The organism is Pseudomonas huaxiensis, assembly GCF_003231275.1.
GTDB classification, from domain to species: domain Bacteria; phylum Pseudomonadota; class Gammaproteobacteria; order Pseudomonadales; family Pseudomonadaceae; genus Aquipseudomonas; species Aquipseudomonas huaxiensis.
In genome coordinates, this window is the sequence record NZ_QKVL01000020.1 from 1 (window position 1) to 57,671 (window position 57,671).

The window sequence follows — 57,671 nt, forward strand, 5'->3', positions numbered from 1 at the left end:
GATGCTTCTGGCGCCCAAGGTCGAATGGCCCGCCGACATGGACCTGGAATCGAGGACGGCGCCATGAGCGCCGCCATCTCTACGTTTGCTGCTATTCGCAGGAACGTAATCGCGGGTGAATGCCCACCGATTCAGTGCCTCAGGCTCGCCGCATCCCGATATGCGGAATGCCGTCCTCCACGTATTCCTCGCCCGCCACTTCGAAGCCGTGCTTGCTGTAATACCCCTGCAGATGCGCCTGGGCCGAAAGATAAACCGGCACGTCCGGCCAGTTTTCTTGCGCATGCTTGAGGCCCTGAACCATCAGTTCGTGGCCCAGCCCCTGGCCGCGGCCCGCCTCGGCGATAAGTACCCGGCCAATCACTACGTCACCACCCTGGGACGTCGGATCGAGCAAGCGCAGATAAGCCACTAGCTGATTGTCCTGCCAGGCCATCAGGTGGCAGGTGTCGCCGCTCAGGTCCTGGCCATCGAGGTCCTGGTAGGCGCATTTCTGCTCGACCACGAACACTTCGTTGCGCAACTGCATCACGGCGTAGAGCTGTTCTTTGCCAAGGTCGGCGTGATGTTTGCAAATCCAGTCGATGGGCATGACGGTTCTCTCTGGTTGGATACACGGATGATAACCAGCCTCGACGGCGCTGACATTTTTTGTCGTGAGCCAAAGTGTCCGCAAAACCGGCAGGAATAGAGGCATATAGCTATCATTTGCTGCTGCCACCCGGACGGTCGTTTGTGTAATCTGGCCGTCGCAACCTGGATTTGTTGGCACTGAAACGCTCAAGCGGTCAAACCACAGCGCGGAAGCTCCGCTATAGGATTTGAGCATGCGACCCTTGCTCCGAGTCTTGTGTTTGCTTGGAATGTTGTCAGTCACCCCGGCGCATGCCGAAAAACTTCGTCTGGTTGCCGATGCCTGGCCACCTTTCACCGATGCCAGCATGGCGCAGGGCGGTCTAGCCACCGCTTTGGTCAAGACGGCGCTCGAACGTGCGGGTTTTGCCAGTGACTTCGAGCAGGTGCCTTGGGCGCGGGCATTGATGGGCATTGGCGATGGTCGCTACGACGTGCTGGTGAATGCCTGGTACAACGAATCACGCACCCATATAGGGCAGTTCTCCGACGGCTACCTGAACAATCGGATCCGCCTGCTCAAGCGCAAGGCCGACGCCATCCAGTTCGAACGCCTCTCCGACATTTATCCCCATTCGATCGCGGTGGTTCGTGATTACGCCTATTCCGCTGAATTCGATGCCGACCGGCGTTTGCAGAAAGTCCCGGTGCGCAGCTTTCCGGTGGCGATCGGTATGCTCGCCGCGGGCAGGGTCAGCCTGGCCGTGGAGGACGAGTACGTCGCCAACTGGTTTCTAATGCGCGCGCGCGACACGGTGCGCGATCAGTTGGAGTTCTTCGGCGAACCGGTCAGCGAGAACAGCCTGCACATCCTGGTCAGCCTGAAAAACCCCCAGCACCAACAGATCGTCAGCGGCTTCGACCGGGCGATCAGCGCGATGAAAGCCGACGGCAGTTACGCACGGATCCTCAAGGAGCACGCGTTCACTCAGGCGTCCCCTTGATCAGGTGTGCGGCGAGGGTGCGCAGCGGGCCGAGGTGACGGGCGATCAGCGCCAGCTGGGTCTGCACGGTCCGCAGGTTCTCGTCCATTTCCTCAGGCATCTGCTCCAGCTCAGTGGCCAGGGCTTCTTCGTTGTCGCTGTGGATTGCCACCGGGGTCTTGCTGGTCAGGCCGTTGGCAATTTCGTCGAGGCTCTCGGCCAGTTTCGCTCCGGCGCTATCGAGCAACTGTTCGCGGGCCTCGGCGGGCAGCGTGCTGTCGCGGTGCGCGCCGAGGGCCGAGAGGTAGCTGAGCAAGGTGTGGGACAGCACCAGGAAGCGGAAGCCGACGTCCGCTTCCTTACGGAAATGCCCGGGTTCCATCAGCATGTTGGCCAGGGTGGTGGACAGCGCCGCGTCGGCGTTGTGGGCATTGCGTCGGGCCAGACGGTAGGCGAGGTCGTCGCGCTTGCCTTCGGCGTACTGGCGCATGATCTGGCGCAGGTAGGTGCTGTTGCAGGTCAGGGTGTTGGCCAGCACTTTGTTCAGCCGCCGACCCTGCCAGTCCGGCAGGAACAGGAACACCGCGAGAATGGCAATCAGGCTGCCCACCAGGGTATCGAACAGGCGCGGCAGGAACAGGCCGTAGCCATCGCCGATCTGGTTGAAGCAGAACAGCACCATCAGGGTGATCGCCGCCGTCGCGAGGGTGTAGCGGGTGGTGCGGTTGACGAAGAACACCACCCCGGCAGCCACCGCGAACAGCGACTGGATGACGGCATTGGGGAACAGGTCGAACAGCGCCCAGCCGACGGTCAGGCCGATGGCGGTGCCGATGATCCGCTGCACCAGTTTGCGCCGCGTGGCGCCATAGTTGGGCTGGCAGACGAACAGCGTGGTGAGGATGATCCAGTAACCCTGGGTCGGGTGGATCAGGTGCACCATGCCGTAGCCGATCGACAGCGCCAGTGGCAGGCGCAGTGCGTGGCGGAAGATCAGCGAGGTCGGCGTCAGTTGCTGGCGCAGGCGATTCCACACATCCGCCAGGTTGCGCGGTGAGCGGTCGAGCAGGCTCGGGTCGCTGTTGTCGGCCAGGCTGTCCGGGTTGCTGGCGTCGCTGAGCAGACGGTCGAGGGTCGCCAGGTTTGCCGCCAGCGCCCGCAACGAGCGCAGCAGGCCACGCCAGGCCGGGTTGCTCTGGATGCGCAGGTGTTCCAGCGAGGCGTGCAGGTCTTCCAGCGCTTCGGCGAAACCGATGTCGTAGACGAACGGCTGGCGCAACTGGATCGACGCCGACAGTCGCTCGCAGGCCTTGCCCTGTTGACGCAGCAGGCGCTGGCAGCGGAACAGCACGTCGCTGTGGAAAAACGCTTCGGTCAGCGCGTTGTACGGGTAGTGCGAGGAACTGGCGCGTTCGTGGATGTCCTGGGCGAGGAAGTACAGCTTCAGGTAGCGGCTGACCTTCGAACTCGGCCGGCCGCTGCCGACGCGGTGGAGGATGATTTCCTTGGCGCTGTTCAGCGCCGCCACCACCTTGCCGTTCTGCTGCGCCAGTTCCAGGCGCCGGGCTTCGACGTCGAGGCCGCGGATTGGCTCGAACAGGGTCGCCTTGAGCTTGAGGTAGATCCCCAGTTCGCGGAACAGCCGCGCCAGGCTCTGCTGCACCGGCTGGTTGGAGAACAGCGCCTGCCAAAGCACCGAGAGCAGCCCGTACCAGCCCGCGCCGGCCACCAGCAGCAGCGGTTCATGCCAGAAATCGGCGACCTCGCCACCGCGCTGGTCGACGCCGATCATCGTGTAGACCGAGAGAATCAGCGTGGCCTGGGCGATCGCCCCGTAGCGTTCGCCGAGGGCGCCGAGCATGGTCAGGCCGAACGCCGCCAACGCCATCGCGCAGACGAAAAGCCAGGGGTAGGGGAACAGCAATTCCACCGCCAGCGCGGCGATGGTGAAGCACACCAGGGTAACGGCCAGGGCGTTGAGGCGTCCCTGCCAACTGTCATCGGTCTCAGCCAGGGCGCTGGCGATAATGCCGAGGAACAGCGGGATCAGCAGCGTCATCTGGTCCTGGTACCAGCACAGCGCCATGCTGCCCGTGAGGGCGATCAATACCCGGATGCTGTAGCTGAATTTGTCCAGGGCCCACAGACGACGCAACGAATGGCTGAAGGAAGACGATGACATGATGAACGGCGGGCCTGCTGGGCGAGATCGGAAGTGAGCGGTCACCGCGACGCAAAGTCGTCGCGGTGTTCACGTACCAGCAAAATGTGTTCCGTGATGGAGCTGATTCTAGCCGGAACTTCAGACGAACTGCGCGGCGGCGTAAGCGCACGCCCAGGCCCACTGGAAATTGAAGCCGCCGAGGTGGCCGCTGACGTCCAGTACCTCGCCGATAAAGTACAGCCCCGGGCTCTTCAGCGATTCCATGGTCTTGGACGACACCTCGCGGGTATCGACACCGCCGAGGGTCACTTCGGCGGTGCGGTAGCCCTCGGTCCCGGCCGGGACCAACTGCCAGCTCCCCAGTTTTTCCGCGACCTGCGCCAACTCGGTCGGGGTGTACTGCTTCATCGGTTTGGAGACAAACCAGTGGTCGGCCAGCAGGTTGGCCATCTTCTTGGTGAAGATCTCGCCGAGCAGGGTCTTCAGTTCGCTGTTGGGCCGTTCGGCCTGTTGCTGTTGCAGCCAGGTCAGGGCGTCGTGGTCTGGCAGCAGGTTGATTTCGACGGTGTCGCCGGCTTCCCAGAACGAGGAAATCTGCAGGATCGCCGGGCCGCTGAGGCCGCGGTGAGTGAACAGCAGGTTTTCCCTGAAGCTTGTGCCGTTGCAACTGGCGATGCAGTCCACCGAGGTGCCGGACAGCTCGGTGCACAGCGCCTTGAGCTGGTCGGTGATGGTGAACGGCACCAGCCCGGCGCGGGTCGGCAGCACGTTGTGGCCGAACTGGCGGGCCACCTGGTAGCCGAAACCGGTGGCGCCCAGGGTCGGGATCGACAGGCCGCCGGTGGCGATCACCAGCGACTGGCACTGGAACGGGCCGGCGCTGGTTTGCAGCAGGTAGCCGGTTTCCAGTTTCTCGATGTGTTCGATGCGGGTGTCCATGCGCAGGCTGGCGCCGGCGTTGTCGCACTCGTCGAGGAGCATCTGCAGGATGTCGCTGGACTTGTTGTCGCAGAAAAGCTGACCGAGTTTTTTCTCGTGATAGGGCACGCCGTGCTTGGCGACCATCTCGATGAAGTCCCACTGGGTGTAGCGGGCCAGGGCCGACTTGCAGAAGTGCGGGTTCTGCGAGAGGAAGTTGGCCGGCTCGGTGTACATGTTGGTGAAGTTGCAGCGGCCGCCGCCGGACATGAGGATCTTCTTGCCCGGTTTGTTGGCGTGGTCCAGCAGCACGACCCGCCGGCCGCGCAGGGCGGCGGTGCGGGCGCACATCAGGCCGGCGGCGCCGGCGCCGATGATGATGACATCGGTGGAGTGCATGGGTGTTCTCTATGGCTGTGAGGGCCCCATCGCTGGCAAGCCAGCTCCCACAAGGTCCTGCATGCACAGCACCTGTGGGAGCTGGCTTGCCAGCGATTAGCCCTCAGAAACTCAGATAATCCGGACCTTGAGCGACCGACCTTTGATCTTGCCGCTGTTCAGCCGCTGCAGCGCCTGCTTGGCCACGCCGCGCTCCACCGCCACATAGGCCTGGAAATCGAAGATGGCGATCTTGCCGACCTGCTTGCCCGGAACCCCGGCATCGCCGGTCAGAGCACCGAGGATGTCGCCCGGACGCAGTTTGTCCTTGCGACCTGCGGCGATGCACAGGGTGCTCATCACTGGCACCAGCGGTTCGCCGGCCTTGGCTTTGAGGCTGTCGAGCTGTTCCCAGCGCAGCGGGGCTTTTTGCAGCACTTCGATAGCCTTGGCGCGATGACCTTCGGCAGGCGCGACCAGGCTGACCGCCAGGCCCTTCTCGCCAGCACGGCCAGTCCGGCCGACGCGGTGCACGTGGATCTCGGCATCACGGGCCAGCTCGACGTTGATCACCATGTCCAGCGCATCGATGTCCAGGCCGCGGGCTGCTACGTCAGTGGCCACCAGCACCGAGAGGCTGCGGTTGGCGAACACGGTCAGGACCTGATCGCGGTCGCGTTGTTCCAGGTCGCCATGCAGGGCTTCGGCGGAGATGCCTTTGGATTGCAGGTGATCGACCACTTCCTGGCACTGCTGCTTGGTGAAGCAGAACGCCACGCATGATTCTGGCCGGAAATGCCCCAACACACGGGTGACCGCGTTCATGCGGTCTTCAGGATCGACCTCGTAGAAATGCTGCTCGATCTGGCTGTCGGCGTGCAGTGTGTCGACCTTGACCTGCTGCGGGTTGCGCATGAAGGCGGCGGACAGTTGCTTGATGCCGCTCGGGTAGGTGGCGGAGAACAGCAGGGTCTGCCGGCGCTCGGGGGTCTGCCCGATGATCTGGGCGATGGCGTCGTAGAAACCCATGTCGAGCATGCGGTCGGCTTCGTCCAGCACCAGGGTGTTGAGCCCGTCCAGCACCAGGGTGCCTTTGCTCAGGTGCTGCTGCACCCGGCCCGGCGTGCCGACGATGATGTGCGCGCCGTGTTCCAGCGAAGCGATCTGCGGGCCGAGGGAGACGCCACCGCACAGGGTGAGGATCTTGATGTTGTCTTCGGAGCGGGCCAGGCGGCGCAGCTCCTTGGCAACCTGGTCAGCCAGCTCGCGGGTCGGGCACAGGACCAGTGCCTGACAGCCGAAATAGCGCGGGTTGATCGGGTTCAGCAGGCCGATGCCGAAGGCGGCGGTCTTGCCACTGCCGGTCTTGGCCTGGGCAATCAGGTCCATACCTTTGAGGATGACCGGCAGGCTCTGGGCCTGGATCGGGGTCATCTCGGCATAGCCGAGGGCGTCCAGGTTGGCCAGCATGGCGTTGGACAGCGGCAAGGTGGCGAAGGCGGTGGCAATGGTGGTCACGAGGCGGGCCTGCAAAACAAAATGTCGCGCAGTGTACCAGCCTCATGGCCATTCGCCCTAAGGCTCGATCCCTGCTTCCTGACGAGGCGCACGCCGTCCATCCGTCTTCGCCAGTTGCAGGAAGATCGCTGCAGCGAGCATCGCCATCAGCCCGATGGTGACGAAGGTGAGCTGGAACGCCCCGAGGGTGGTTTCCACACCCTCGGCGCTGCCGGCGGCGGTGAAGCCGCCGAGCAGGGCGCCGGCACAGGCCACGCCCAGGCTCAGCGACAGTTGCGCGACCACCGACAGCAGGCTGTTGCCGCTGCTGGCGCTGGCGTCGTCGAGGTCGATCAGGGTTACGGTGTTCATCGCAGTGAACTGCATGGAGTTGATCGCCCCGAGCAGGCCGAGCTGGACCAGCAGCACGGCATGCGGCGTCTGTTCGTTCACCAGCCCCAGGCTTGCCAGCATCAGCCCCAGCAGCAGGGTGTTGGCGGTGAGGATGGTGCGGTAGCCGAAGCGCTCGATCAGCGGTCGGGCGATGGACTTGGCCAGCATCGCCGCCGCTGCCAGCGGGATCATGCTCATCCCCGCTTCGGCCGGCGAGTAGCCCAGCGCCACTTGCAGCAACAGCGGCACGAGGAACGGCAGCGCGCCGCTGCCCAGGCGGGCGAACAGGTTGCCGAGAATGCCCACCGAGAAAGTCCGGGTGCGGAACAGGCTGGGCGAGAACAGCGGATTATCGACGCTGCCGGCACGCAGCCAGTAGGCGGCGAGGCAGGCCATGCCGGCGAACAGCAGCAACATCACCCGCAGGTGCGGCAGGTGCAGCTCGCCCAGGCCTTCCATGGCGATGGTGATCAGCACCATTGCCGCGCCGAACAGGATGAAACCGACGCCGTCGAAGCGGGTGCGTTCCGAGCCGCGCAGGTCCGGGATGTACTTCCACACCGCGTAGCAGCCGATCACGCCGACCGGCAGGTTGAGCAGGAAGATCCAGTGCCAGCTGAAAATCTCCACCAGCCAGCCGCCCACGGTCGGGCCGAGCAACGGGCCGAGCATGCCGGGGATGGTGATGAAACTCATGATCCGCACCAGCTCCGAACGCGGGTAGGCGCGCAACACCACAAGTCGCCCGACCGGCAGCATTAACGCGCCGCCGAGACCCTGGATGATGCGGGCGCCGACCAGCATGCCGAGGCTGCTGGACAGGGCGCAGAGCAGCGAACCGAGACTGAACAACAGGATCGCGCCGAAGAAAATGTGCTTGGTGCCGAAGCGGTCGGCGAGCCAGCCGGAGGCGGGAATCAGCAGGGCCACGGTGAGCATGTAGGCGATGATCACCGACTGCATGCGCAGTGGGTTTTCCGCCAGGTCACGAGCCATTGCCGGCAGGGCGGTGTTGAGGATGGTGCCGTCGAGTGACTGCATGAAGAAAGCGATCGCCACCACCCAGGGAATCCAGCGGGCGGTGACGGGGTCCAGCGGGGTGCGTTCGGGCATGGGTAATCCTTGCATGCGCGGCTCGTTCCCCTGTGGGAGCTGGCTTGCCAGCGATGGCATCGGCTCGGGCGCCATCGCTGGCAAGCCAGCTCCCACAGGGAGAAGGGGGGCGTGTTCAGGTGTTCAAAGCGTCAACGTCAGCCGGTTGACCAGCGCCCCCGGCAGATGATTCGACCCGGTCTGGCGCTGGCCATAGGTGCTGGTGGACAGCATCAGCTCGCGCTCTCGGGTCAGGGCTTCCAGTTGCGAACCCAACAAACTGTAGACGCTGTCGTCGAAGCGCATGGTGCTGACCGGCGCCTGGATCTGCCCATCTTCGACCCAGAAGCAGGCGAAGCGGGTAAGCCCGGTCATCCGCGCCGCTGGCAGGTCGGAATAGTTCAAGTACCAGAGGTTGCCGATGTACAGCCCGGTGCCCAGTTGCGCCAGCACATCGGCCTCGGCCAGATCGCCAGCGGCCATGCTCAGGGCGCTCGGCGATTCCCACGGCTCGGCCCCATTGGCCTGGTGCTGGAACTCGGCGGCGCTGCGTGCGTTGGTCAGTTGTTCAAGGGCCCGGCCCTGGTCGATCAGGCGCAGGTCGCTGCGCGGGTAGCCTTCCTCGGAAAACGCCGGGCTGAGCGAGCCGCTGACCTGTTCCGTCAGGCTCACCAGCGGGCTGAGGCCGGCATCGCCGCTGTACAGCCGTTGCAGCGGACTGTGCTTATTGGCGATCGACTGCGCCGAGAAGCCACCCCAACCGAGCATGCCGACGATTTCTTCGAGGGCGGCGGGGGCGAGGTAGGCGCGGTACTGGCCGGGAGCGAGGGTTTTCAGCGGACGGCCGAGGTAGTCGAGTTGCTCGCGGGCCTGGGCCAGGCGTCGGGCGAACAGCTCGTCGTCCCAGACCTGTCCGGCGTAGTTGGCTTTCACCGCCTGGCCGTTGGCGTGGAACAGGCTCCAGTCGAAGTTGAAGCTGTTGGCCTGGTGCCAGCCGAACGCTCCGGACGAACTGGCGAACCCACGGCAGATCGGTCCGGCGGCATAGATGCCGACAAGGTCGAGATCACCGGCGCCGGCGTCGATCTGTTTCAGCACGCTGGCGCTGTCGGGCAACGGCGGTTCCTGTTGATCGTGGCTTTCCCAGGCGCTGTCGTTAAGCAGCAGGTACGGATCGGGCGGGATCAGCGGCAGCGTCTGGCGCAACTGGGCCAGGGCTTCGCCGAGGCGCTGACGGTCGATGTCGGCGTCGCCGCTGAGGGTCAGGTTCAGTTCAGCCTGGCGGCCCTCGGCGATCAATTTCAGGCTGGCGCTGGACTGATGCACATCACCGGCCTGACGCACCTTGGCATGGTTGAAACGGATGAATTGCGAATGCTCGCCGGCGTAGCTCAGGGTGAACTGCTCCGGCGCGTTGACGTTGTCGCGGACCCAGGCGACCAGCGTCTGGAAGTTCTGCAGGAAGCTGGCGGCCATCAGGCGTCTCCTCCGAATACATCGATCTGGCTGAACACGCAGGCTGGCGAGGCGTGACCGACCCGCACCACCTGGTTCGGCTCGCCTTTGCCACAGTTCGGCGTGCCCAGTACCTGGAAGGTGCTGGCGTCGCCGACGGCGCTGAGGTTGCGCCAGAATCCAGAGGAAATACCGCGATAGTTGGGGTTTTTCACTACGCCCTTGAGCTCGCCGTTTTCGATCAGTTGGCCCCACTCGCAGCCGAACTGGAACTTGTTGCGCGCATCGTCGATGGACCAGGAACGGTTGGTGCGCATCAGGATGCCGCGCTCGATACCGCCGATCAGTTGCGCCAGTGACTTGTCCCCCGGCTCGATATTGAGGTTGGCCATGCGGTCGATGGGAGCACGGTTCCAGCCGCAGGCGCGGCTGTTGGCAACGCCGTCCAGGCCCGAGCGGAACTGCGACAGCGCACCGCCGAGCGGGCGCAGCAGCAGGCCATCGCGGATCAGGAACTGCTTGAGCGCCGGGGTGCCGTCGTCGTCGTGGCCGTAGCTGGCCAGTTCTTCGCGGATTTCCGGGTCGAACGTCACGTTGAGCAGGTTCGAACCGTACTGCAGATGGCCGAAGTCGCTGGCTTTGACGAAGCTGGTGCCCGCGTAGTTGCGCTCGTCGCCGAGGATGCGGTCCATCTCCAGCGGGTGGCCGATGGATTCGTGGATCTGCAGCATCATCTGGTCGGGCATCAATAGCAGGTCGCGCACGCCGCTGGGGGTGTTGGGCGCCAGCAGCAGTTGCAGCGCCTCGTCGGCGACCCGGGCGCCGGCGCCCACCAGGCCGCAACGCTGGATCACGTCGAGGCCGCCTTGCTGGCCGAAGTTCTCGCGGCCGAGGGTGCGGGTCTGGCTGTCGCCGTCGCCGAATGCGGTGACGCTGAGGCCAGGGAAAATAAAGCGCTGGGCCTGGCGCAGTTCGGCGCCGGCACTGTTGAGATAGATCTGCTCGACGGTGGTCAGGCCGAGGCTGACCTGCCAGTTGGCCAGTCGCTCATCCGCCGGCACCGCCGCCGATTCCCGATTGAGCAGGTCATAGCAATCGCCCAGCGACGGGAATGCCTGGTCAAGGTTGGGTGAGTAATAGTCGGCGCGGGCGGTGGCGATCGATTGATCGCGCAGGTCCAGCAGTGCATGAGCGGCGGTCTGTCGGGCCAGGGCTTCGGCGCGGTCGAGGGCCTGTTGCAGACCGGCCTGGGACAGGTCGGCGGTGGCGGCGTAGGCCTCGACGCCGCTGACCCGTACGGTGAGCATGGCGCCTTCATCGCGGCCCAGGCTTGGCGGTTCGGCAATGTTCTTGCGCACTGACAGGTGTTGTTGGGACTGCTGCACATAGCGCAGGGAGAAAAACTCGCCGCCGCAGCGCAGGCTTGCGAAGCGCTGGCGCAGCGGCGCGGTGAAATCGAACATGCGCGGAACTCCGGGTGCCGGTGGTTCCCCCTCAGAACCACTCGTCTTGCATGCTCAGGCAGGTGTCATCGCGGGCCTCGAGCAATGCGAGGTCATTATGGCAGGGCGGTACTTCCCAGGTGAGGAAAAACCTCGCCGCCTGCAATTTGCCTTGATAGAAGTCGCGGTCTGCCGAGTTACCTGCGGTCAACCCCTGTTCGGCATGGATCGCCTGTTCCAGCCAGCGCCAGCCGACCACGCAGTGGCCGAAGGCTTTCAGGTACAGCGCCGAGTTGGCCAGGGCGCTGTTGACCTTGCCGCTCGCCAGGTCGCCGAGCAGGCCGAGGGTGACGCCCTGCAGGCGGGTCAGCAGTTGCTCCAGCGGCTGGCGCAGATTGTCCAGGTCCGGGTACTGATGAGCGCGCTCACAGGTTCCGGCAATCAGCCGCACCAGTTGCTTGAGCCCGGCGCCGCCGTTCTGCGCCAGCTTGCGCCCGAGCAGATCGAGGGACTGGATGCCGTGGGTGCCTTCGTGGATCGGGTTCAGGCGGTTGTCGCGGTAGTACTGCTCCACCGGGTATTCGCGGGTGTAGCCGTGGCCGCCGAGGATCTGGATTGCCAGTTCGTTGGCCTTGAGGCAGAACTCCGATGGCCAGGATTTGACGATGGGCGTGAGCAGATCGAGCAGTTCCTGAGCCTGCTGGCGTGCCTCGGGGCTGTCGGCGGTGTGGCTGTCGTCGAACAACCGCGCGGCGTACAGGCCCAGGTCGAAGGCGCCTTCCACGTAGGCTTTCTGCGCCAGCAACATTCGCTTTACATCGCTGTGGGCAATGATTGGCACCGCAGCGGTGGACGGGTCTTTGTTGTCCGGCAGCCGGCCTTGCGGACGCTGGCGGGCATAGTCGAGGGAATACAGGTAGCCGGCGTAGCCGAGCATCACCGCGCCCATGCCGACGCCAATCCGCGCCTCGTTCATCATCTGGAACATGCAGGCCAGGCCCTGATGCGGCTTGCCCACCAGATAACCGACACAATTGCCGTTGTCGCCGAAGTTCAACGCGGTGGAGGTAGTGCCGCGCCAGCCCATCTTGTGGAACAGGCCGGCGAGGGTCACATCGTTGCGCGCCCCGAGGCTGCCGTCCGGATTGACCAGGAACTTGGGCACGATAAACAGCGAAATGCCCTTCACCCCGGCGGGCGCGTCCGGCAGCTTGGCCAGGACCATGTGGACGATGTTTTCCGACAGCGGGTGATCGCCGCCGGAGATAAAGATCTTGTTGCCGCGCAGCCGGTAGCTGCCATCGCCTGCGGGCTCGGCACGGGTGCGGATATCGGCCAGGGACGAGCCGGCATGCGGTTCGGTCAGCGCCATGGTGCCGAAGAAGCGACCGTCGATCATCGGCTGCAGGAACAGGCGCTTCTGCTCCTCGGTGCCGAAACTCTCGATCAGGTTCGCCGCGCCCATGGTCAGGAACGGATACGCCGTGGTCCCGGCGTTGGCTGCCTGGAAGTGAGCGAAACAGGCTTGCGAGAGTAGGGTCGGCAGTTGCATGCCGCCGGCTTCGAAATCACGGTTGGCATTGAGGAAGCCGGCCTCGAGGAACGCATCCACCGCCGGCTTCACCTCGGGAATCAGCACCGCCTCACCGTTCTCGTAGCGCGGCTCGTTCTCGTCGCCCTTGCGGTTGTGCGGCGCGAAGTACTTCTCGGCGATGCTGCGCGCGGTGGACAACGCCGCGTCGAACGTCTCGCGACTGTGCTCGGCAAAACGCTCGCGGCGGGTCAGGGACTCGGCATCGAGTACTTCATAGAGTTCGAAGGCGAGGTTGCGGGCGCTGAGCAGGGTTTCGGTCATGGCGGCCATTCCTTGTTCGGGGATGAGGCGAGTCTAGGCAGGCGAGGGGAGGGTGCACAGGGAAATAGGTTTGGGTGATGGTGGGGTAGAAGAAACTTGCCGGCTCAGGTGGCAGCGAGAATGCTCGGCTGACATCTGCAAATGGGTTGCGGATGCCCCCGGGCATTTTGCGCAAGTTGATCGTCCTTTATGTCCTGCTGAACCGGGTGGACAGGCGCATACGTGTGACGGGACGGCACTTTGCGTGGTCGCCATGGTGGCTGGTTTTCGGGATGGTGCTGATGATGATGCTGTCGGCGATGCTGGCGGTCATCCGTCTGCCGATGAACGATAGCGGGCTGTTGGTGCTGGATTGGAGGATGAGAGAGCTGTAGTGCTTGCGGCGTCCTGTGCCCCGACAAGCGCGCTCCTGCCATCAGGTGGCAGGAGCGCGGTTGCTCGCGTCAGGCGACAGTTGCTATCAGCCGATAGTCATCAGGCTGGCGTTACCACCCGCCGCTGCAGTGTTCACGCTTAGCGCGCGTTCGATCACCAAACGCTCCAGGGCCACCGAGGTTTCACCCGACGACAGACCGTGCACGCCGACAATGGCGCCCGGACGCTTGGCCACCTGCTCACAGACGCCGCGCAGTTGGTCCGAGTCGCCGTGATGCAGGACGGCATCGAACGCCACTTCATCCTTGTTCCAGTCCGCCACCAGTCTGATGCGGGCCTGGACTTCCTTCGGCAGGCGGGCGCGCAGGGACTTGCCCGGCTCGCCGTCGACCACTACTGCCGAGCTGCCCACGGCGAGTACCGCGGCCAGTTGGGTCAGCAGGTCGGCTTCGCTGTCGGCCAGGCACAGCACATGCTCGCGCGGCAGGATGGTGTAGCTGTTGCGCTCGCCGGTGGGGCCGGCCAGCAGGCGGCTGATGCCGCTCTGGGACTGACGGGCGAACTGTTCGCAGAGTTGCACCAGATCGTTCTGCTGGCTGCTCGCGGCCCAGGACTTGAAGGCTTCCAGCGGCTTGAGCAGGCTTTCACGCATGCGGCTGTCTGGCGTGGTGCCAACATCGCTGCGCTGGAACGACTGCTCGATGGCATCGGCCGGACGGGTCGACAGCAGGCGGTACAGGTACAGCGGGCCGCCGGCTTTCGGGCCGGTGCCGGAGAGGCCTTCGCCGCCGAACGGCTGCACACCGACCACGGCGCCAACGATGTTGCGGTTGACGTAGACGTTACCGGCGTTGACGTTGTCGATCACCTTGGCGATGGTCTCGTCGATGCGGGTGTGCACGCCGAGGGTCAGGCCGTAGCCGGAGGCATTGATCTGCTCGATCAACTGGTCGAGGTTCTTGCGGTTGTAGCGCACCACGTGCAGGACCGGACCGAAGATCTCGCGTTGCAGCTCGTCGAGGCTTTCCAGTTCGATCAGGGTCGGCATGACGAAGGTGCCACGCTTGGCTTCAGTGCCGTCGGCGATGGCCACCTGATACACCGAACGGCCTTTGTCGCGCAGGGCCTGGATGTGCTTCTCGATGCCGGCCTTGGCTTCGGCGTCGATCACCGGGCCGATGTCCACGGACAGGCGCTCGGGGTTGCCCAGGCGGCTTTCGGCCATGGCACCTTTGAGCATTTCGATGACGCGGTCGGCGGAGTCTTCCTGCAGGCACAGTACGCGCAGGGCCGAGCAACGTTGGCCGGCGCTGTCGAAGGCCGAGGACACCACGTCGATCACCACTTGCTCGGTCAGCGCCGAGGAGTCGACGATCATGGCGTTCTGGCCGCCGGTTTCGGCGATCAGCGGGATTGGACGGCCTTGGGCATCCAGGCGGCCGGCGACGTTGCGTTGCAGCAGGCGGGCAACTTCGGTGGAACCGGTGAACATCACGCCTTTGACGCGCTCGTCACCCACCAGGCGGGCACCGACGGTTTCACCGCGGCCCGGCAGCAGTTGCACCACGCCTTCCGGAATACCGGCTTCGAGCAGCAGGCGCACGGCCTGGGCCGCGATCAGCGGGGTTTGTTCGGCCGGCTTGGCCAGGACCGGGTTGCCAGCGGCGAGGGCGGCAGCCACCTGGCCGCTGAAGATTGCCAGCGGGAAGTTCCACGGGCTGATGCAGACCACCGGGCCCAGTGGGCGGTGGGCGTCGTTGCTGAAGTCGTTGCGTGCCTGCACCGCGTAGTAGCGCAGGAAATCGACGGCTTCGCGGACTTCGGCGATGGCGTTGGCGTAGGTCTTGCCCGCTTCGCGGACCAGCAGGCCCATCAGCGGCTGGATCTCGGCTTCCATCAGGTCGGCGGCGCGCTCAAGGATCGCGGCCCGCTCGGCTGGCGGCGTTGCCTGCCAGATTGGCCCGGCATTGAGGGCGCACTGGATGGCATTGTCGACGTCGCCGACAGTGGCTTCCTGGACATGTCCGACCACATCACGATGGTCGGCCGGGTTGAGGACTGCCACGGCAGCTTCTTCACTGGCGGCGCAGCCGAGCATCGGCGCGGCTTTCCAGGCGTTGTGGGCACTGGCCAGCAGGGCGCAGGACAGCGAGGCCAGACGGTGTTCGTTGGCCATGTCGATGCCGCTGGAATTGGCGCGTTCGCTGCCGTACAGGTCGCGTGGCAGGGGAATGCGCGGGTGCGGCAGGCCGACGCTGCCTTCCTGGGTGGCGCTGCGTTCGATGGTGGCGACCGGATCGGCGACCAGTTCCTGGATCGAGATCGACTGGTCGGCGATGCGGTTGACGAACGAGGTGTTGGCGCCGTTTTCCAGCAGGCGGCGAACCAGGTAGGCCAGCAAGGTTTCGTGGGTGCCGACCGGTGCGTACACGCGGCACGGACGGTTCAGCTTGCCATCGGCGACCTTGCCTACGACTTGTTCATACAGCGGTTCGCCCATGCCGTGCAGGCACTGGAATTCGTACTGGCCGGGATAATAGTTCTGGCCGGCGATATGGTAGATGGCCGACAGGGTATGGGCGTTGTGGGTGGCGAACTGCGGGTAGATGACTTCCGGCACCGACAGCAGCTTGCGTGCACAGGCAATGTAGGAAACGTCGGTGTACACCTTGCGGGTGTAGACCGGATAGCCTTCCAGGCCGTCGACCTGGGCGCGCTTGATCTCACTGTCCCAGTAGGCGCCTTTCACCAGACGGATCATCAGACGATGGCGGCTGCGGCGGGCGAGGTCGATGACGTAGTCGATCACGTAAGGGCAGCGCTTCTGGTACGCCTGGATGACGAAGCCGATACCGTTCCAGCCGCTCAGTTGCGGCTCGAAGCACAGGCGCTCGAGCAGGTCCAGCGACAGCTCCAGGCGGTCGGCTTCCTCGGCGTCGATGTTCAGGCCGATGTCGTATTGCTTGGCCAGCAGGGTCAGCGACAGCAGGCGTGGGTACAGCTCATCCATCACGCGCTCATACTGGGCGCGGCTGTAACGCGGGTGCAGGGCGGAAAGCTTGATGGAGATGCCCGGGCCTTCATAGATGCCGCGGCCGTGGGAGGCTTTGCCGATGGAGTGGATGGCCTGCTCGTAGGACGCCAGGTACTTCTGTGCGTCGTGCTCGGTCAGTGCGGCTTCGCCGAGCATGTCGTAGGAATAGCGGAAGCCCTTGGCTTCGAACTTGCTGGCGTTGGCCAGGGCCTCGGCGATGGTTTCGCCGGTGACGAACTGCTCGCCCATCAGGCGCATGGCCATGTCGACGCCCTTGCGGATCATCGGTTCGCCGCTCTTGCCGATGATGCGGCTGAGGGACGAGGTGAGGCCGGATTCGTTGTGGGTCGAGACCAGCTTGCCGGTCAGCAGCAGGCCCCAGGTGGCGGCGTTGACGAACAACGACGGGCTGTTGCCCAGGTGCGGCTGCCAGTTGCCGGTGCTGATCTTGTCGCGGATCAGGGCGTCGCGGGTGCCTTTGTCGGGAATGCGCAGCAGGGCTTCGGCCAGGCACATCAGTGCCACGCCTTCCTGCGACGACAGGGAAAACTCCTGCAACAGCCCCTGGACGATGCCGGCACGGCCGCCGGCACTTTTCTGGTTGCGCAGTTTTTCCGCGATGCCGGCAGCCAGCTTGTTGGTGGCTTCGGCCATCGGCGCCGGCAGACGGGCCTGCTCCAGCAGCATCGGCACCACTTCCTGCTCGGGGCGACGGTAGGCGGAGGTAATTGAGGCGCGCAGTACGGACTGCGGCAGGATGCTTTCAGCGAATTCGAGGAAGCACTGATGGGCATGATCGGGCTGCACGTCGCCCGCGTCGTCGGCAAGTGTGCCTGGCTGACCGTTGAGTTCGGTCAAGGTAGCGCCACCCTCCAGCTTCTCCAGGTAATTGAAGATCGCTTGCTTGATCAACCAATGCGGCGTGCGGTCGATGGACTGCGCAGCTGCTTTGAGTCGCTCACGGGTCGGGTCGTCGAGTTTGACCCCAAGGGTGGTCGTCGCCATTTCTTATCCTCGTTATTGCCACTGGGCCGTGGCTAAGCTGGCGCCAAGATTATCCGTGCCGCATTCCGGGTGCAACCTAGTGCAACCCAAAATGTTCATGAAAAAAGTGCAACTCGTCTTGCGGGTAAAACCACACGACAAAAACGGCTTTATAGGGTGCGTTTTCTTCTGAAATCGGCCGTTCTTGCGCCAAAAAGGAGCAAAAACGCGTTGCAGTGTATTTTTTTCCACAAGGTGCAACTGCTTTTGTAAAAACGGTTGCACCTCATTTGCGTTGTTGCATAGCATGCGCCGCCTGGGTGCAACCTCGTTAGAGGCTGCTGCTACATAAAAACAAACGCCAGGGCGAAATACATGACCAGCAATCCCATCACGATTACGTTCGTGATCTACATCGCGGCAATGGTGCTGATCGGCTTCATGGCCTATCGCTCCACCAAAAACCTTTCCGACTACATCCTCGGTGGCCGCAGTCTCGGCAGCGTGGTGACCGCGCTTTCCGCCGGTGCCTCGGACATGAGCGGCTGGCTGCTGATGGGCCTGCCGGGCGCCATCTATATGTCGGGCCTGTCGGAAGCCTGGATCGCCATCGGCCTGACCGTCGGTGCCTACCTCAACTGGCTGTTCGTCGCCGGTCGCCTGCGGGTGCAGACCGAGCACAACGGTGACGCGCTGACCCTGCCGGACTACTTCGCCAGCCGTTTCGAAGACCATAGCGGCCTGCTGCGGATCATCTCTGCCGTGGTCATCCTGGTGTTCTTCACCATCTATTGCGCATCCGGCATCGTCGCCGGTGCCCGTCTGTTCGAAAGCACCTTCGGCATGTCCTACGAGACAGCGCTGTGGGCCGGTGCTGCCGCGACCATCGCCTACACCTTCGTCGGTGGTTTCCTGGCGGTGAGCTGGACCGACACCGTGCAGGCTTCGCTGATGATCTTCGCGCTGATCCTCACGCCGATCTTCGTGCTGCTCGCCACGGGCGGCGTTGACACCACCTTCCTTGCGATCGAGGCGCAGAACCCCGAAAACTTCAACATGTTCCGCGACGCCAGCTTCATCGGCATCATCTCGCTGATGGGCTGGGGCCTGGGCTACTTCGGCCAGCCGCACATCCTCGCGCGTTTCATGGCTGCCGATTCGGTGAAGTCGATCGCCAATGCCCGTCGCATCTCCATGACCTGGATGATCCTGTGCCTGGCCGGCACCTGCGCCGTGGGCTTCTTCGGTATTGCCTACTTCGCGGCGCACCCGGAAGTGGCAACTCCTGTTACCGAGAACCGCGAGCGTGTGTTCATCGAACTGGCCAAGCTCCTGTTCAACCCGTGGATCGCCGGTGTCCTGCTGTCCGCCATCCTGGCGGCGGTCATGAGCACCCTGAGCTGCCAGTTGCTGGTGTGCTCGAGCGCCCTGACCGAAGACTTCTACAAGACCTTCCTGCGCAAGAATGCCTCGCAGGTTGAGCTGGTATGGGTTGGCCGTCTGATGGTGCTGGCGGTTGCGCTGATCGCCATCGCCCTGGCCGCTGACCCGGACAACCGCGTGCTGGGCCTGGTTGCCTACGCCTGGGCCGGCTTCGGTGCTGCCTTCGGTCCGGTGGTGCTGCTCTCCGTGCTGTGGAAAGGCATGACCCGCAATGGTGCGCTGGCCGGTATCGTGGTGGGTGCGCTGACTGTGATCCTGTGGAAGAGCTACAGCGGTACCACCCTGTACGAAATCATCCCGGGCTTCCTGTTTGCCACCATCGCCATCGTGCTGGTGAGCAAGGCTGGCCGTGCTTCGGCGAGCATGGTTTCGCGCTTCGAGAAAGCTGACGCGGACTACCACGCCAACAAGTAACGTGTGCTGACATCGTTGCTTGAAACGGCCCGCATCTCCTTCGAGGTGCGGGCCGTTGTCGTTTCGGCGGGCGCAACCTGACGGCGCGGGCCCGACAAGGTAAACTTCCCGGCCCTCCCAGGAGTTGCCATGAACTATCGTCACGCCTTCCACGCCGGCAACCACGCCGACGTCTTCAAGCACATCGTGCTGACCCGTCTGATTGCCCTGATGTCGCGCAAGGAGCAGCCTTTCGCCTATCTCGACACCCACGCCGGCCTTGGCCTGTATGACCTGCAGGGCGACCAGGCAACCCGCACCGGCGAGTGGGTCGAAGGCATCGGCCGACTCTGGGGGCGCGACGACCTGCCTGCCATCACCGAGGATTACCTGCGCATCGTGCGCAAGCTCAATCCCGACGGCGAACTGCGCTACTACCCGGGTTCTCCCGAGTTGGCGCGGCGCATGGCGCGGCAGCAGGACCGGGTATTGCTCAACGAGAAACATCCCGAAGACGGCGTCCTGCTCAAGGACAACATGAAGAAGGACCCGCGTGTCGCCGTGCACCTCGGCGAGGGCTGGCATGTGCCGCGGGCGCTGCTGCCGGTGCAGGAAAAGCGCGCGGTGATGCTGATCGACCCGCCGTTCGAAAAGCCTGACGAACTGAAGCGCTGCACCACCGCGATGAAAGAGACGATCGGCCGCATGCGGCAGACCGTCGCGGCGATCTGGTACCCGATCAAGGATCAGCGCCAACTGGTGCGTTTCTACCAGGACCTGACCAGCACCGGCGCGCCCAAACTGCTGCGTGTCGAGCTTTACGTTCATCCGCAGGACACCCCGCAAAGCCTGAACGGCTCGGGCCTGGCCATCGCCAACCCGCCGTGGGGGCTGGAAGAGGAATTGCGCGAGCTGCTGCCATGGCTGGCGCAGTGCCTGGGGCAGTCAGGCGGAAGCTGGCGGATGGACTGGCTGATTGCCGAGTGATTCTGGCTTCCCGCAGGGTCCGGAGCGGGCCCTGCAGCAACCCTCCTATTGCCCCCTCGCTTTGCGTTATAATCCCGCCCTTTCGCCGCCGCCAGCCCGATGAGGCCGCAGCGCATTTTTACCGAATAAAGAGGCTAGACCCTTGGCATTGACGATTCTTGGCCTGTCCGGCGCCCTTAGCCATGATCCTTCCGCGGCCCTGTACATCGACGGCAAGCTGATTGCCGCCGCTGAAGAAGAGCGCTTCGTGCGCGACAAACATGCAAAGAACCGCATGCCCTACGAATCGGCGAAGTTCTGTCTGGAACAAGCCGGCATCAAGCCGTCCGACGTCGATGTGGTTGCGATCCCGTTCGCGCCCATCAGCCTGTTCGGCAAGGCTCGCTGGCACTATGCCAAGCGCTACTGGTATGCCCCGGACCGCGCCCTTGACGCGATCCTGATGGGCAACCGTCGCTACAAGCGCTACCGCAAGAAGATCGTCTGGTGCCTGGAGCAACTGGGCTTCGATCCGAAGAAGATCAAGATCGAGCCGGTCGAGCACCACCTGGCGCACGCCTCCAGTGCCTACCACTGCTCGGGTTTCAAGGAAAAGACCGCGATCCTCGGCATCGACGGCAAGGGCGAGTACGCCACCACCTTCTTCGGCTACGGCGAGAACGGCAAGATCCACAAGATCAAGGAGTTCTTCGATCCGGATTCGCTGGGTGGCCTGTACGGCGCGATCACCGAGTTCCTCGGTTTCGAAATGCTCGACGGCGAGTTCAAGGTCATGGGCATGGCGCCTTACGGCGATGCCAGCAAATATGACTTCTCGCGCCTGGCCAGCTTCGAAAATGGCGAATTGGTGATCAACACCGAGTACGCCAACGTCATTGGCCTGCGTCGCTATAAAGAGAAGGGCAAGGGCTTCTACTTCACGCCGAAGCTGATCGAGTGGCTGGGTCCGAAGCGCGAAGGCGACATCGCCGACGAGCCGTACATCCACTACGCCGCCAGCATGCAGGCGCTGTTCGAGAAGCTGGCGCTGCAGATGATCGACCACTACCTGGGCGATGTCCTCAAGGAAACCGGCAAGCTCGCTTTCGCTGGCGGCTGTGCGCTGAACGTCAAGCTGAACCAGAAAATCATCGCCCGCCCGGACCTGAAAGAGCTGTTCGTCCAGCCGGCGTCCGGCGATGCCGGCACCGCAGTTGGCGCCGCAGCCTATGTTTCCCATGCCCGTGGCGTGCCGGTGGAGAAGATGGAACACGTCTATCTCGGCCCCGCGTACTCCAACGAAGATGTCATCGCCGCCTGCGCCCGTCATCCGAGCGCACCGAAATGGCGCAAGATCGACGACATGCCGGAGCGCATCGCCCAGATCATGGTCGACGGCAACCCGGTAGCCTGGTTCCAGGGCCGCATGGAGTTCGGCCCGCGCGCCCTCGGTGGCCGTTCGATCATCGGCTGCCCGAGCGTGCCGGGCGTGGCCAACCGGATCAACGAGCAAATCAAGTTCCGCGAGCGCTGGAGGCCTTTCTGCCCGTCCATGCTCGACACCGTCGGCCCGCAGATGATCAAGGTCGATCACCCGGCGCCGTTCATGACCTTCACCTTCGAAGTCTCGGAAGAGTGGAAAACCCGCGTGCCGGAAGTCGTCCATGAAGACGGCACCTCCCGTGCCCAGGTGCTCAAGCGCGAGTACAACCCGCGTTACTACGACATGATGAAAGCGCTGGAAACGCTGACGGGTAACGGCGTATCGCTGAACACCTCGCTCAACCGCCGTGGCGAGCCGATGATCTGCTCGCCGACCGATGCGTTGAACATGTTCTTCGGCTCCGACCTGCAGTACCTGATCATGGAAGACATCCTGGTCGTGAAGGACGGCGCGAAAGCCTATGACACGCTCGACTGACAAGCGTGTCCTGCAGTTCTGCCATGGCTACGACGGGCCCTTTCTCGATTGCGCCCGTCAGTACGCCAGCCTGTTCGCCGGCAGTGGCTACAAGGTCACTACAGTGTTTCTCACTGGCAAGGCCGACGCCCAGGTGGCAGCGGGGTGCGCCAGTGATGAAGTGCTGTTTCTCGAGTTCAGCTCCAGCGCCATTCGTGGCCTGAAGCTGGGTGCGATCCGTGCGTTGCGGCGTATCGCTGCCGAGCGCGATTTCAGTTTCTGTATCGCTCATCGCTTCAAGCCTATCTACATCACCCTGCTGGCCACGCGCCTGCCGGTCATTGGCGTGCATCACGCCTTCGATGACTACAAGCGTGGCAGCCGGAAACTGTTCGCCAATCTGTTCAGCAAGCGCCTGAGCCTGCTGGGTGTGTCCGATGCCGTGCGCGACAACATGCGCCGTTGCCTGCCGAAATGGCCAGCCGAGCGGATCCAGACCCTGTACAACCGTATCGATATCGACGCGCTGCAGGGTGCGCTGGTGCCGGCCGCCGAGGCCCGCGTCGCGCTGAAACTGGACCCGCAAGCCTGGATTGTCGGCAACGTCGGCCGCCTTCACCCTGACAAGGACCAGGCAACCTTGCTGCGCGGTTTCGCCCAGGCGCTGCCGAATCTTCCGGCCGGAGCGCGGCTGGCGATCCTTGGTAAGGGGCGTTTGGACGGTTCGCTTAAAGCATTGGCCGCCGAGTTGGGCATTGCTGCCCAGGTGGACTTCCTCGGCCAGGTGCCCGACGCCAGGCGCTACTTCGCTGCCTTCGACACCTTTGCCCTGAGTTCGGACCATGAGCCGTTCGGCATGGTCCTGCTGGAAGCCATGGTGGCGGGTGCGCCGGTTGCCGCGACAGCTTGCGGCGGTGCGGTCGAAGTGGTGGAAGGTGTCGGTGTGCTGTTCCCGCTCGGGGATGCCGCGGCACTGGCCCAGGCGCTGCAAGTGCTCGCTCAGATGACCGACGAACAACGCCAGGAATGCAGGGCGCGGATGCTTGAACGGCTGCGTGAGCGATTCTCCGACGAGGCGGTGCGCGAAGTGTTCTGGCGCCTGCCTCACGTCGTCACGCTGACCGCGGGGGCCTGATGCTCAATCGACTTCAAGGCTGGCGCGAGCGCGGCTGGAGCGTTGTCGACGCTCAGACTTATGAACAGGCCTGGGCGCGCTTCGGCGGCAGCGTCGCGACACACCCGCTGGTGGTAGCACAGCTCGCCGAAATGGCCGAAATCCCGGTGCGTTACCTGGCCTGGCGGCAGTCCGGCGAGATCAAGGCCGCGATCCCGGTCTGGGGGCGTCACCTGGCGTTGTCCAAGGACGTGCTTAAACGCCACGGTCAAAAAGGGCTCTTCGATCTCGGCAACGCCGAAATCATTCTGCCGGCCGCAGCCGATGCCCAGGCGCCGCTGCGGCATGCCGGTCGCTACCTGTCGGAACTGAATCAGGGGCGTTTCAGCACGCTCAAGCCACAGGCCGAATCGCTGGCCATGGCTCGGCAACCGGAAGATCTGTCGAAAAAATTCCGTTACAACCAACGCCGCGAGCTGCGCTTGTTGGAAGAGGCAGGTGGTGTGGTGCGGCCGATCCAGGATTTCGACAGCGCCGAAATCGCTGCGATGTACTGCGACCTGTTCCTGCGGCGCTGGACCTTCCCGGCTACCGGCGCCGAGCGCATGGCGGAAGTCATCGAACGGCTGCGGTCGCTGTTGATCGGTTCGGTGGTGTTTCTCAACGATGCGCCGATTGCCATTCAGCTGGTGTACAGGGTTGAAGCGCCAGAATGGATCAGCGTGGAATACGTCAATGGCGGCGTCGACCCACAGACCCGTGAGTTCAGCCCGGGCAGCGTGCTCAGCTTCCTCAATACCCAGAGTGCCTGGGAGGATGCCCGCGCACGCGACAAGTTGCTGCGTTTCTCCTTTGGCCGTTCTGATCGCGAGTACAAGGACCGATGGTGCAACCCCGTGCCGGTGTTCCAGGTGTGAACCGCAAACAGCAGTTGCTCAAGCGACACCGCCGCAACAAGCGAATGGGCCTGTTGCTCGGTCTATTATTGCTGGCCGTCGTTGGCGTGCTGGTGGCGTGGTGGTTGCCGCTGCTGCTGGCGGTGGTCGCCTGGGTGGCGCATGAAGCGTGGTTTGCCGACCACCTGTTTTACTCGCCGGCTAGCGATTACGACTACCGTATCGACGCCGACGAGCGCCATGCATTGACCCTGAATCAGGGGCTGCTGAGCTTGCCATCGGACTGCAAGTTGCAGCCGGGCGACACGCTGGTGCTCAAGGTACGTTTGCGGGCTGGCCTTCTGGGACGCTTTCTTGATCCTGCGGTGAAAATTCGCGGCGACGAAGAGGACAGTCAGGCGTTCGAGCGCGGCGTGGCCGGTATCCGCTACCTGAACCTGACGGGGCAGCATCTTGCCTTGAACGAGGGGCGCCTCTGGCTGGGCGGGCAGCGCTGCCGGCTGGATGACCAGACCGAGCTGTTTGTCTGCCGCCATCCCGACTACCTGGCCGGGCCGTTGCTGGTCATCGCACCTCATGCCGACGATGCCGAGCTGGCAGCCTTCGCCACTTACAGTGAAGCGCGGGAAAGCTGGGTCGTCACCCTGACCGCCGGCGAGATCGAAACCGAACACTACCGTGCCATGGGCCTGGACCCGGTTGCCGCCGCTCGCCTCAAAGGCCAGCTTCGCGCCTGGGACAGCATCAGCGTGCCGCTGTGGGCGGGGGTGCCGCAGGAACGCTGTGTGCAACTCGGTTACTTCTGCCTGCAACTGCCCGCGATGAAGGCCGAACCGGAAAAAGCCGTTGGTTCCCGTGAAGCGGATCTGCTGGATACCCGCCTGTTTCGGCGTTTCAACAACCTGTCACTGACCAGCGACGCAGACGGCACGCCCTCCTGGCGCAACCTGGTCCAGGATCTGTGCGAGCTGATCGAGCGGATTCGTCCGTCGACCATCGTGCTGCCCGAGCCACTCCTGGACCCTCATCCCGACCACATCTGTGCCCGTGACGCGTTGATCGAAGCATTGGCGCGGACCGACTGGCAGCCACGCTGGTTGCTGCATTACGCCAATCATCTTCACGACAACGATCGCTGGCCGATGGGCAATGCCGGTAGCGGCGTGGCGCTGCCACCGCATTTCGACGCTGAGGCGCCGATGAGGCCCTGGACCCATGCGGTGACTTCGCAACAACAGTGGCAAAAGGCTATGTCGTTGGGCATGATGCACGACCTTCAACCCGGCCCCCCGTTCAAGCGGCGCTTGCGGCGACTGGTCCAGCATTATCTGGCCGCCCGGAGATGGCCGGCCTTTGGCGAAAACGAGTTCTTCCGCAAGGCAGTACGCCGGCACGAACTCTTCTGGGTCAAAGCCACGGCCGACAAGAGAGAGCAACGGTGAAAGTCCTTTTCCTGGTTCAGAAAGATCAGCGTGCAATTCTCGATCGTCTCTACGACGGCATCGCGGCGGAGTGCGAATGCGATATCCGCTGGCTTACCGATACCGAGCAGGACAACTTGCGCAAGTACTTCCGGGAGCATGTGAAGGTCGGGGATTACGATCGGATTCTGTTCTTCCTGCGCTTCAAGAAGGAGATCCGGCAGGTCAACTTCATCCGTACTTTGCCTAACCTGGTGATTCTGGAGCATGACGCCTACCAGAATTACATCCCGTGCAAGTACACCGGCAAGTTCAGCGAGCACTACCGCAATCTGCCGTGGGCGAGGGTTATCACGTCCGGTGCAGTGGTGACTCGCCGTCTGTGTGATGAAGGCTTCGACGCCGTGTTCATTCCCAAGGGCTACGACCAGGCCCTGTTGAGCAATGAACAGCGTGAGCGCGATATCGAACTGGCCTTTGTCGGTAGCCTGCGCAGCGTGGCCTACTCCGGGCGCAAGGCGATGCTCGAGTCGATCGCAGCAGTCGAAAACCTGCTCATCACCCGTACCAAGTCGGGTGAGGAATACAGGGAAACCCTGAGCCGAATCCGTTTCTTCGTCAGTGCCGATGTCGGTATGGGCGAGTACATGATCAAGAACTTCGAGGCCATGGCGTGCGGTTGCGTGCTGTTCGCCTTCGACCAGGGCGAGGAAGAAAACCGCGCGCTTGGTTTCGTCGATCTGCACAACATTGTGCTGTACCGGGATCTTGAAGAGTTTCGCGAGAAGTTGCGGTACCTGCGCGAGCAGCCCGAGCTGGCCCTGACAATATCGCGCAACGGCCAGTTGCTGGCCGAGCAGCGCTTCACATTCCATGCATTGGGCAAGGCCATCGTCGATGCCATGCGTCCGCCGTTGCGCCCGCATGTGGCGCCGGGCTGGTGGAGCAAACTGCGCAACGTCGTCGGCCTGTAAGGCCGTTCAATCGTTTTTACCGAGGATGAATAACAATGGTCTTCAGCGAAAGCAGTGAGATCACCTTGATGGTGACCAGCTGTGGTCGGTTCGACCTGTTGAAGCGTACGCTCGAAACTTTCGACCGCTTCAACACGGCTCCCATTCGCGAGGTGTTCATCACCGAAGACTCGGGTGACGAAGCCGTACGCGATTGCATCCCGGCAGCCTGGCGAGAGCACACCACGTTCATCGTCAACAAACCCAAGCTGGGCCAGATGCGTTCGATCGACGCCGCTTACGCGCAAATCAAGACGTTCTGGGTCTTCCATTGCGAGGACGACTGGGACTTCTATCGTCCGGGCTTCATTGAAGACTCGCAGGTCCTGCTCGAAGCTGACCCGCAAGCCCTGCAAGTGTGGCTGCGCAGTTTCAATCACGACCTTCAGGTGCACAGCCCGTACGTCTTTCTCAATGAGCGGCAGGTGGTACAAGGCATCCCCTTCTATCAGTTGGGCTCGGAAAAGGCCGACTGGCAGGGGTTTTCGTTCAACCCGGGGCTGCGTCGCCTGGCGGATTACCAGCAGCATGCGCCCTACGCTGCGCACTCTGGCGAGAAGAGCCTTTCCCGCCTGTACGCGGCGGAAAACCGCTATGCATTGATTCTGGAAAATGATGCGGTGTTGCACACCGGATTTGGAGAGCATGTCGAGCTGCCGCAAGAGCGCGTCAACAAGCTTCGACGTAAACGCAGGGATCGCATCAAGCTCATAGGCAGCGTAGCTGTTGGCGTGGTGATAGGTTTTCTGATTAACGCTGTTTTGTGAGGTCAAGTGTGGGAAACAGGACAAGTCGAAGCTACTTCGCCGTAGCCACGATCATATTTCTTTTGAGCTACATCCTGATGGCATCGTCGAAATGGACGAATAACATCTTCTACGCCTTTATTGCGTTGCCGGGACTGGTGTTCCTGATCAAGGAGCGGGGTGCGGGCCTGGTGCAGCAGCCGTTGGTCTGGGCCTGGCTGGTTTTCTTGCTGTGGTTTCTGGTGCCCGCCGCGATTGCGGGGGATGGCCAGTTCTACAAACACATCCTGTATGTGGGACTGTTCATCTTTATCATCGCGGCGTTGGTCGAACCTGACTTCTTCCGGCACCCGGCGTTTGTGCGGTGCATGTTCTGGATTCTCTGTGCCTACATTTACGGTTTTGCAGCTTATGCCTATCTGAGCGGGCTCCATGCGTTCGGCGAGCGCGTCAACCTGCTGCCGTCGCGTCTTGAGAACGTCATCTACGCGAGCATCTGGTTGCTCTGTGCGCTGGCCTTGGCGTTCCCCCTGTGGTTGAAAGAGCGTCGCTGGATTGAAGCTTTCAGTGCAGTGGTACTGAGCCTCTTCGCCGTCGTCTTTGTCTTGCAGACACGTACGGCGCTTGTTGGCGCGTTCTTCCTGCTGGGACTCTGGGCCGCTTATGGCATCTGGCGTTTCCCGAAGTACGGACTGACAGGTCTGGCAGTTGGCGCCGCAGTGGCAGGGTTTGTGTTCTGGATCATCAGCAACCAGGCCTGGTTCACTGGAATGATGGCGCGCGGTGATTCCTTCCGGATCGAGTTGTTCCAGGTCATGGTGGGTGAGTGGCGCAATTGCGGCTGGTTGCTTGGCTGCGGGGTTGAGTTCAAGACCGAAAAATTACTTAGTGGCTTCATGCCCATTCAGCATCCACATAACATCTTTGTGGCGCTGGGGCTGTATACCGGTGGGGTATCGCTGGTGCTGTTTGGCGTGGTGATGGCTGCCACCCTGTGGCAAGCCTGGCGTCTGCGCGACGCGTGGGGACTGTTCCTGGCTGCTTCGCTGGTGATGTTGAACTTCGATGGCAGCAAGCTCATCGGCAACCCCGACGAGCTCTGGCCTCTGGTGCTGCTGCCGGCAGCGGTGGTACTAGGGCGGGTGGTACACACACCAAAGCGCTGGTTGATCTGATGGACCCTGCGACCACCTTCGGGTGGTCGCTTCGTTTCAGGCCTTCGCCAGGGCGGCGGCGAGATCGGCCGGTTTGCAGGTGGTCTGCGCCGCCAGGTAAGCACGTTCGAACACATCGCTGCCGTTGCCCAGCAACCAGGCACGATCTTCCTTGTAGCGCAGCATGTGCTTGAAGTTGCGCAGCCGTTGGATCTTGCGCAGTGGGCGGCGGTAGGTGCGCATGTCGGCGATGTCGATCAGGCCGAGGTCGCCCTCGGGCGTCAGCACCACGTTGCCCAGGTGCGCGGAGCGGAAGTAGATGCCTTTCTCGTGCAGTTGGGCAATGAAAATGCCCAATTGACGTCGCAGGTTGTCACCGCTGTCGGGATCATCCAGCAACTGGCGCAGGGTCTTGCCCGGCAGCGGGTCGTAGTGCACTGCGTCGCGGGCGATGTCGGCGATGCGATAGACCTCGCGTACGCGAGGGCAGGGGATAGCGCGTTCGGCCAGGGTCTTGCAGTTGTCGGCAAAACGGCGTGCGTAGGGGTACCAGGCAGCCGAACTGATCAGGCGCTTGCGGCGGAACAGCTTCAACATCGAGCCGTCACGCAGGCGTAATACCTTGTCTCCGGTGCCGTCGGCTTCCAGAACGTGCGCACCTTCGCGCAGGGCGAGGTAGCGGGCGTGGTCGAGCGCTTGCATCGAAACTCCGGTGTAAAGGCCAGCCGGCTATATTACCTCAGCAGGAAGTGGCAAAAAGTGCTTGTGATACAATCCCGCCTCTTTTTCACATGACGGATTCTCATGACCGCCCCCGAATCGTCTGCCCCTTCGAGTATGAAGATCTACTTCCGTCTGCTGAGCTATGTGAAGCCTTATGTCGGCGTTTTCCTGCTCAGTATCGTCGGGTTCGTTATCTTCGCCTCGACCCAGCCCATGCTGGCCGGCATCCTCAAGTATTTCGTCGATGGATTGAGCAACCCCGAAGCGGTGCTGTTCCCTACGGTGCCCTACCTGAAGGACCTGCAACTGCTCCAGGCCGTGCCCCTGTTGATCGTACTGATCGCGGCGTGGCAGGGTCTTGGTTCATTTCTGGGCAACTACTTTCTGGCCAAGGTCTCCCTGGGCCTGGTGCACGACTTGCGGGTCGAGCTGTTCAACAAGCTGCTGGTCCTGCCCAACCGCTACTTCGACAACAACAACTCCGGTCACCTGATTTCGCGTATCACCTTCAACGTGACCATGGTCACCGGCGCCGCGACCGACGCCATCAAGGTGGTGATCCGTGAAGGCCTGACCGTGGTGTTCCTGTTCATCTACCTGTTGTGGATGAACTGGCAACTGACCCTGGTGATGCTGGCGATCCTGCCGCTGATCGCGATCATGGTGAGCAGCGCGAGCAAGAAATTCCGCAAGCAGAGCAAGAAGATTCAGGTAGCCATGGGCGACGTGACCCATGTCGCTTCGGAAACCATCCAGGGCTACCGGGTGGTGCGCAGCTTTGGCGGCGAGCAGTACGAGCAGGAGCGCTTTGCCAAGGCAAGCCAGAGCAACACCGACAAGCAACTGCGCATGACCAAGACCGGCGCGGTCTACACGCCGATGCTGCAACTGGTGATCTACACCGCCATGGCAGTGCTGATGTTCCTGGTGTTGTTCCTGCGCGGTGATGCCACCGCTGGCGACCTCGTAGCCTACATCACCGCTGCGGGCCTGCTGCCCAAGCCTATCCGCCAACTCTCGGAAGTCAGTTCGACCATCCAGAAAGGCGTGGCCGGCGCCGAGAGCATTTTCGAACAACTGGACGTCGAGCCTGAAGTCGATAGCGGCACTGTCGAGCGTGATCGCGTCAGTGGCCGGCTGGAAGTGCGCAATCTCACCTTCTCCTATCCGGGTACCGAGCGCCTGGTGCTCAACGACATAAACTTCAGCGCCGAGCCGGGGCAGATGGTTGCTCTGGTCGGGCGTTCGGGCAGCGGCAAGTCGACGTTGGCCGGGCTGATCCCGCGTTTCTACCAGCACGAGCATGGCGAGATCCTGCTCGATGGCGTCGAGGTCGAGGACTATCGGCTACGCAACCTGCGCAAGCACATCGCCCAGGTGACCCAGCATGTGACCCTGTTCAACGACACCGTCGCCAACAACATCGCCTATGGTGATCTGGCCGGCGCGCCCCGTGAGCAGATCGAGGCCGCCGCTGCGGATGCCTACGCCAAGGAGTTCATCGAGCAACTGCCGCAGGGCTTCGACACCCAGGTCGGCGAGAACGGCGTGCTGCTCTCCGGTGGACAGCGCCAGCGTCTCGCAATCGCCCGCGCCCTGTTGAAGAACGCCCCGTTGCTGATCCTCGACGAAGCCACCTCGGCGCTGGATACCGAGTCCGAGCGGCATATCCAGGCGGCCCTGGACCAGGTGATGAAGGGACGCACCACCCTGGTGATCGCCCACCGCCTGTCGACCATCGAAAAGGCCGATCTGATCCTGGTCATGGATCAGGGCCGGATCGTCGAGCGCGGCACGCACCAGCAGTTGCTCGCCGAGAACGGCTACTACGCTCGCCTGCATGCCATGGGGCTGGATGAGCCAAGCAAGGCTGACATCACCTGAAACACCTTCGCCAGGGCGTCTTGCGCCCTGGCCCGCACAGCGGGGCGCTGGCTGTAATCTGGCTGGCGCGAAGCCTGTGCTAATATCCCGCCCCTGTTCATTTTGTCTGATGGGTTCTCCATGAAGTTGTCCATGCCGCGTTTCGATCAAGCCCCGGTACTGGTGGTCGGCGATGTCATGCTCGACCGCTATTGGCATGGCGGTACCTCCAGAATCTCGCCTGAAGCGCCGGTGCCGGTGGTCAAGGTCGAGCAGATCGAGGACCGTCCGGGCGGTGCGGCCAACGTTGCGTTGAACATTGCCGCGCTCGGCGCGCCGGCTGCGCTGGTCGGGGTTACCGGCCAGGACGAGGCGGCCGACAGCCTGGCCAACAGCCTGCAAGCAGCAGGCGTGCGCTCGGTGTTCCAGCGCATTGCCCACCAGCCGACCATCGTCAAGCTGCGGGTCATGAGCCGTCACCAGCAACTGCTGCGCATCGATTTCGAAGAACCCTTTGCGACCGACCCGCTCTCTCTTGGCGCGGAAGTCGACGCCTTGCTGGAAGGGGTGAAAGTGCTGGTCCTGTCCGACTACGGCAAGGGTGCACTGAAGAATCACCAAAGCCTGATCCAGGCTGCCCGCGAGCGCGGCATTCCGGTGCTGGCCGACCCCAAGGGCAAGGATTTTTCCATTTACCGTGGCGCCAGTCTGATCACCCCGAACCTCAGTGAATTCGAAACCATCGTCGGCCGTTGCGCCGACGAGGCCGAACTGGTGGCCAAGGGCGGTGAGCTGATGCGTGACCTGGAACTGGGCGCCTTGCTGGTAACCCGCGGCGAGCACGGCATGACCCTGCTGCGCCCGGAGCACCCGGCCCTGCACCTGCCAGCCCGCGCCCGTGAAGTGTTCGATGTGACCGGTGCCGGCGACACGGTGATTTCCACCCTGGCCGCTGCCATCGCCGCCGGTGAAGACCTGCCCCACGCGGTCGGTCTGGCCAATCTTGCTGCCGGTATCGTGGTCGGCAAGTTGGGTACCGCCGCAATCAGTGCCCCGGAACTGCGTAGGGCGATCCAGCGCGAAGAAGGCTCCGAGCGTGGTGTGCTGAGCCTCGATCAGTTGCTGCTGGCCATTGATGATGCGCGGGCGCACAACGAGAAGATCGTCTTTACCAACGGCTGCTTCGACATTCTCCATGCCGGTCACGTGACCTACCTGGAGCAGGCGCGCGCCCAGGGCGATCGCCTGATCGTCGCGGTCAACGACGACGCTTCGGTGAGTCGCCTGAAAGGTCCGGGCCGTCCAATCAACAGCGTCGATCGGCGCATGGCCGTGCTGGCCGGCCTGGGGGCGGTGGACTGGGTTATCAGTTTCCCTGAAGGCACTCCGGAAAACCTGCTGAGCCAGGTCAAGCCGGATGTGCTGGTCAAGGGCGGTGACTATGGCATCGATCAAGTGGTCGGCGCCGATATCGTCAAGGCCTACGGCGGGACGGTGAAGGTGTTGGGACTGGTGGAAAACAGCTCGACCACGGCGATTGTCGAGAAGATCCGCAAGAACTGATTCAAGAAAAAGACGGGCCCCGTTCGCGATGAAACGTCGTGTACGGGGCCCGAATCATTTGCCCAGGCTACCCCGGGCAATCTGCAGCAGCTTGCCAGTCAAGCGCTGCAACCCGCTGGCCGGCTTCGTCGGGGCCAGGCCTTGCTGCCTGAGCCAATCCTTCCAGCGAATCCTTTCGTCCCGCACCACCCAGCCGTCCTGCCGGGCGAAGCTCTCGGCCAGGTAAAGGCCGCGCGTACTTGCCGGCAACAAGCGGTCTTTTTTCAGGTGGTAAAGCTCGGGCTGTGGCTGGCCGTCTTCGAGGGGCATCAGGTAGAGATCGGGACGACTGCGGTTGAGCCGGGCTACCAGTTGATCACCCTCCAGGCGTTCATCGACGTGGAACAGGCTCAACGACTTGGCTTCCTTTGGTACCTGCAGGCGCAGGTCGTAGATCAGTTGCAACGATGCGGTCGGCAGATGCACGTAGGCGCGTGGACGCTCAATCAATTGCAGGTTGCCGCAGCGCACCGGCCGCGCCGCGCCGGAGTGAGGGGTGAGGACGAAGGGCAGTGCTTCGCGATAGTGCAGCGCTTCGGCATACGGGGCCGGTAGCCAGGTCTCGTTGAAGCGGCCACCGAGCCAGCCTTCCGGGGTTTCCAGAAGGCATTCTTCGGCGACTTCCTGGACTGCCGTGTGCAGCGGCAGGTTGAGTTCCTGGGCGGGGACGTAACCGGAAATCAGCTTGAGCACCACGTCGCCGCGATCCTGGCGGCGCTGGCGTACCAGCACCCAGTAATCGCGGCTCTGCCAGTGCAGGGTCAGGCGTACCGACACCCCGAGGTTGGCCAGCTCGACGGCGAAGCGTTCGCTGTCGGGGACCTGGATGGCTTTACGCCGTTGCAAGGTCTGGGCGAAGTTCAGTGGCCGGCCGATGCTCTGGTAGCTCAGGCCGTCGGGGCCGGCTTCAACGTGCAAGGGAAGGGTCTTGAAGTTGCTCGGATTCTTGCGGATCAGCGTTCGCGGCATGTCGGCTCCTTCTTGCGTTGGGGTCGGCCGCGGCGGCGGCTCAGCGTGTTCAGCGCTTGCGTAGCACCTGGGAAACGGTGGCCACGTTGTGGGCCAGGTGCACCGGATTGATGGTGCCGACAATAGCACTGGTCACGCCGGGATGGCCAAACAGCAACTCGAAGCTGGCACGCACCGGATCGACGCCCGGGCTCAGGCAGACGTGGCCGCTGGCCAGGGCCTTCTTCACCAGAATGGCCTTGTTGTGGCTGGCGGCGTAATCGAGCACCGGGCGCTCGGCCTGTTCGTTGAGATTGTAGGTGACCATGGCGCAGTCGCCCTGTTCCAGGGCTTTCAGGCCGCCCGCAGCGGTCTTGCCGGAAAAACCGAAGCCGCGAATCTTGCCTTCTTGCTTGAGCAGGGCGAGGGTCTGGTAGACCTCCTCGTTGTCGAGGATATGCAGGTCGTCACCGTTGGAGTGCACCAGGACCAAATCAATACATTCTGTTTCCAGGCGCTTCAGGCTGCGTTCCACCGAGGCGCGGGTGTGAGCGGCACTGAAGTCAAAACGCGATTGGCCGTCGTCGAACTCTTCGCCGACCTTGCTGACGATCACCCACTGATCGCGCTGGCCGCGCAGCAGCGGGCCGAGGCGTTCTTCGCTGCGGCCATAGGCCGGCGCGGTGTCGATCAGGTTGATGCCCAGCTCGCGGGCCTGGGCCAGCAACTGACGGGCTTCGTGATCGTCAGGGATGGTGAAACCGTTGGGGTACTTGACCCCTTGGTCGCGGCCCAGTTTCACCGTGCCCAGGCCCAGCGGCGAAACCGACAGGCCGGTGCTGCCCAATGGGCGATGAAGGTCGTGCAGGGTAGGCAGGGTCATGGCAGCAGTTGCTCCCATACCGGTTGTGCCAGCGGTGGCTTGGGCAGGTCGGGCAGGGCGGGGAGCCTGCCGGGCTTGATGCCGTCGCGCTCCAGCGCGTGGAGGACGCGATCGGCGAAATCCGGTGCCAGCGCAAGTTTGGTCGGCCAGCCGACCAGCAGCCGCTGCTGGTCGGCGATAAAGGCGTTGTCCGGACGGACCATCCCGGATTGCGCAGGCTCGGCACGGTCGACCCGCAAGGTGGCCCAACGTACCTGACTCAAGTCGACCCATGGCAGCAGGTTGGAGACTTCTTTCTTCGCTGCAGCGATCTGCGCGTCGGGTTCGCGGGCCACGCCATCGGCTTCGGCCAGGTCACCACCGAGGTACCAGACCCATTGGCCGTCGGCGGCCGGGTGAGTGGTCACGGTGATGCGCGGCTTCGGCCCCCCTCCCAGGCAGTGCGCGTACAGCGGCTTGAGGCTCGGGCCCTTGGCCAGGACCATATGCAGCGGCCGGCGCTGCATTGCTGGCTGGCTCAGGCCGAGATCGGCCAGCAGGTCAGCGGTGCCGGCGCCGGCACTGAGGACGACGCGTTGAGCGCGAATCTCGCGATCATCGACACGCAGACCGGCCAGGTCGTCCCCGTCACGCAGGGCTTCGATTCGCTCGCCGGCCAGCAGGCTGTCGCCGGCCAGCTCGGCCAGGCGTTCGAGCAGGCTCGGCACGTCGACGACCAGTTCGGCCAGACGATAGACCTTGCCCTTGAAGGCGCGGTCTTGCAGGGCCGGCGGCAATTGCTCGCCCTTGACCTGATCGACCCGGCCGCGCACGGCCTTGCTGGCGAAGAAGCTGGTGAGGTTGCCGGCGAGGGTGCCGGGAGACCAGAGATAGTGGGCTTCGGACAGCAAACGAACGCCGGACAGGTCCAGCTCGCCGTTGCCGGCCAGCGCCTCGCGCCAGCGCCGTGGCATGTCGGCGATGGCTTCGGAGGCTCCGCTGAGGGCGCCGTGCAGCGCGTATTTGGCGCCGCCGTGGATGATGCCCTGAGACTTGAGGGTTTGCCCGCCACCAACGCTGGCCCGTTCCACCAATACCGTCGAATAGCCCAGCTGCCGCAGTCGGGCGTTGAGCCAGAGACCCGCGACCCCTGCGCCGACGATCAGGACGTCGGTGGAAATTACCGATGGCATGCACTTACCTCACAAGCTTGGACAGGTGGGCAAGTATACAGCCTGTTACGCGGGTCACCCCTTCTGGTGTCAATGTCCGGTGGTTTTCGAGAACAACTGGATCACTACCACACCGCCGACGATCATCGCCATGCCGAAGATGGCCGGCAGGTCGAGCTTCTGGCCGTAGATCACCAGCGCGGCGATGCTGATCAGCACGATGCCCAGGCCCGACCAGATCGCGTAGGCGATGCCTACCGGAATGCTGCGCACCACCAGGGTCAGCATCCAGAACGCCACGGCGTAGCCACAGACCATCAGCGCCAGTGGCAGCGGGGTGCTGAGGCCCTTGACCGCTTTCATCGAGGCGGTGGCAATGACTTCGGCGCAGATGGCGATAGCGAGGTAGACGTAGGCATTCATGGTGTTTGCTCCTGGGTTCTGGTCGAGCATTCTAGGGATTGGCCAGATGCGGTAAAGTCATTTCCTATCTGGTATGGAGATAGGTCGAATGATTCATCCGCAGTGGAATCTGGAGCAGGTGCGCCTGTTCGTCGAAGTGGCGGAGCAGCGTTCGTTTTCGGCGGTGGCCCGGGCTGAGCGACGGGCGCAATCGGCGGTCAGTAGCGCCATCGCGTTGTTGGAGGATGACCTGGGGCTGACCCTGTTCGAGCGTAGCAGCGGCCGTCAGCCACAGCTGACCGAAGCTGGCGCGGCATTGCTTGAGGACGCCCGCGAGCTGTTGCGTCAGTGCGAACGCCTGGAGGGCAGGGCGTCGGCGTTATTGCGCGGGCAGGAGCCGTGTTTGCGGCTGGCGCATGACGAGGCGATGCCCTATTCACCGGTGGTCGAAAGCCTGGATGAGTTGTCGCAGCGCTTTCCGCTGCTGGAAGTTCAATTGGCCAGCAGCGCCCAAGGTGATGTCGCTCGGCAACTGGTGGAGCGGCGCGCCGACCTCGGCCTGATGTTCCATCACCAGCGTGTGCCGGATGCGCTGGAGCGTCGGGCGCTGGGCAGTATCGAGATGGTTACGGTGTGCACGGTCGGGCACCCGCTGACGAAACTGAAGCGGGTCACGTGTGAACACCTGTCGCGCCACCGGCAGTTGCTGGTCAACCCGCGAGACAGCGGTTACGCCGGCGGCGAACCGGCCAGCCCGCAAGTGTGGCGGGCGGACAGTTTCTACGTCATGGCCGAACTGTTGATGCGCGGACTGGGTTGGGCCTGGTTGCCGCGGCATGTGGCGCAGTACCCGATGTATCAGCAGCACATGATCGAACTGGACTGCGAATGGCATCCGCCGGCGTTGGTGGTGGAACTGGCGTGGCGGCGGGATGAGCCGCTGGGGCCGGCGGCGCAGTGGCTGGCGGAGCGGTTTGCGGAGCATCTGCGGGCGATGGGGTAAGTTCACTGGCGAAGGGTGGCACCGCATCCCCAAAACCATCAACACTCCTTGTAAACTTCCGCGCCATGAACAGAACCCTCTATACCTCGCTATTCCACCTGGGCCTGCCGCTCGTCGCGCTGCGCCTGTTCCTGCGCGGGCGCAAGGCGCCGGCGTATCGCCAGCGCATCGCTGAACGCTTCGCCTTCGGCCTGCCGCCTTTGCAGCCGGGTGGCATCTGGGTTCATGCGGTGTCCGTCGGTGAGAGCATCGCGGCGGCGCCGATGATCCGTGCGCTGTTGGAGCGTTATCCACAGTTGCCGATCACCGTGACCTGCATGACCCCGACCGGTTCGGAGCGGATCAAGGCGATGTTCGCCGGCGAGCCGCGCATCCAGCACTGCTACCTGCCGTATGACCTGCCGTGGGCGGCAGCGCGTTTCCTCGACCGGGCCAAGCCGCGGCTGGCGGTGATCATGGAAACCGAGCTGTGGCCCAACCATATCCACCAGTGCGCAAAACGCGGGATTCCGGTGGCGTTGGCCAACGCCCGCCTGTCCGAGCGCTCGGCCCGTGGCTACGCGCGGTTCGCCGGGTTGACCCGGCCGATGCTGGCGGAAATGAGCCTGTTCGCAGTGCAGACCGAAACGGAGGCCGAGCGCTTCCGGCAGTTGGGCGCGCGCCCCGAATGCGTGCAGGTGACCGGTTCGATCAAGTTCGACCTGAAGGTCGATGAGCACTTGTTGCCCCGTGCGCGGGCGCTGCGCGAACAGTGGGGCGCTGGTCAGCGGCCGGTGTGGATCGCCGCCAGCACCCATGACGGCGAAGACGCGCTGATTCTCGACGCCCACCGGCAATTGCTGGAAGTCCATGCCGATGCGTTGCTGATCCTGGTGCCGCGGCATCCGGAGCGTTTTGATGCGGTGCATGGGTTGTGCAGCGAGCAATTCGCCACGGTGCGGCGCTCTTCCGGTGCGTCGGTGGACGGCCAGACCCGCGTGTTGCTCGGCGACACCATGGGCGAGTTGCTGTTTCTGTATGCCCTGGCGGATATCGCGTTCGTCGGCGGCAGCCTGGTCCCGACTGGCGGGCACAACCCGCTGGAGCCGGCAGCGTTGGCATTGCCGGTGATCATGGGGCCGCACGTGTTCAACTTCCTTGAGATCAGCGCGATGCTGCGCGAGGCGGGCGCCTTGCAGGACGTGGACGATGCCGAGGGGCTGGCTGCGGCGGTACGGCGCTTGGTGGAGTTGCCGCAGGATGCGCGGAAGATGGGGGAGGCGGGAGTGGCGGTGATGCGTGCCAATCAGGGGGCGTTGCAGCGTTTGCTGGATGGCTTGGGGGCGTTGATCCGATAGCAACCGCTCGATTGTGTCGCTTGATCTACCGTCATCGCCGGCAAGGCCGGCTCCCACAGTGTGTGCTGGCTTGCCAGCGATGACGCCGGCGACTCACCACCGCCATCGCTGGCAAGCGGAGCGCCGCCCGACCACGGCTTACTGCTTCTTGCCAGGCTCGTCCATCTTCAACACCCCATCCTCGAAGATGTTCAGCTTGTCGCGCAGCTCCAGCGGCTGCATCGGCTCGGCCTGCGGCTCACCCGGTGCCGTCGGGTTCTGCTGAGTACCTTGCGGCGCGCCATTTTCCGGCGTCTCCGGCGCTTGCTGCTCACCTTCGATCGCGCGCTGAGCACGCTTGGTCAGAACCACGATGTCGATGCGGCGGTTGACCGGGTTCAGCGGCTTCTCGCGATCGAACAGCGACGACGAGGCGTATCCCACCACCCGCGCAACCTGGGTATCGGGATAACCACCCGCGACCAGCGCACGACGGGCAGCGTTGGCACGGTTGGCCGAAAGCTCCCAGTTGCCGTACTCACCGCTACCCGCATACGGCTTGGCGTCGGTGTGACCACTGATGCTGATCTTGTTCGGCACCGTCTTGATGGTGTCGGCCATGGCCAGCAGGATGTCTTCGAAATAAGGCTTCAACCGCGCACTGCCCAGGTCGAACATCGGCCGGTTCTCGGCATCCACGATCTGGATACGCAGGCCATCCTGGGTAATTTCGAAGAGGATCTGGTCCTTGAATTTCTGCAGTTCAGGGCTCTGCTCGACCTTGTTCTGCAACTCCTGCAGCACCAGCTCTAGGCGTTCGCGCTCGACCTGCTCGGCCAGGTTCTCGACCTGATCCTGATTGATGATGCTGCTGTCAGGCGTCGGCTCGGCCTTCTCTTCAGGGTTGATGGTCTTTTCCGGCGCCAGTTGCGGCGAACCACCCAGGTCGATGATGTAGGGCGTACCGCTTTCAGAGAAGCCGATCGGGTCCTTGAAGTAACCGGCGATGGCGATCTTCTGTTCCGGCGTGGCCGTGGACAGCAACCAGAGCACGAGGAAGAACGCCATCATCGCCGTCGCGAAGTCGGCGAAGGCGATCTTCCACGCGCCACCGTGGTGGCCTCCGCCAAAGCGCTTTACGCGCTTGATGATAATCGGCTGATTATTTTCCATGGATCAGCGACCGCGGACTGCTTGTTCCAGCTCGGCGAAGCTCGGGCGGTGCTTCGGATAGAGCACCTTGCGACCGAACTCGACCGCCAGCGAAGGCGGCATGCCGGAAGCCGAAGCAACCAGGGAGGCCTTGATCGCCTCGTAGACGTTCAATTCTTCCTTGGCATCGTGGGCCAGCGAGGTGGCCAGCGGGCCGAAGAAGCCGTACGCCGCGAGAATACCGAAGAAGGTACCGACCAGTGCCGCACCAACGTGCATACCGATGGCCGCCTGGTCACCCTCACCCAGCGACGCCATGGTCACCACGATACCCAGTACCGCCGCGACGATACCGAAACCGGGCATGCCGTCAGCAATGCCGGTTACTGCATGGGACGGGTGCTCAAGCTCTTCCTTCATGCTCAGCAACTCCATGTCGAACAGGCCTTCAAGCTCGTGGGGAGCCATGTTGCCGGTGGACATGATGCGCAGGTAATCACAGACAAACGCGGTCATGCGTTCGTCTTTCAGCACCGCGGGGTATTTGGCGAAGATCGGGCTTGCGGCGGCATCTTCGATGTCGCCCTCGATCGCCATCATGCCTTCGCGGCGGCTCTTGTTGAGGATTTCGTAGACCAGACCCAGCACTTCTATATAGAAGGTGTGCGAGAAGCGGCTGCCGAACATGCTCAGCGACTTCTTGATGACGTGCATGGTCATGTAGCCGGGGTTGGCCTGCAAGAATGCGCCAAAGGCTGCGCCGCCGATGATCAGCACCTCGAAAGGCTGGATCAGGGCCGCGATCTTCCCGTGGGAGAGCACATATCCGCCTAGCACGCTCGCGAATACGACGATGATGCCGATAATTTTAGCCATAGATAGAACGCACTTACTGTCGGGGTCAGGGTCGGGGCGGAAGTTAGTAAAACTCTTCTTCTACTTATCGGCAGTTCTGCGCCAGACTATAGCCAGTCAAGGCGAAAAGCCAGTTCGGCCACCTTCCAGCAAGCCTAGTGAAACCATCGTGCTAACTCAGAATCCGAAGACTGTCGATGCCTGGATCAAACTACTGGACGGCGCCAAGTTGCCGGTGCCCTGCCACAGCCACGATCGCGTAAAAGCCGCGATCGCCGACAGTCGCCGCTCGTTGCGCGACATTGCCGAGCTGATGCAGGACAGTCCGGCGCTGGTGCTGAGCGTGATGCGCGAAGCCAACCGGCATACCCACGCCAGCATCGCCGAGCCTGCGGAAAACCTTGAGGTCGCGCTCAACCGGCTCGGCCTGGCCCGCGCCGAAGCGTTGCTGGATCGCCTGGAAACCGCGCCCGTCGAGCAGATTCCACTGGCCCTGCGCCAATTGCAGATGGTCAGCCAACACGCCAGCCAGCAAGCCAGTGGCCTGTTCGCCAGTCGCCTGGCGCGGCTGTGGCAGGACATCCACTGGGGCAGCCTGCTGTTTCTCTCGCCGCTGTGGCCGCTGGCCCTGACGCATCCAAAGTTGCTGGAAGAATGGGAACTGCGGGTCGTGCACCGTGGCGAGCCTGCGCCTCGGGTCGAACGCGAGCTGTTCGGCGTGCGCCTGCTCAGTCTGTGTCAGGCCCTCGCCGAATTCTGGCGGCTGCCGACCTGGGTTACCCAGGGCTATCACTTGCTGCAGGAAGAACGCCGGCTGCTGGTCAAGGTCATGCACATCGCCCGCGATCACAAGAGCCCGCTGCGCCAGCAACAACGCCTGGACGCCGACCCTTCGTTGCGCCGCTGGCTGAACCAGCCGGCCAACACGGTGTTGCTGGCCAACGGCCTGGCGCTGTCGTCCCAACATGCGTGGAGCAGCCCGCACTGTCTGCGCTGGCAGCAACTGATCAGCCTGTACTTGCAGGTGCCACTGGACGACGTGCAACAACAGGCACACCAACAGGCCGCGAAGAGCGCGCGCGATCACGCCATTGAAGGCGTGTTCCACCCGGCGCAGATGCTGATCTGGCCGTGGGATGCGCACTACATTCCCCGCGGCATGCTGCCGGCGGAGGCTCCCGATACCAAGGCCCTTGGGAATTGGCGCAAGTTCTGCGCCGACCTGCTCGCCGAACCCAGCCCATTCTCCAACGCGATCCACCTGACCCGCTATGCCTGCGATGCCTTGCAGGCCTGCGGCATGACGCGGGTTCTGTTGCTGATGAGCGACAAGACCCAAAGCTACCTGCGGGTGCACCAACTGGCCGGGCTGCCCACGCATGCCGCCAGCCTGACCGTGCAGGTAGCCCACAGCAAGCTGCTGCAACGCCTGCTCAGCCAGTCTGCGCAACTGCGCCTGACGCCCGAGAACCACGCGCAATTCGCCGCCCTGCTGCCCGCGCCCCTGCGCGCCCTGTTCCGCGGCGAGCATCTGCTGCTGCGTTCGCTGTCGAACAACGGTCGGGTGGTGATGGTGCTGATGGCCGACCAGGGCGGTGGTCCCTTCTCGGAAATCAGCGTGCAGGCGTTCGGCAAGACCGCCCAATGCATCGAGCGCGCCCTGACCACCTTCAGCAACCGCAGCGCCTGACCCATGCGCTACAATCGCCTCCCTCTGTTCCGAACTGGAGACTCTGGATGACTGATTTTTCCGGCTTGCCACTGGTGATCGAACCGGCTGACCTGCAGGCCCGCCTCGACTCGCCAGCGTTGATCCTGGTCGATCTGACCAGTGTCAACCGCTACGGCAGCGGCCATGTTCCAGGGGCTCGTTTCGTCGATCCCAAGCGCACGCAACTGGGCCAGCCACCGGCACCGGGTCTGGCGCCGGCGAAAGCCGAGCTGGAAAAACTCTTCGGCGAGCTGGGCCATCGCGCCGATGCTACCTACGTTGTCTACGACGACGAAGGCGGCGGCTGGGCCGGTCGCTTCATCTGGTTGCTCGATGTGATTGGCCACAAGCACTACCACTACCTCAACGGTGGGGTGCAGGCCTGGCCGGCCAATCACCTGAGCACCGAGGTTCCGGCCAGCGCCGGTGGCCCGGTCAGCCTGGTGCTGCACGAAGAGCCCACCGCGACCCGCGAATACCTGCAAAGCCGGCTCGGCGCCGCCGACCTGGCGATCTGGGATGCGCGTAGCCCTGCCGAGTACCGCGGCGAGAAAGTCCTGGCCGCCAAGGGCGGGCACATTCCCGGCGCCGTGAACTTCGAGTGGACTGCCGGGATGGACCTGAACGATGCCCTGCGCATCCGCAAGGACATGCCGCAGATCCTCGAGCAGCTCGGTATCAGCAAGGACAAGGAAGTGGTCACCCACTGCCAGACTCACCACCGCTCGGGCTTCACCTACCTGGTGGCCAAGCACCTGGGCTACCCACGGGTCAAGGCGTACGCCGGATCCTGGGGCGAATGGGGCAACCATCCGGACACGCCCGTCGAAGTTTAAGGAAACTCAATGAAATCCCGTTTGTTCATCATCAGCCAGTACCTGCTGCCGCATCACCTGCTCTCGCGTCTGGCCGGCTGCGTTGCCGAATGCCGTGTGCGCTGGTTCAAGAATGCCTTCACCGCGTGGTTCGCCAAGCGTTATCAGGTCGACATGTCCCAGGCCCTGGTCGAAGACCTGACCGCCTACCAGCACTTCAACGACTTCTTCACCCGCGCCCTCAAGCCGGGCGCCCGCCCGCTGGACGAAACCCCGGGTGCGATCCTCTGCCCCGCCGACGGTGCAGTCAGCCAGCTCGGCCCGATCGAGCACGGTCGTATCTTCCAGGCCAAGGGCCACAGCTTCAGTGCGCTGGAACTGCTCGGTGGCGACCCGGCCAATGCCGCGCCGTTCATGGGCGGCGAGTTCGCCACGATCTATCTGTCGCCGAAGGACTACCACCGCGTGCACATGCCGCTGGCCGGCACTCTGCGCGAAATGATCTATGTTCCCGGCCGGCTGTTCTCGGTGAACCAGACCACCGCCGAAAACGTTCCTGAGCTGTTCGCGCGCAACGAGCGCGTGGTCTGCCTGTTCGATACCGAGCGCGGACCAATGGCCGTGGTGTTGGTGGGTGCAATGATCGTCGCCTCGATCGAGACGGTATGGGCCGGTCTGGTCACACCGCCGAAGCGTGAACTGAAGACCGTCCGTTATGACGAAGCCTCCCGCGCGCCGATCCACCTGGAAAAAGGTGCCGAGCTGGGACGTTTCAAGCTGGGTTCGACCGCTGTCGTGCTGTTCGGGCCGGATCAGGTGAAGTGGGCAGAAAGTCTTGGTGCCGGCTCGCCGGTCACCATGGGTCAGGGCCTGGCCCTGCCGGCTTCGCAGGCCGCCACCGACGCCTGATCGGGAAAGCCGCGACACGCTTGAAAAAGCAAACCGCCCCCGGTTCCGGGGGGCGGCTCTTCAACCTGAAGCCTTACTCCAGATGACTACGGAAGCCGATCGGCCCTTCGTTGTCATAGGTATTGGTGCCGTCGAGGCTCTTGCCGCCATCGTTCGATTTGACGTTCAGAGCGATGACGCTCTGGTTGTCACGGCCGCCGATCACCCATTCGCCGCCCGGATGCCAAGGTGCGTCGTTGCCGCCCCACTGGTTCTGGACTTCATAACGGTTCTGCGCGACGCGCTTGGCCTGGAACCCAATCGGGCCCTCGCCGGTGTAAGTGATGCTGCCCTTGAAGGTCACGCCACCATCACCAGAGCGGATGTCGACATTGACAACCTTCTGGTTGTCCCGCGCACCGAGCTGCCAGGTTCCACCCGGATGCCACGGTGCACTGCTACCACCCCATTGGTTTTGAACTGCATACTTGTTCGCCATGAACTTCATCTCCTTGAAGTTGCTGGTGGGGGCCGACAAGTCATCTTGCCGGCCATACGACCCTCGGGATTGGGACCGTATGCAAGCAAGCCTAGACAGGCTTCAAAGATCGTCAGGGAGCAAAGGACGAATGGTTAGAACCGTTCGATCTATCATGCATTTCCTTCGCGATCACGCATTCCCAGTAGATACAGCACGCCGTCGAGGCCCAAGGTGGAGATGGCCTGCTTGGCCGACTGACGCACCAGCGGCTTGGCGCGGAACGCCACGCCGAGGCCGGCAATGCCCAGCATTGGCAGGTCGTTGGCGCCGTCGCCAACGGCGATGGTCTGCTCCATCTGCAAACCTTCCTTGCGCGCCAGCTCGCCGAGCAGGTCGGCCTTGCGCTGCGCGTCGACAATCGGCTCGACGGCCACGCCGGTAACCTTGCCGTCGACCACTTCCAGTTCGTTGGCGAACACGTAGTCGATGCCCAGCTTGGCCTGCAGTTGCTTGGCGAAGTAGGTGAAGCCGCCGGAGAGGATGGCGGTCTTGTAGCCCAGGCGCTTGAGTTCGGCGAACAGGGTTTCAGCGCCTTCGGTCAGGCGCAGCGAAGCGCCGATTTCGTCCAGCACGCTGACATCCAGGCCCTTGAGCAGCGCCAGGCGCTCCTTGAAGCTGGCACGGAAGTCCAGCTCGCCGCGCATGGCGCGTTCGGTGATTTCCGAAACCTGTTCGCCAACGCCGGCAGCCTTGGCCAGTTCATCGATCACTTCGGCTTCGATCAGCGTCGAGTCCATGTCGAATACCGCCAGGCGGCGATTGCGACGGAACAGAGAATCCTGCTGGAAGGCGATGTCGACGTTCAGTTCCTGAGCGACGCTGAGGAACTCGGCACGCAGGGCCTGTGGATCAGCCGGCTCGCCGCGCACGGAGAACTCGATGCAGCCCTTGCCCTGATCCACCGGAGTATCCAGCGCCACACGCCCGGACAAACGATCGATGTGATCGATGTTCAGGCCATATTTGGCGGTAATGGAGCTGACGCGCTGCAGTTGCTCGGCGGTAACCTTGCGGGTCAGCAGGGTGACGATATGGCGCGGTTTGCCCTGGCCGTCGACCCAGTTGCGGTAGTCGGCTTCCGAAACCGGGGTGAAACGCACTTGCTGGTTCAGTTCGTAGCCGGTGAACAGCAGGTCCTTGAGCACCGAAGAACCCTGCTCGGTGTCGGGAATTTCAACGAGGATGCCGAAGGACAGCGTGTCATGGATCACCGCCTGGCCAATATCGAGAATGTTCACACCGCCGCGCGCCAGGACGCCGGTAATGGCCGCGGTCAGACCCGGACGGTCCTCACCGGTGATGTTGATCAAGACGATTTCGCGCAAGACGGGCTCCGAGTCGTGGAAAAAGTGCGCATTCTACCGCGTTTTGCAGACCATCGGGCGCAGCGATACTTTGCCGGGTCAAGGGCGGTCGCTATACTGCGCAGCAATTTCTCCGTCATAAAGAGCCGCGCTCAGTGAACCGGCCCACGCCCGTCAAAACCGACAACTTCTTCCTGCTGATCTTTCGTGCCCTGCGTCAGCGTCGCGTGCCCCTGGCATTGCGCATTGCCTGTCACAACATTTTCCTGGTTGCCCTGGCGCTGGTGATCTACGCCTGCGTGATGGGTTTGCAGTTCAAGGAAGCCATGCATGAACAGGCCGATGCCCTCGGGCAGAGCCTGACCACTCAGACCGCAACTTCCGCGACCGAACTGCTGGTGTCCAACGACATCCTCAGCCTCAACGTACTGCTCGGGAATCTGGTGAAGAACCCGCTGGTCGCCCATGCGGCGATCTACAGCGTGGACAACCGGATCCTCGCCGAAGCCGGCCAGCGCCCGAAAAACAGCCTGCTGGGTGAAGCCGAAGGTCTGTACCAGACCAAGATCACTTTCCAGGACGTGACGGCGGGCCAGTTGCGCATCAGTCTGGACATGAGCCAGTTCCAGCAGCCGATGACCATCAGCATGCAGAGCATGGGCATCCTCGCTGGCATCCTGCTGGCGTTGGCGCTGACCATGAGCTTGCGTCTTGGGCGCTATGTCTCGACGCCGCTGCTGCAACTGCGAGTCTGGCTGCGCGATCTGGACGAGTACACCCCGGCCACCGAGCGCCAGGACGAGATCGGCGACCTCGCCCGCCAGCTCCACGCCCGCTTCGCGCCGCCGCCGAAGGCACCAGAGCCCGAGCCGGAACCTGAAATCGAAGACGATTTCGAGGAAGACGCCGAGCCTGCCTTCCAGGTCCGCAACCTGCGCGACCCGAGCTTCGACGAAGCTCCGGCGGTGAGCCGCCCGGCGCTGCGCGCCACGGAAGACGACGAGGATGACGACGCCTTCGCTGACCTGCGTGACGATTCCGCGCCTGTCGCTGCTCCGGCGGTGCCCGCAGCGCCGCGCCAGCCACAGGCCAGCGCCGTACTTGCCGTGCAACTTGGGTCGCAGGAGCAACTGCGTCGCCTGCCACGGACTCGCCTGACCGAGTTGCTGGAGCGTTATCACGACTGCCTCGAACAGGCTGCCTCGCTGTATGAAAGCGAAGTCCAGCTCCTCAACGACGGCAGCACCCTGCTGCTGTTCCACAGCCGGGACAGCGGTGAGGATTACCTGACCAACGCGATCTGCTGTGGCGAGTTGCTGCGTGCCCTCGGCCATGCGCTCCAGGTCGAAGTGGCCGACAGCGGCATCACCCTGCAGTTGCAACTGGGTCTGGTGGTGGGTGAAGACCTCGAAGGCCTGAGCCAGATCGACCTGCTGCTGACCGAGAAGGCCCAGGACGCCCTGGCCCTGTCGCAACACAGCCGCAACCTGCTGCTGGTGGAGCGCAAGATCGGCGACGACACCCTGATCCGCCAACGCGCCCGCATCCGCCCGATTGCCAGCCCCGAAGGTGCCTGCTGCGTGGAACGGTTGATGGAGCCGTATCCATCGATGCTGGAACGCCAGTTGGCGCGGATGCATGAGCGGCAGGTGAAGAACTGAAGTCCAGGCTTGTGGGAGCGCCGTCTGGCCAACTTCCACAAGTTTTAGCCCGATAGAACAGGTTTTTGACGGGATGCCGGGTTGGGATTTGGGCTTTGGTGCGGTGGGCTTATCCGTTCGATATGGCGAGGCTGCCGGCCCCTTCCGCCTTTACGGCGTCCTACTTTTTCCAAGAAAAAAGTAGGACGCCGTAAAGGCGGAAAGCGCCGGCAGCGGCGCCGTATCGAATGGATAAGCTCGCAGCATCAAAGCCCAATCCCATAAAAAAAGCCCGCATCGCTGCGGGCTTTTTGAATGTCTGCTGAACTCAGAAGCGGAACACTTCCATGTCCGTGCGGATCGGCGAAGCCATCGGGATTTTCGGCTTTTCCGGTTCCTTGCGAACCTGTACCGGAGCGGCTTGTTTCTTCGGCGGCGGTTCTTCAACGATTGCCGGCTGGTTGGCCAACGGTTTCAACGCCGTGCTCAACTGCTCGGCCAGACGCTGGAGCAACTGGCCCTGGGCCTGTACCTGCGCCGAGGAACTGCCAGCATGCGGCTGTTCAAGGTGAATGATGCGGTTGTCGCGAACCTGACCACGACGGTCCAGCAGACGCCATTGCGCATCGAGGATCGCCGGTTGGTTCGCGCCCGAGTCCAGGCGAGTGATCGACAGCAGCACCTGAACATCAGGACTGAAGCCGGTGCTGGCCGGAGCTAGGATCACGCGCTGGCTGTCCAGGCGCCATGCCAGTTGGCGAACCAGCAATTGATCGATATCAGCGGAAAGACTGCCCGCCCAGCGACCGTCCGTCGCTGCGGTGAGGCTGCCATCGTTTTGCCGCTGCAGCAGCGTCTCGCGTTGCAGGTAGTCGGCGACCGATACTGGACCCAGTACTACCGCCATACCGGCGCTTTGCTTCGGTTGTCCTGGCTCGCCACTGTCGAGCTGATACAAGGCGACCGGCTGGTGCATGCTGCACCCGGCCAGGCCCAGCACACCCGTGAGCAAGAGAACAAATGGAAGGCGCAGAAAAGTCATCATCCCATCCAGGCGGCCACCACACGGCACCGCAGTGATACTCATGAATTCATTCGGGCACCCAGCCACGCTGGCACCACAGGGCGCCTATCATCCGCGAAATCAAGCTCTAACTCCAGTGTTTACGCCCGGAACGTGTGGGAAAAAACCCGTTCCAGGCGTCTGGAATGCTTACTCCGGATTGTCGACCAACAACGCATCGACCCTCTGGAAGCCGCGTGGCAGTTTGTTGCCACGGCGTCCGCGCTCGCCTTTGTAATGCTCCAGGTCTTCACCCTTGAGCGATAGCGTACGCTTGCCGGCTTGCAATACAAGGGTCGCGCCGTCAGCCAGAACGGCCATATCCGTGACGTATTCCTCACGGCTGGCCACCCGGTCACCAGGAATCCCGATGATCTTGTTGCCCTTGCCTTTGGGCAGTTGCGGCAGGTCGCTGATCTTGAACACCAGCAGGCGACCTTCGGTCGTCACCGCTGCCAGCCAGTTCTGCTCGCGGTCCGCCACCGGACGCGGTGCAAGCACCTTGGCGCCGTTGGGCAGACTGAGCAGCGCCTTGCCGGCCTTGTTCTTGGCCTGCAGGTCCTCGCCCTTGACCACGAAGCCGTAACCGGCGTCGGAGGCGATCACATACAGCGCATCGTCATCCGGCAGCAGCACGCATTCGAAGGATGCGCCTGGCGGCGGTGTCAGACGGCCGGTCAGCGGCTCGCCCTGACCTCGCGCAGACGGCAGGGTGTGGGCTGCCACCGAGTAACTGCGACCGGTGGAGTCGACAAACACCGCGAACTGGTTGGAGCGCCCTGCGGCCGCTACCTTGAAGCCGTCGCCAGCCTTGTAGGAAAGACCGGTAGCGTCGATGTCGTGGCCCTTGGCGCAACGTACCCAGCCCTTTTCGGACAGGACCACGGTCACCGGTTCGGTCGGCATCAGCTCGTTTTCCGACAGCGCCTTGGCTTCAGCCCGGGCGATGATCGGCGAGCGGCGGTCGTCGCCGTAGGTCTCGGCGTCCTTGATCAGTTCAGTGCGCACCAGCTTGCGCAGCTTGGCGTCGCTGCCGAGCAAGGCTTGCAGCTTGGCCTGCTCCTTGAGCAGTTCGTCCTGCTCGCCGCGGATCTTCATCTCTTCCAGCCGCGCCAGTTGGCGCAGGCGGGTTTCGAGGATGTATTCGGCCTGAATCTCGGTCAGTTCGAAGCGGGCAATCAACGCCTGCTTGGGATGGTCTTCGGTACGAATGATGTGGATCACTTCGTCCAGGTTCAGGAACGCAACCAGCAAGCCGTCCAACAGGTGCAGGCGACGCTCGACCTTGTCCAGGCGGAATTGCAGCCGGCGGCGCACGGTATTGATGCGGAATTCCAGCCACTCCACCAGCAGTGCGCGCAGGTTCTTCAACTGCGGGCGACCATCCAGGCCGATGATGTTGACGTTGACGCGGTAACTGGACTCCAGCTCGGTGGTGGCGAACAGGTGTTGCATCAGTTCGTCCAGCTCGACCCGGTTGGAGCGCGGAATGATAACGATCCGGCACGGGTTCTCGTGATCGGACTCATCCCGCAGGTCGGCGACCATCGGCAGCTTTTTCGCCTGCATCTGCGCGGCGATCTGCTCCAGTACCTTGGCCCCGGAAACCTGATGCGGCAGCGCGGTGACGATGATGTCGCCGTCCTCGATGCGGTACACCGCACGCATGCGAACCGAGCCGCGACCGGTTTCGTAGATTTTCAGCAGGTCGGCGCGCGGCGTGATGATTTCCGCTTCGGTCGGATAATCCGGCCCCTGGATATGCTCGCAGAGCTGTTCGACGGTGGCTTTAGGCTCATCGAGCAGGCGCACGCAAGCCGAGGCAACTTCCCGCAGGTTGTGCGGCGGCACGTCGGTGGCCATGCCGACGGCGATGCCGGTGGTGCCGTTGAGGAGGATGTTCGGCAAACGTGCCGGCAACACGGCGGGTTCGTCGAGGGTTCCGTCGAAGTTCGGCACCCAATCCGCGGTGCCCTGACCCAGCTCGCTGAGCAGCACTTCGGAATAACGTGACAGCCGTGCTTCGGTGTAGCGCATGGCCGCGAAGGATTTCGGATCGTCCGGCGCACCCCAGTTGCCCTGGCCGTCGACCAGGGTGTAGCGATAGCTGAATGGCTGAGCCATCAGCACCATGGCTTCGTAGCAGGCCGAATCGCCGTGGGGGTGGAATTTACCGAGCACGTCACCGACGGTACGCGCCGATTTCTTGTGCTTGGAGTCGGCATCCAGGCCCAGTTCGCTCATGGCGTAGACGATACGCCGCTGGACCGGCTTCAGGCCGTCGCCGATGTGCGGCAGCGCCCGGTCCATGATCACGTACATGGAGTAGTTGAGGTAGGCCTGTTCGGTGAAGTCAGCCAGTGACCGGCGCTCTACGCCGTCGAGGCTGAGATCAAGGGAGTCGCTCATGCGGGCCTCATCATTTCAAGGTCTGGCGCAGCAGCAAGGTGCCGCCGCGCTGGGTGAATTCAAGTTGTTTCAGGGCACTCATGCCCAGCAGCACCTGTTCGCCATCGAGCCCCGGAACCACCAGGGCGCGAACGTCGCGCAGGAGGATATCGCCCAATTGCAGGCTGTCCAGACGGGTCCGGTAGCCCTCGGTCCGGCCATTGGCGGTACTGACGGTCACCGGAGCGCCGCGCTCCAGGCCGAAACCACGGGCCAGGGGCTCCGGGATCGCCACGTCGGTGGCCCCGGTATCGAGCAGAAAATGAACAGCCTGACCGTTGATCAGGCCGTCAGCGACGAAGTGGCCCTGGCCATTACCGGCCAGGCGTACCTCGACGTAACCATCACCGTGCTGTGAGGTGATCTCGCTGTTGGGGTTCAGCTGCTTATCTTCCCAGGCGCCGAAAAAGCGCGTGGCAAGAAACAGCCCGGCGGCCCAGGCCAACACCATGAACACCCGCCCGATGCGCTGCCCCGGTGTCTGGCTCATTTCTTCGCGCTCCAGCCGCCTTTCGGCGCGGCGAACCGCCAGACCACCGGACGATCCTCGCCATCCGCACGCGTGCCGCCGTTGTTGTCCAGGCCGATCCAGGCACCTTCGGCATCGATCACCAGGGCCTCGGCCAGGCCATAAGGCTGGGTGTAGCGCCGCGAATCGACCAGCGCCTCGGCGGCGAACGACCAGCAACGCTCTACCACACCGCTCTGTGCGTCACGACGGCAGATGCGGTAGGCATTGCGCTCAAGGGTAAACAGCTTGCCCTCGAACAATGCCAGATCGGAAAAGTCCCGTGAGACTTCACGCGCCTTGGGAAACTGCTCCGGCTGCATCTCGGTGCCGGCTTCGCTGAGCAACACGCAGGAATCGCCGCAGGTCCAGGTGGTCTGCTTGCGATTGATCAGCAGCAGGCCGCGGCGCTCGCGCTCGGCCGCCAGCCACAGATGGTCACCCGCCGGGCTCACTGCCAGCCCTTCGAACAGAGCGTTGAAGTGCAGCAACATGCCACTGGCGCGGGCCTGGCGGATCATGCTCGGGTCGATTCGCAGCCAGGTCGGCGGGCCGTCCTGCGGGACTTGCAGCACCGCGGCGTGGGCTTCGCTGACGATGTAGTGGTTACCCGCCGCGTCGCAACTCAGGCCCTCGAAATCGAGGTCACCGCCGCGCACCAGCGAGGCGGCCCATTGTCGCGAGCGCAGGCCCAGCGGAAACCCGGAGTCCGGCACCGGCGGCACGGCCAGTTGCAGGCCGGTGGCCTGCCAGACCTGTGCGCTGGTATCGAGCTTGTAGAGCAGATCGTCGTCGCGGTCGGAGATGGTCCACAGCGCGCCGCTGCACATCGCCAGCCCCGACAGGTTGCCGCCGCGCATGCCTTCGACCGGATGCTCGGAGAGCATCTTCAGCTCTGGCCAAGGCTCGGCCAGCGAAGGCAGCGCGACCAGCGACAGCAAGGTCGCCAGCAGCAGACGGATCAAGCCATGACCTCGGCCAGGTTGCCGTTGCTCTCCAGCCAGGTCTTGCGGTCGCCCGCGCGCTTCTTCGCCAGCAGCATGTCCATGATTTCGCGGGTGTGCTCGAGGTCGTCCAGGGTCAACTGGACCAGGCGCCGGGTGTTCGGGTCCATGGTGGTTTCGCGCAGTTGCGGCGGGTTCATTTCGCCCAGACCCTTGAATCGGGTGACCTGCGGCTTGCCGCGCTTCTTCTCGGCCACCAGGCGGTCGAGGATGCCGTCACGTTCGGCTTCGTCGAGGGCGTAGTAGATTTCCTTGCCCAGGTCGATGCGGTACAGCGGCGGCATCGCCACATAGACGTGGCCGGCTTCCACCAACGGGCGGAAATGCTGGACGAACAGGGCGCAGAGCAAGGTGGCAATGTGCAGGCCGTCGGAGTCGGCGTCGGCGAGGATGCAGATCTTGCCGTAGCGCAGTTGGCTCAGGTCGGCGGCACCCGGGTCGACACCGATGGCCACCGCGATGTTGTGCACTTCCTGGCTGGCCAGGACTTCACCGCCATCCACTTCCCAGGTGTTGAGGATCTTGCCGCGCAGCGGCAGGATCGCCTGAAACTCCTTGTCCCGGGCCTGCTTGGCCGAACCACCGGCGGAGTCACCCTCGACCAGGAACAGCTCGGCGCGCATCGGGTCCTGGCCTGCGCAGTCAGCCAGCTTGCCCGGCAACGCCGGACCCTGGGTGACGCGCTTGCGCTCGACCTTCTTGCTCGCCTTGAGGCGACGACCGGCGTTGTTGATTGCCAGTTCGGCCAGTTGCATGCCCAGCTCGGGATGCTCGTTGAGCCACAGGCTGAAGGCATCCTTGACCACGCCGGAGACGAACGCCGCCGCCTCGCGGGAGGACAGGCGCTCCTTGGTCTGACCGGAGAACTGCGGCTCCTGCATCTTCATCGAGAGCACGAAACTGATCCGCTCCCAGACGTCTTCCGGCGCCAGCTTGACGCCGCGCGGCAGCAGGTTGCGGAACTCGCAGAACTCGCGCATGGCATCGAGCAAGCCCTGGCGCAGGCCGTTCACATGGGTGCCGCCCTGGGCGGTGGGGATCAGGTTGACGTAGCTTTCCTGAACACTGTCGCCGCCTTCGGGCAGCCACAGCAGGGCCCAGTCCACAGCTTCCTTGTTACCGGCCAGACTGCCGCAGAACGGTTCGTCGGGCAGACGCAGGAAGTCGCTGACGGAGTCGACCAGGTAGGAACGCAGGCCGTCTTCGTAATGCCACTCGACCTTCTCGCCGGTGCCCTTGTCCTCGAAGCTGACCAGCAGCCCCGGGCAAAGCACGGCCTTGGCCTTGAGCACATGTTTCAGGCGGCTGATGGAGAATTTGGGGGAGTCGAAGTATTTCGGGTCTGGCGAGAAATACACGCTGGTGCCGGTGTTGCGCTTGCCGACCGTGCCGATGACTTCCAGATCGCTGGCCTTGTAGCCATCGGCGAAGGTCATCTGGTACTCGTTGCCGTCACGTTTGACCCGCACGCGAACCTGGTTGGACAGGGCGTTGACCACCGAGATACCAACGCCGTGCAGGCCGCCGGAGAACTGGTAGTTCTTGTTGGAGAACTTGCCGCCGGCGTGCAGCTTGGTGAGGATCAGCTCGACCCCGGACACACCTTCCTCGGGATGGATGTCCACCGGCATGCCGCGGCCGTCATCGCAGACTTCCAGGGAATGGTCGGCATGCAGGATCACCTGCACCGAACGGGCATGCCCGGCCAGGGCTTCGTCGACGCTGTTGTCGATGACTTCCTGGGCCAGGTGGTTGGGGCGGCTGGTGTCGGTGTACATGCCCGGACGCTTGCGTACCGGGTCAAGGCCCGAGAGGACTTCGATGGCGTCTGCGTTATAGGCGCTAGCGCTGGGATTGGCCATGGGTTCTCGTCGTCATTCGTAGATGAAAATAAGCAATCAAAATACAGAAAAATCGAGGCTTTGATACGCCTGCGGATCAATGCCGGCAAAACTCAGCAGTGCTGGCAGGTGCAAGGCGAAGCCCTGGAAACTGTGATCGCCGCCGGCTTCGATACGCAGGGCACAGGCCCGGTAGAAGCGTTCGGCGTGGCGGTAATCGAGGGTTTCGTCACCGGTCTGCAACCAGACCTGGTAACGCGCCGGGTCGACAGGCGGCTCCACTTCCAGCTCGGCCAGGGCCTGCACGTGGTCGTGGGTCAGCTCCCAGGTTTCACCGGTGTAGTGGTTGGTCTGCGTGCCCAGGTAACCGTCGAACAAACGATGCGGGTTGACCGCCGGGTTGATCAGCAGTGCTTTCAACCCGTGGCGCTCGGCCAGATGGGTGGCATAGTAGCCGCCGAGGGAACTGCCGACCAGCAAGGGCTGGCCCAGTTCGGCAATGTGAGCTTCGAGTTGCGTAATGGCCTGGCGCGGATGGTGATGCAAGGCGGGAACACGCAACTGCCCGGCAAGGCCCAGTTGGTCGATGACGGCCTGCAACTGGCTGGCCTTCATGGAACTCGGCGCGCTGTTCAAACCGTGGATGTAAAGGATCGAGCCCGACATTCCGCCCCCCAGTCTCTGGTGAATCGCCCGGATTGACCGGGCAGAAAAAAGGCGCAGTTTAGCCTGTTAACCGGGAAATGATTCAGCTTTAGAGTTTGCCTGATGCGTCAGTAACCGTTGCCGTAGTCCACGGTGTAGGCGAAATCCTTCAGTCGGGAGACGCCAGTGTCGATCCGTCCGTCGTCGTGCAACGCCAGCCAGCGGTAACCGGGGGCGCGCTCGTCGACCTTGAAATCGTCGCTGCCGGGCTCGAACTGGACGCAGGTCGATGGCGACGCCAGCAGGCGCAGACCGTCCACTTGTTGGTCCCACTCCTGATGGATATGCCCCCAGAGCAGCGCGCGGGCCTGTGGATAAGGTTTCAGCAACTGAAACAGCGCCTCGGGGTTGCGCAGGCCGATAGGCGCCATCCACGCGCAACCGATGGACACCGGCTGATGATGGAAACAGATCAGGCAATGCCGTCCATTGGCACTCTCAAGGGCCTGTTGCAGCAGGCTCAACTGGCTGTCGTCAAGGAAGCCCGGCACGGAGCCGGGAATCGCCGAGTTGAGCATCAACACCCGCCAATTGCCGATATCGGTCACCGGATCGAGTACGTCGGTCCCGGCCGCGACACGCTCCATCGGTAGCGGTTCGTCATGATTGCCCGCCAGCCAGCGGGCCGGGGCATCGATGACGGCCGTCATGCGGCGGAATTGCTCGTAGGACGCTTCGGTTCCATCCTGGGAAAGATCGCCCGTCGCCAGCACCAGATCCACCCGTTCCTGCTCGACCAGAACCCGCTCGATCACCCGTTGCAGGCTCTCGTGGGTATTCATGCCCAACAGCGAGCCATCGGCATCGGCAAACAGATGACTGTCGGAAAGCTGCACCAACAGAATCGGCGCCGCCTCGGGGTTCGTGCTCGGCAAGACGTAGTCCTCGGAAGAAAGGCCAGATTATGCGGCCAGCCAATTGGCCGGGCCAAGCCCCGGAATGCGGGGCCGGTCACACATGTTCTGTTGATCTCAACATTTCATGGGGCTGCAAGCCGGCAGTGTTCGCTTCACCGACCAGCGGTTTGCTGTGAATCTCGTGCCGGGCGGTGTCCAGCACCCCGTCCTTCACATAGCGCAGGCCATCCGTTTCCACGCACACCTCGCCCTCAAGCAATGCCAGCACTACGCCTTTCCAGCTGGTATAGCGGAAAGCAGCACCCGATGCCCCCGCCCGGCCAACTCCAGCGCAACGTGACAACCACTCCAGCCCGCTCCAATCACTGCGATTTGCATGCCTCTCTCCTGCGTTCGATCACAAAGGCGTGATGAAACGCAGGCGAGGCATACGTCAGGATTAAGAGTTTGGCGCTAAACGGCTGTATAGAGATTTCGTACGCAATTCAGCGAACGATCGCCAGCTCATGGCCACACGCGAGGCAGTGAGTCAGCCATTCGCCCAGAAACAGGTTGAGCTGGGCCTTCTCGTCCGGCTGGTGCATCGATTCGTTGGGATAGGGGTAAACGCTGCGAAAACGCCGGGCGTGTTCGGCGCTGATGACTTCGGCCATGCGCGCGTCGTGGTAGACCTGCACTTCCAGTTGCGGCACCGGCAGCCACGGCAGGCTGTGTTCCTGGCGAACCCTCAAGGTGGTGGTGTAAGGGCAGGCCAGCACCACTTCCAGGGTCAGCACGCCAAGCATCTGGTCGCCCTGGGTCATGCCGATGCGACGGGAACTGGTGGCGTTGCGCATGTCTGGCAGCAGGCGCATCAGGCGGGCGTAATTGGCCTCGCAGGCAGCCTGCAAGCCAACCAGATCGACCCGATAACGCTCACGTGCAAGGTTCACGACCACAGCCCCCTGACTTCATCACGGTTCAAGGCCAGCCACTGCAAGGCGATAATCGTCGCCGCATTGGCAATCTGCCCATCGCGCACGGCCTGCAAGGCATCCTCGAATGCCCAGACCCGCACGCGAATATCTTCGCCTTCTTCTTCCAGGCCATGCAGCCCGCCAGCCCCCTCGCTGCTGCAACGCCCCAGATACAAGTGAACAAACTCGTCGCTGCCGCCAGGTGACGGGAAGTAGCGGGTCATCGGCCACAACGCGCTGAACTCGAGCCCAGCTTCCTCCTGCGCTTCGCGGTGCGCAACTTCTTCCGGCTGCTCGTCCTTGTCGATCAGACCGGCGACCAGTTCAACCAGCCAGGGGTTTTCAACCTTGCCCAGCGCGCCGACCCGAAACTGCTCGATCAGCACCACTTCGTCGCGTTGCGGGTCGTAGGGCAGGACGCAAACGGCGTCGTGACGGACGAACAGCTCGCGGCTGATCTCGCGTCCCATGCCGCCGGCGAACAGTTCATGCCGCAGGTGCACCCGATCCAACCGGTAGAAGCCCTTGAAACAGTTCTCGCGCCGGACGATCTCAACGGCGGTCGGAGCGGTATTCGTTTTGTCTGTCATGAAAATCCCCAATACCTCACGTGCTACTTCGCGCCATCCTACCCCGCGTACCCTCGGCTTTCACCCTCTTTAAAGTCAACCCGGAGGCTGCGAGGATAGGCACCGCCGGTCTATTCAAGCTTAGTGGCGAACCGAAGGCAGTGCCTACGGTCCAAGCCCGATCACCGTTGTTCTACAAGGATCATCATGACACTTGTCAAACTGACCACCGTGGCTGTCCTGGCCCTTACCCTGGGGGCGTGCCAGAGCTTTTTCCAGCCCAACATGCGCAAGCCGCTGGAGGTCAAGCGCGACGCCTGGGAGCACATCAAGCCCGGTTGCAGCGCCAGCGATTGCCCACTGGTGAACATCGACACCCTGCATTTCCCGGGTCAGCCGCAGCTCGATCCGATCATCGAACGCGGCCTGCTGCAACTGACCCGCGACGGCGACGGTGCCCCCGTGGCGAGTTCGCTCAAAGCCTATGAAGATGCTTTCTTGCGCTCGGCCGAAAGCCGCCACAGCACTTACCTGCAAGCCAAGGTACGTGAGCAGCATGACGGACTGGTGATCATCGAACTGTCCAGTTATCTGGACACTGGCGGCGCCCACGGCGCGCCGGGCCGCGCGTTCATCAACTGGTCGCGCCAGCAGGAAAAGGTCCTGACCCTGCAGGACATGCTGGTGCCGGGTCAGGAAGCGACATTCTGGAAGACGGCCGAGGAGGCGCACCG

At 63.2% G+C, this 57,671-nt stretch carries 48 protein-coding genes (1 of these 48 running past the window's edge); 20 read left to right on the forward strand and 28 right to left on the reverse strand.

Annotated features, from left to right (window positions below):
- Positions 1-139 precede the first annotated feature (139 nt).
- Positions 140-592: a GNAT family N-acetyltransferase gene (locus DM374_RS19760; RefSeq protein WP_110971413.1), complete on the reverse strand. Its 453-nt coding sequence runs from the start codon at positions 590-592 to the stop codon at positions 140-142.
- A gap of 235 nt (positions 593-827) precedes the next feature.
- Here DM374_RS19760 and DM374_RS19765 point away from each other — a divergent pair, with 235 nt between their 5' ends.
- Positions 828-1,577: a substrate-binding periplasmic protein gene (locus DM374_RS19765; protein ID WP_110971414.1), complete on the forward strand. Its 750-nt coding sequence runs from the start codon at positions 828-830 to the stop codon at positions 1,575-1,577.
- On the opposite strand, the gene yccS is transcribed toward DM374_RS19765, so the two are convergent.
- From yccS to DM374_RS19800, 7 genes are all read right to left on the reverse strand, one after another.
- A complete protein-coding gene (yccS, locus tag DM374_RS19770; RefSeq protein WP_110971415.1) occupies positions 1,558-3,738 on the reverse strand; it encodes a YccS family putative transporter in 2,181 nt (726 codons plus the stop codon). The genes DM374_RS19765 and yccS overlap by 20 nt on opposite strands.
- Before the next feature lie 120 nt (positions 3,739-3,858).
- Entirely contained in the window at positions 3,859-5,037 is a 1,179-nt protein-coding gene (locus tag DM374_RS19775) for a BaiN/RdsA family NAD(P)/FAD-dependent oxidoreductase (RefSeq protein ID WP_110971416.1), read from the reverse strand.
- Positions 5,038-5,148: 111 nt separating this feature from the next.
- Positions 5,149-6,486: an ATP-dependent RNA helicase DbpA gene (dbpA, locus tag DM374_RS19780; RefSeq protein ID WP_262153496.1), complete on the reverse strand. Its 1,338-nt coding sequence runs from the start codon at positions 6,484-6,486 to the stop codon at positions 5,149-5,151.
- Positions 6,487-6,591: 105 nt separating this feature from the next.
- Positions 6,592-8,019: a multidrug transporter subunit MdtD gene (mdtD, locus tag DM374_RS19785; protein WP_110971417.1), complete on the reverse strand. Its 1,428-nt coding sequence runs from the start codon at positions 8,017-8,019 to the stop codon at positions 6,592-6,594.
- Positions 8,020-8,142: 123 nt separating this feature from the next.
- Positions 8,143-9,474, reverse strand: a complete 1,332-nt coding sequence (locus DM374_RS19790) for a TldD/PmbA family protein (RefSeq protein ID WP_110971418.1) — start codon at positions 9,472-9,474, stop codon at positions 8,143-8,145.
- Positions 9,474-10,916 (reverse strand): TldD/PmbA family protein, encoded by a 1,443-nt coding sequence (locus tag DM374_RS19795; protein ID WP_110971419.1) that lies wholly within the window; start codon positions 10,914-10,916, stop codon positions 9,474-9,476. The genes DM374_RS19790 and DM374_RS19795 overlap by 1 nt, the downstream gene beginning before the upstream one ends.
- Positions 10,917-10,947: 31 nt before the next feature.
- On the reverse strand, positions 10,948-12,750 hold the full coding sequence (locus DM374_RS19800) for an acyl-CoA dehydrogenase (RefSeq protein WP_110971420.1): 1,803 nt from the start codon (positions 12,748-12,750) through the stop codon (positions 10,948-10,950).
- 167 nt (positions 12,751-12,917) lie between these two features.
- On the opposite strand from DM374_RS19800, the gene DM374_RS19805 reads away from it, so the two are divergent.
- Positions 12,918-13,124 (forward strand): hypothetical protein, encoded by a 207-nt coding sequence (locus tag DM374_RS19805; protein ID WP_225422544.1) that lies wholly within the window; start codon positions 12,918-12,920, stop codon positions 13,122-13,124.
- Positions 13,125-13,210: 86 nt separating this feature from the next.
- Here the strand turns inward: DM374_RS19805 and putA are convergent, their stop codons facing one another.
- The gene (gene putA, locus DM374_RS19810; protein WP_110971422.1) at positions 13,211-17,164 is read right to left on the reverse strand and encodes a trifunctional transcriptional regulator/proline dehydrogenase/L-glutamate gamma-semialdehyde dehydrogenase; all 3,954 of its coding nucleotides are present in this window, start codon (positions 17,162-17,164) and stop codon (positions 13,211-13,213) included.
- A gap of 354 nt (positions 17,165-17,518) precedes the next feature.
- On the opposite strand from putA, the gene putP reads away from it, so the two are divergent.
- The 9 genes from putP to DM374_RS19855 all read left to right on the forward strand — a co-directional run bounded on the left by putP (position 17,519) and on the right by DM374_RS19855 (position 28,210).
- On the forward strand, positions 17,519-19,000 hold the full coding sequence (gene putP / locus DM374_RS19815) for a sodium/proline symporter PutP (protein ID WP_110971423.1): 1,482 nt from the start codon (positions 17,519-17,521) through the stop codon (positions 18,998-19,000).
- A gap of 129 nt (positions 19,001-19,129) precedes the next feature.
- A complete protein-coding gene (locus DM374_RS19820; protein ID WP_110971424.1) occupies positions 19,130-19,966 on the forward strand; it encodes a 23S rRNA (adenine(2030)-N(6))-methyltransferase RlmJ in 837 nt (278 codons plus the stop codon).
- 142 nt (positions 19,967-20,108) lie between these two features.
- The gene (locus tag DM374_RS19825; protein WP_095155904.1) at positions 20,109-21,866 is read left to right on the forward strand and encodes a carbamoyltransferase family protein; all 1,758 of its coding nucleotides are present in this window, start codon (positions 20,109-20,111) and stop codon (positions 21,864-21,866) included.
- Positions 21,850-22,980, forward strand: coding sequence for a glycosyltransferase (locus DM374_RS19830; protein ID WP_110971425.1), 1,131 nt, complete (start codon positions 21,850-21,852; stop codon positions 22,978-22,980). The genes DM374_RS19825 and DM374_RS19830 overlap by 17 nt, the downstream gene beginning before the upstream one ends.
- On the forward strand, positions 22,980-23,876 hold the full coding sequence (locus DM374_RS19835) for an antimicrobial resistance protein Mig-14 (protein ID WP_110971426.1): 897 nt from the start codon (positions 22,980-22,982) through the stop codon (positions 23,874-23,876). The genes DM374_RS19830 and DM374_RS19835 overlap by 1 nt, the downstream gene beginning before the upstream one ends.
- Complete coding sequence (locus DM374_RS19840; RefSeq protein WP_110971427.1) at positions 23,843-25,297, forward strand: PIG-L deacetylase family protein; 1,455 nt, start codon at positions 23,843-23,845, stop codon at positions 25,295-25,297. Before DM374_RS19835 ends, DM374_RS19840 begins: the two co-directional genes overlap by 34 nt.
- On the forward strand, positions 25,294-26,250 hold the full coding sequence (locus DM374_RS19845; protein ID WP_110971428.1) for a glycosyltransferase family protein: 957 nt from the start codon (positions 25,294-25,296) through the stop codon (positions 26,248-26,250). The genes DM374_RS19840 and DM374_RS19845 overlap by 4 nt, the downstream gene beginning before the upstream one ends.
- Before the next feature lie 35 nt (positions 26,251-26,285).
- On the forward strand, positions 26,286-27,056 hold the full coding sequence (locus DM374_RS19850; protein WP_177431583.1) for a glycosyltransferase family 2 protein: 771 nt from the start codon (positions 26,286-26,288) through the stop codon (positions 27,054-27,056).
- A 62-nt stretch (positions 27,057-27,118) separates the two neighbouring features.
- Positions 27,119-28,210 carry an O-antigen ligase domain-containing protein gene (locus tag DM374_RS19855; protein ID WP_404821348.1) on the forward strand — a complete coding sequence of 364 codons (1,092 nt, stop codon included), beginning with the start codon at positions 27,119-27,121 and terminating at the stop codon, positions 28,208-28,210.
- A 36-nt stretch (positions 28,211-28,246) separates the two neighbouring features.
- Here DM374_RS19855 and DM374_RS19860 read toward each other — a convergent pair whose 3' ends face one another.
- Positions 28,247-28,891 (reverse strand): BUD32 family EKC/KEOPS complex subunit, encoded by a 645-nt coding sequence (locus tag DM374_RS19860; protein WP_110971430.1) that lies wholly within the window; start codon positions 28,889-28,891, stop codon positions 28,247-28,249.
- A 102-nt stretch (positions 28,892-28,993) separates the two neighbouring features.
- Between DM374_RS19860 and msbA the strand changes: the two genes are divergently transcribed.
- Both msbA and hldE read left to right on the forward strand, forming a co-directional pair.
- Positions 28,994-30,796, forward strand: a complete 1,803-nt coding sequence (gene msbA / locus DM374_RS19865) for a lipid A export permease/ATP-binding protein MsbA (protein WP_110971431.1) — start codon at positions 28,994-28,996, stop codon at positions 30,794-30,796.
- Between the two features lie 120 nt (positions 30,797-30,916).
- The gene (hldE, locus tag DM374_RS19875) at positions 30,917-32,338 is read left to right on the forward strand and encodes a bifunctional D-glycero-beta-D-manno-heptose-7-phosphate kinase/D-glycero-beta-D-manno-heptose 1-phosphate adenylyltransferase HldE (RefSeq protein ID WP_110971433.1); all 1,422 of its coding nucleotides are present in this window, start codon (positions 30,917-30,919) and stop codon (positions 32,336-32,338) included.
- 54 nt (positions 32,339-32,392) lie between these two features.
- Here hldE and DM374_RS19880 read toward each other — a convergent pair whose 3' ends face one another.
- The 4 genes from DM374_RS19880 to DM374_RS19895 form a co-directional block, all read right to left on the reverse strand.
- A complete protein-coding gene (locus DM374_RS19880) occupies positions 32,393-33,346 on the reverse strand; it encodes a metal ABC transporter ATPase (RefSeq protein WP_110971434.1) in 954 nt (317 codons plus the stop codon).
- Between the two features lie 49 nt (positions 33,347-33,395).
- A complete protein-coding gene (locus tag DM374_RS19885) occupies positions 33,396-34,208 on the reverse strand; it encodes an aldo/keto reductase (protein ID WP_110971435.1) in 813 nt (270 codons plus the stop codon).
- The gene (locus DM374_RS19890; protein WP_110971436.1) at positions 34,205-35,380 is read right to left on the reverse strand and encodes an NAD(P)/FAD-dependent oxidoreductase; all 1,176 of its coding nucleotides are present in this window, start codon (positions 35,378-35,380) and stop codon (positions 34,205-34,207) included. Before DM374_RS19890 ends, DM374_RS19885 begins: the two co-directional genes overlap by 4 nt.
- A 69-nt stretch (positions 35,381-35,449) precedes the next feature.
- Positions 35,450-35,782, reverse strand: coding sequence for a DMT family transporter (locus tag DM374_RS19895; RefSeq protein ID WP_110971437.1), 333 nt, complete (start codon positions 35,780-35,782; stop codon positions 35,450-35,452).
- Between the two features lie 91 nt (positions 35,783-35,873).
- Here DM374_RS19895 and DM374_RS19900 point away from each other — a divergent pair, with 91 nt between their 5' ends.
- Positions 35,874-36,764: a LysR family transcriptional regulator gene (locus tag DM374_RS19900; protein ID WP_110971484.1), complete on the forward strand. Its 891-nt coding sequence runs from the start codon at positions 35,874-35,876 to the stop codon at positions 36,762-36,764.
- 65 nt (positions 36,765-36,829) lie between these two features.
- Positions 36,830-38,101: a lipid IV(A) 3-deoxy-D-manno-octulosonic acid transferase gene (gene waaA, locus DM374_RS19905; RefSeq protein ID WP_110971438.1), complete on the forward strand. Its 1,272-nt coding sequence runs from the start codon at positions 36,830-36,832 to the stop codon at positions 38,099-38,101.
- 138 nt (positions 38,102-38,239) lie between these two features.
- Here the strand turns inward: waaA and motB are convergent, their stop codons facing one another.
- Both motB and motA read right to left on the reverse strand, forming a co-directional pair.
- Positions 38,240-39,253: a flagellar motor protein MotB gene (gene motB, locus DM374_RS19910; protein WP_110971439.1), complete on the reverse strand. Its 1,014-nt coding sequence runs from the start codon at positions 39,251-39,253 to the stop codon at positions 38,240-38,242.
- 3 nt (positions 39,254-39,256) lie between these two features.
- Positions 39,257-40,108, reverse strand: a complete 852-nt coding sequence (gene motA / locus DM374_RS19915) for a flagellar motor stator protein MotA (RefSeq protein ID WP_110971440.1) — start codon at positions 40,106-40,108, stop codon at positions 39,257-39,259.
- Between the two features lie 148 nt (positions 40,109-40,256).
- Here motA and DM374_RS19920 point away from each other — a divergent pair, with 148 nt between their 5' ends.
- Genes DM374_RS19920 through asd form a run of 3 tightly spaced genes read left to right on the forward strand, consistent with a single transcriptional unit; the run spans position 40,257 to position 43,522 of the window.
- Positions 40,257-41,777, forward strand: coding sequence for an HDOD domain-containing protein (locus DM374_RS19920; RefSeq protein WP_225422545.1), 1,521 nt, complete (start codon positions 40,257-40,259; stop codon positions 41,775-41,777).
- A 47-nt stretch (positions 41,778-41,824) separates the two neighbouring features.
- Positions 41,825-42,634, forward strand: a complete 810-nt coding sequence (locus tag DM374_RS19925) for a rhodanese-like domain-containing protein (protein ID WP_110971441.1) — start codon at positions 41,825-41,827, stop codon at positions 42,632-42,634.
- A 9-nt stretch (positions 42,635-42,643) separates the two neighbouring features.
- Entirely contained in the window at positions 42,644-43,522 is an 879-nt protein-coding gene (gene asd, locus DM374_RS19930; RefSeq protein WP_110971442.1) for an archaetidylserine decarboxylase, read from the forward strand.
- A 73-nt stretch (positions 43,523-43,595) separates the two neighbouring features.
- Here asd and DM374_RS19935 read toward each other — a convergent pair whose 3' ends face one another.
- Positions 43,596-44,000 (reverse strand): lectin OAA family protein, encoded by a 405-nt coding sequence (locus DM374_RS19935; protein ID WP_157969728.1) that lies wholly within the window; start codon positions 43,998-44,000, stop codon positions 43,596-43,598.
- Between the two features lie 152 nt (positions 44,001-44,152).
- A complete protein-coding gene (gene serB, locus DM374_RS19940) occupies positions 44,153-45,367 on the reverse strand; it encodes a phosphoserine phosphatase SerB (RefSeq protein ID WP_110971443.1) in 1,215 nt (404 codons plus the stop codon).
- A 134-nt stretch (positions 45,368-45,501) separates the two neighbouring features.
- Here serB and DM374_RS19945 point away from each other — a divergent pair, with 134 nt between their 5' ends.
- Positions 45,502-47,007: a HAMP domain-containing protein gene (locus DM374_RS19945; RefSeq protein ID WP_110971444.1), complete on the forward strand. Its 1,506-nt coding sequence runs from the start codon at positions 45,502-45,504 to the stop codon at positions 47,005-47,007.
- A 307-nt stretch (positions 47,008-47,314) separates the two neighbouring features.
- On the opposite strand, the gene DM374_RS19950 is transcribed toward DM374_RS19945, so the two are convergent.
- The 10 genes from DM374_RS19950 to DM374_RS19990 all read right to left on the reverse strand — a co-directional run bounded on the left by DM374_RS19950 (position 47,315) and on the right by DM374_RS19990 (position 56,958).
- Positions 47,315-48,028, reverse strand: coding sequence for a PqiC family protein (locus tag DM374_RS19950; RefSeq protein WP_110971486.1), 714 nt, complete (start codon positions 48,026-48,028; stop codon positions 47,315-47,317).
- A 171-nt stretch (positions 48,029-48,199) separates the two neighbouring features.
- Entirely contained in the window at positions 48,200-50,458 is a 2,259-nt protein-coding gene (gene parC, locus DM374_RS19955; protein WP_110971445.1) for a DNA topoisomerase IV subunit A, read from the reverse strand.
- Positions 50,459-50,468: 10 nt separating this feature from the next.
- Positions 50,469-50,987 (reverse strand): retropepsin-like aspartic protease family protein, encoded by a 519-nt coding sequence (locus tag DM374_RS19960; RefSeq protein WP_110971446.1) that lies wholly within the window; start codon positions 50,985-50,987, stop codon positions 50,469-50,471.
- Positions 50,984-51,970, reverse strand: coding sequence for an esterase-like activity of phytase family protein (locus DM374_RS19965; RefSeq protein ID WP_110971447.1), 987 nt, complete (start codon positions 51,968-51,970; stop codon positions 50,984-50,986). Before DM374_RS19965 ends, DM374_RS19960 begins: the two co-directional genes overlap by 4 nt.
- Complete coding sequence (gene parE, locus DM374_RS19970) at positions 51,967-53,871, reverse strand: DNA topoisomerase IV subunit B (RefSeq protein WP_110971448.1); 1,905 nt, start codon at positions 53,869-53,871, stop codon at positions 51,967-51,969. Before parE ends, DM374_RS19965 begins: the two co-directional genes overlap by 4 nt.
- Before the next feature lie 36 nt (positions 53,872-53,907).
- Positions 53,908-54,516, reverse strand: a complete 609-nt coding sequence (locus tag DM374_RS19975; protein WP_110971449.1) for a YqiA/YcfP family alpha/beta fold hydrolase — start codon at positions 54,514-54,516, stop codon at positions 53,908-53,910.
- A gap of 107 nt (positions 54,517-54,623) precedes the next feature.
- A complete protein-coding gene (gene cpdA, locus DM374_RS19980; RefSeq protein WP_110971450.1) occupies positions 54,624-55,430 on the reverse strand; it encodes a 3',5'-cyclic-AMP phosphodiesterase in 807 nt (268 codons plus the stop codon).
- Between the two features lie 76 nt (positions 55,431-55,506).
- Positions 55,507-55,680: a hypothetical protein gene (locus DM374_RS33220; protein WP_157969729.1), complete on the reverse strand. Its 174-nt coding sequence runs from the start codon at positions 55,678-55,680 to the stop codon at positions 55,507-55,509.
- Between the two features lie 217 nt (positions 55,681-55,897).
- Positions 55,898-56,350, reverse strand: coding sequence for a DUF1249 domain-containing protein (locus DM374_RS19985; protein WP_095155923.1), 453 nt, complete (start codon positions 56,348-56,350; stop codon positions 55,898-55,900).
- On the reverse strand, positions 56,341-56,958 hold the full coding sequence (locus DM374_RS19990) for an NUDIX domain-containing protein (protein ID WP_110971451.1): 618 nt from the start codon (positions 56,956-56,958) through the stop codon (positions 56,341-56,343). Before DM374_RS19990 ends, DM374_RS19985 begins: the two co-directional genes overlap by 10 nt.
- Positions 56,959-57,144: 186 nt before the next feature.
- Between DM374_RS19990 and DM374_RS19995 the strand changes: the two genes are divergently transcribed.
- Positions 57,145-57,671, forward strand: partial view of an RsiV family protein gene (locus tag DM374_RS19995; protein WP_110971452.1) — the 5' portion only. 220 nt of this gene lie beyond the right edge of the window; 527 of the gene's 747 nt are visible here — the first part of the coding sequence; its start codon is at positions 57,145-57,147; its stop codon lies off the right edge, out of view.

Coding starts and splice junctions, on each gene's coding strand:
- DM374_RS19760 (WP_110971413.1), bottom strand. CDS start 592: ATGCCCATCGACTGGATTTGCAAACATCACGCCGACCTTGGCAAAGAA.
- DM374_RS19765 (WP_110971414.1), top strand. CDS start 828: ATGCGACCCTTGCTCCGAGTCTTGTGTTTGCTTGGAATGTTGTCAGTC.
- yccS (WP_110971415.1), bottom strand. CDS start 3,738: ATGTCATCGTCTTCCTTCAGCCATTCGTTGCGTCGTCTGTGGGCCCTG.
- DM374_RS19775 (WP_110971416.1), bottom strand. CDS start 5,037: ATGCACTCCACCGATGTCATCATCATCGGCGCCGGCGCCGCCGGCCTG.
- dbpA (WP_262153496.1), bottom strand. CDS start 6,486: ATGCTGGCCAACCTGGACGCCCTCGGCTATGCCGAGATGACCCCGATC.
- mdtD (WP_110971417.1), bottom strand. CDS start 8,019: ATGCCCGAACGCACCCCGCTGGACCCCGTCACCGCCCGCTGGATTCCC.
- DM374_RS19790 (WP_110971418.1), bottom strand. CDS start 9,474: ATGGCCGCCAGCTTCCTGCAGAACTTCCAGACGCTGGTCGCCTGGGTC.
- DM374_RS19795 (WP_110971419.1), bottom strand. CDS start 10,916: ATGTTCGATTTCACCGCGCCGCTGCGCCAGCGCTTCGCAAGCCTGCGC.
- DM374_RS19800 (WP_110971420.1), bottom strand. CDS start 12,750: ATGACCGAAACCCTGCTCAGCGCCCGCAACCTCGCCTTCGAACTCTAT.
- putA (WP_110971422.1), bottom strand. CDS start 17,164: ATGGCGACGACCACCCTTGGGGTCAAACTCGACGACCCGACCCGTGAG.
- putP (WP_110971423.1), top strand. CDS start 17,519: ATGACCAGCAATCCCATCACGATTACGTTCGTGATCTACATCGCGGCA.
- DM374_RS19820 (WP_110971424.1), top strand. CDS start 19,130: ATGAACTATCGTCACGCCTTCCACGCCGGCAACCACGCCGACGTCTTC.
- DM374_RS19830 (WP_110971425.1), top strand. CDS start 21,850: ATGACACGCTCGACTGACAAGCGTGTCCTGCAGTTCTGCCATGGCTAC.
- DM374_RS19835 (WP_110971426.1), top strand. CDS start 22,980: ATGCTCAATCGACTTCAAGGCTGGCGCGAGCGCGGCTGGAGCGTTGTC.
- DM374_RS19840 (WP_110971427.1), top strand. CDS start 23,843: ATGGTGCAACCCCGTGCCGGTGTTCCAGGTGTGAACCGCAAACAGCAG.
- DM374_RS19850 (WP_177431583.1), top strand. CDS start 26,286: ATGGTCTTCAGCGAAAGCAGTGAGATCACCTTGATGGTGACCAGCTGT.
- DM374_RS19860 (WP_110971430.1), bottom strand. CDS start 28,891: ATGCAAGCGCTCGACCACGCCCGCTACCTCGCCCTGCGCGAAGGTGCG.
- msbA (WP_110971431.1), top strand. CDS start 28,994: ATGACCGCCCCCGAATCGTCTGCCCCTTCGAGTATGAAGATCTACTTC.
- hldE (WP_110971433.1), top strand. CDS start 30,917: ATGAAGTTGTCCATGCCGCGTTTCGATCAAGCCCCGGTACTGGTGGTC.
- DM374_RS19880 (WP_110971434.1), bottom strand. CDS start 33,346: ATGCCGCGAACGCTGATCCGCAAGAATCCGAGCAACTTCAAGACCCTT.
- DM374_RS19885 (WP_110971435.1), bottom strand. CDS start 34,208: ATGACCCTGCCTACCCTGCACGACCTTCATCGCCCATTGGGCAGCACC.
- DM374_RS19890 (WP_110971436.1), bottom strand. CDS start 35,380: ATGCCATCGGTAATTTCCACCGACGTCCTGATCGTCGGCGCAGGGGTC.
- DM374_RS19895 (WP_110971437.1), bottom strand. CDS start 35,782: ATGAATGCCTACGTCTACCTCGCTATCGCCATCTGCGCCGAAGTCATT.
- waaA (WP_110971438.1), top strand. CDS start 36,830: ATGAACAGAACCCTCTATACCTCGCTATTCCACCTGGGCCTGCCGCTC.
- motB (WP_110971439.1), bottom strand. CDS start 39,253: ATGGAAAATAATCAGCCGATTATCATCAAGCGCGTAAAGCGCTTTGGC.
- motA (WP_110971440.1), bottom strand. CDS start 40,108: ATGGCTAAAATTATCGGCATCATCGTCGTATTCGCGAGCGTGCTAGGC.
- DM374_RS19925 (WP_110971441.1), top strand. CDS start 41,825: ATGACTGATTTTTCCGGCTTGCCACTGGTGATCGAACCGGCTGACCTG.
- asd (WP_110971442.1), top strand. CDS start 42,644: ATGAAATCCCGTTTGTTCATCATCAGCCAGTACCTGCTGCCGCATCAC.
- DM374_RS19935 (WP_157969728.1), bottom strand. CDS start 44,000: ATGGCGAACAAGTATGCAGTTCAAAACCAATGGGGTGGTAGCAGTGCA.
- DM374_RS19950 (WP_110971486.1), bottom strand. CDS start 48,028: ATGACTTTTCTGCGCCTTCCATTTGTTCTCTTGCTCACGGGTGTGCTG.
- parC (WP_110971445.1), bottom strand. CDS start 50,458: ATGAGCGACTCCCTTGATCTCAGCCTCGACGGCGTAGAGCGCCGGTCA.
- DM374_RS19960 (WP_110971446.1), bottom strand. CDS start 50,987: ATGAGCCAGACACCGGGGCAGCGCATCGGGCGGGTGTTCATGGTGTTG.
- parE (WP_110971448.1), bottom strand. CDS start 53,871: ATGGCCAATCCCAGCGCTAGCGCCTATAACGCAGACGCCATCGAAGTC.
- DM374_RS19975 (WP_110971449.1), bottom strand. CDS start 54,516: ATGTCGGGCTCGATCCTTTACATCCACGGTTTGAACAGCGCGCCGAGT.
- DM374_RS19990 (WP_110971451.1), bottom strand. CDS start 56,958: ATGACAGACAAAACGAATACCGCTCCGACCGCCGTTGAGATCGTCCGG.